Origin of the sequence: Nocardioides sp. Iso805N, from assembly GCF_000364605.1 — a bacterium.
In the GTDB taxonomy this organism is placed as follows: Bacteria; Actinomycetota; Actinomycetes; order Propionibacteriales; family Nocardioidaceae; genus Nocardioides.
On sequence record NZ_KB822584.1, the window covers coordinates 57,672 to 115,342 of the forward strand.

Sequence of the window (57,671 nt, forward strand, 5' to 3'; positions counted from 1 at the left end):
CGGCGATGTCGCGGTCGTAGGTCTCCGGCCAGAAGTCCTCGCCCACGCCCTCGACCAGGTAGGGCCGGCCCGTGCCGCCGCTGTAGACACTGCCCGCCGGGTCGGCGCCGATGACCTGGACGCCTGAGTCCTGCTCCTTCAGGTAGCGGCCGATGCCGCTGATCGTGCCGCCGGTTCCGACGCCGGCCACGAAGTGGGTGATCCGACCCTCGGTCTGCTTCCAGATCTCGGGACCGGTGGTCTCGTAGTGCGAGCGCGGGTTGTGCGGGTTGGAGTACTGGTCGGGCTTCCAGGCGCCGGGTTGCGAGGCGAGACGGTCGCTGACGTTGTAGTAGGAGTCGGGGTGCTCTGGCGGGACGGCCGTCGGGCAGACCACCACCTCGGCGCCGTACGCCTTGAGCACGTTGCGCTTGTCCTCGCTGACCTTGTCCGGGCAGACGAAGACGCACTTGTAGCCCTTGCGCTGGGCCACCATCGCCAGACCGACGCCGGTGTTGCCCGAGGTCGGCTCCACGATGGTGCCACCGGGCTGCAGCGCACCGGAGGCCTCGGCGGCCTCGATCATCCGGGTGGCGATCCGGTCCTTCACCGAGCCGCCGGGGTTGAGGTATTCCACCTTGGCCAGGACGATCGGTCCCTGCTTCGGCAATCCGTCCAGTGAGCGATCGAGCCTCAGCAGCGGGGTGTTGCCGATGAGGTCGAGCAGCGAGTCCACGTACTCCATGGCGCCACCGTATGCGATCCAGCGCGACCGGCGGGCACGCCGGCACTCGATCGCACGCGACGAGTGGCCGGGGCGCGCACCGGCCGCCGCCGGCATTTCGTAGGGTTGGCTCGTGACGCGAGCAGGAGGACGATCACGCACCGCGCTGCGGATCGGCAGTTGGCTGGCAGCCGCCGGCGGCGTAGCCGTCGGGGTGATCGCCGCCGAGGCCAAGTTCGCGCACGCGACCATCAACGCCGTCGACCTGATCCCGCCGCCCGACCCCACCGGCACGTACGGCGCCGACGGGCCGCGCGCGGAGGAGCCGCCGATCACTGTTGCCGTGCTCGGCGACTCCAGCGCCGCGGGCTACGGGCTCGAGGTCGCCGCGCAGACACCCGGTGCGCTGGTCGGCCAGGGTGTCGCGGACTGGTCGGGACGCAAGATCCTGCTGCGTGACCTGGCCGTGGTGGGCGCCGTCTCCGCCGAGCTCGACGAGCAGGTGGATCGCGCGCTCGCGCTCGACGCCGATGTCGCGATCATCCTGATCGGCGCCAACGACGTGGTCCGGATGGTGCGACCCACCGTCGCCGTCTCGCACCTGGTGCGGGCCGTCGAGCGGCTGCGCGCCGGCGGGGTCGCGGTGCTGGTCGGCACCGTGCCCGATCTCGGCTCGATCAAGCCGATCCTGCCGCCGCTGCGGCACATCGCCCGTGCCTGGTCGCGGCGGATCGCCGCCGAGCAGACCATCCGGGTGGTGCGCGCCGGCGGGCGGACGGTCTCGCTCGCCGACATCCTGGGTCCGGAGTTCACCGCGGACCGGGACTTCTTCTTCGGCCCGGACAGGTTCCACCCCTCCGTCGCGGGCTACGCCGCGCTGGCCGAGGTGCTGCTGCCCTCGACCCTGGCGGCGCTGGGGTTGCTCGGTGACGAGCAGGCCGAGCTGGCGACCTACCGTGGCCAGCCGGCCCTGCCGATCGCCGCCGCCACGCTGCGAGCCGTCAACGTCCCCGGTACCGAGCTCGGCTCGGTACCGAAGCCACGAGGCCGCCTGGGACGGCTCTGGGTGAGCGTCGCCAGGCGGCCTCGGGCTCGCCGGTCGGGTTGATCAGCGGTTCGTCACGATGGCCAGGATGCGCAGCAGGTTGGTGTAGATCCAGACCAGGCTGACCGTGATCGCGAACGCCGCGCGCCAGGACTCGCGCTCCGGCAGGCCGTTGCGGACGCCCTGCTCGACGAAGTCGAAGTCCATCACGAGCATGAAGACGCCGAGCGCCAGGCCGATCATCGCGGTGAGCAGGCCGAGCGCGCCGAAGCCGAACAGCCCCAGGCTCGACCCGAACAGGCCGAGGACCAGCTCGAGCACCGCGAGGCCGATCATGCCCAGGACGGCACCCATCACCATCGTGCGGAACTTGTTGCCGACCTTGATGTCGAAGTACTTGTATGCCGCCAGCGTGCCGGCGAAGGCGGCGAAGGTGCCCAGGACGGCGCCGGTGACGACGCCACTGCCGAACTGCGCGTCGAAGGCCTTGCTCAGCGCGCCGAGCGCGACGCCCTCGAAGGCGGCGAACACGAGCACCAGCGCCGGGCTGATGATCTTCTTGAACGAGTTGACCATCGAGAGCACGAAGGCGCCGAGGCTGCCGATCATGGCGGCGCTGTAGACGGCGCTGAGACCCTCGTTCGTCGTGATCGAGGGCGTCATCACCCATGTCAGGGCGGCGGCCACGATCACGACGACCAGGCTGATGCCGGTCCGCTGCACGACGGTGTCGATCGTCATCGGGCCGGTGGTGCGCGTCGGCGCACTCGGAGCGCCCGGCGTGCCGACGCTCCAGGTGGACGGGTCGCTGCCGTAACCGGAGTGACCCGCGCCGTTCCCGGCGTACGTCGCGTTGCCGTAGGCGTTGTAGCCGGACTTGAACTCATCCGAGTTGCGGAACACCGGGTTGTTGCTTGGCATGGTCTCTCCTTGGAGGCCGGTGGCTGTCATCGCCCTGACAACAGCCTGACAGCACCATCCTAGGTGCCGTCAGTGTGTTGAACGATCGGCCGAGCCGGCTCGTTCCCGCCGCGCCCAAGCTCGAAGATGTCGGTCGAAGGACCCCGCCACTGACCTTGCAGCCGGTAGCCGAGTCGCTGGAGCAGGGGCAGGTCGGCGTTACCGTGTGCCGTCAGCGGCAGGGCCGCGTCCGTGACCACGAAGAGCCTGCTGCCGGGTGCGGCGTGACGCAGCCGGTCCGCGACCCGCGCCAGCGGATAGTCACGACCCCACAGGCTGCGGTTCTGGGCCGCGGTGAGATGGGCGGTGACGTCATCGAGCCCGTTGACCGCGTCAGGGTAGGCGATCGCCAGCTTGGCGGTGGTGACCGTGCGGCGACCCAGCAGGTCGAGGTAGGCGATGTCATCGCCTGGCCGTGCGTGCAGGCGGAGGTACGCCGCGGCAGGTCCCCAGTCGGATGCCTTCTTCGCGGCGCTGCCGCGCAGCACACCGAGGATGGGCACCGCCAGCGCGATCAGTAGCACCCCGGCCGCCAGGCGTTGCCAGGACAGCCGCAGCCGGGCGATCACCGCACCGAGCAGCAGCGCCAGCGCGGGTGCGGTGAAGGTCGGGTAGCGGGGGCTGTAGAGCGGCTTGATCGCGTAGGTGTAGCCGAGGATGAGGATCGTCGGCACGACCAGCCAGGGCACCGCGACGGCGAGGAGTCGGCGGTCCGGGCGCCACCGGCCGGCCAGGGCGACGGCGACCAGGGTCCAGGTGAGGGCGGCGAGCGCGACCGCTGCCATCGTCCAGCCGATGCCCGGTCGCAGAGTCTGCGCATGGGTCGGGAGCTCGCCGGTGAAGAACTGCTGCACCGCGACCTGCATCAGCGTCGCCCTCAGCGGCGGAGCGTGGTGGAAGGGCAGCTGCCACTGCTCGTGACGGGCCAGCACCACCAGCGGTGCGAGCAGCACCGTCACCGCGACGAGCGCGATCGACACCGGCCGCAGCTTGCCGCGCTGCAGCAGGACGACGGTGAGCAGATGGGCCACCCCGAGCAGCAGGACATAGACGAAGAGCGTGCTGGCCGCGAGGAGCGCGACGGCGTACCGCGCCCAACGCCAGGCCCCTCCGCGCCGCACGGCGGCGAGCAGCGCCAACGTCACCCAGACCGCAGCTGCCAGGTCGAACGCGTAGGAGCGCGCCTCCCCGCCAGCCCAGAACACCCGAGGGATGAGCGCCAGGGCGAGCCCGGAGAACAGGCCCGTACGCCGGTCGACGAGCAGCGTGCCCAGCCGCACGACGCCGGCCGCGCCCGCGCCGACCGCGAGCGCCGACGGCAGTCGCAGCATGGTCGCGCTGCGGCCTGCGAGCGCGATCCAGTAGTGCATGCCCAGGTAGTACGCGCCGTGCACGGCGTCGATCCTGGTGATCAGCGCCCACCAGGCCGAGACGCTGCGGGTGGCGCCGGAGACGGTCGCCGCCTCGTCGGTCCAGATCGACGGGTGGCCGATCCGGATCAGGCTCACGGAGGCCGCCAGCAGGCCGACCAGCACGGGGGCGATCGCGGAGGAGCGCCGCGAGGCCGGGCCGGGGCGGGTCGGCCTCGCGGGCGGTGACACGACGGTGGTGCCCATGTCAGGGACCGTAGGACCGTCCCCATGACCGCAACCGCACCATCGGCCGGCGGGCCTCAGCGGCAGCCGGTCCGGCGCTCGTCGGGCTACCTGGCGGGGGCTGGCTCCCGAGCGACGAGCAACGCTCCTGCGCCCGTGGGGGCGAGTGCCTCGGTGACCCGGGGGTCCGCAGCGACAACGGCTCGGAAGTCGCGCACCTGGTCCGCGTGGGAGATCACGTTGTCCACCACCAGCAGGCCCCCGGGCCGGAGGGTCCGGACGAGGTCGGGCCAGTAGTCGGGATACGCCGGCCGCTCAGCATCGAGGAAGATCAGGTCCCACGCCTCGGCAGGCGAGTCGGCCAGCACGCGGGCCGCGTCGTCGACGGTCAGCCCGACCAAGCTCTCGAGGCCGGCACGGTCGAGGTTGGCGGCAGCGAGGCGACTGCGGTCGGGGTCGATGTCGACGCTGGTCACCCGACCCCCGGTGGCTCGAGCGGCGTCGGCCAACCACAGCGTCGAGTAGCCGTTGGAGGTGCCCAGCTCCAGGATCGCCCGAGCACGGGTGGCGCGGACGAGGACCGCGAGCAGACGGGCGGTGTCGGGCTCGACGTTGCGCAGCCGGTCGAACCGGTCGGGCTTGGTCGCGTCATGCTCGATCCCCTCGCGATGCAATGCGTCGAGGAGCGTGTCCAGGTCATCGTCCATGCGTGCTCATCCCCCGTGTCGAAGTGTCAACGCCCAGAGATTGACCTGCCGGGACCGCCCTGGGCAAGTCGATTCGGACCGCGTCATGAAGCCGGGCTGCGACCGTCTTGTGACGGGGAAGTCTACGGCTGCCGACGCCTGTCCCCCCGTGACGACGCCAGGTCAACAGACGAGGACCCGAGATCCGATGCGTACTCCAACCGCTCTCCCCCACACGACTCACCGACTCGGCACCCGCCTGTTCCTCGTGGTCGCAGCCGCGCTGCTCGCGGCCCTCGGCGCTATCGGTGTGGCGACAGCGACGAAGGCAGACGCTGCGGCCATCCCGGATGCCATCACCTCGGTGGATCTGACCAGTGGACCGGGCCCGTATGCCACCGGGTCGACCATCAGCTTCTCCGGGACCTGGAGCGTGCCCGACGGATCGAGCCCCGGCGACACCTTCACCTTCAACTCCCGCCCGAGCTGTCCTGGTCCGGAGCAACCACGTTCGACCTCGAGGACGACAACGGGAACGTCGTGGCCACCGCGAGCGTGAGCGCCTCCGGCGCAGTCACCTTCACCCTGACCCCGTACGTGGCCGACCACCCGAACGACATCGGCGGCACCTTCACGTTCGACACCCAGTACTCCGCACAGCAGACGACGTCCGGACCCCACACCCTCGACTTCACCGTCGGCACCACCGCGGTGCCGGTGACCATCACCACCACGGGACCGAACGGCTTCTGCACCGTCAACTGCGACGGCAGCGTTCCCTCCGACCTGCAGCACCCGTTCAAGGCCATGCTGTTCACCGACGCTCAGCAGACGAGGACCCGTTCCTACATCGCGGGCAACGTGGGCACCGCTGACTCCAACACCGTCACCATCACCGACGTCCCCGGCCCGGGGCTTGCGATCGACTGCACGTCCATCGACCCGGAGGTCGGGCACTACGTCAGCGCATGGGCCGACATCATCGCGCCCACCGACACCGCCATGTACACCCCGGTCGTCGCCTGCGAGGCCGACTCCCTGACCGTGACGTGGACCGGCCTGCCCGCCCACGAGAACGTCGGTGTCTACCTGCAAACCGCTATCACCGACCAGGGACTCGCCAGCTACTCCAACACCGGGACCTTCGTCGTCAACGGTACGAACACCCCGGTGTCCGCGACGATCACCCGCTCCTCCGCATCCGGGACGGGAAGCGGCACCGGGACCAGCGCCACCCCGACGCCGACGCCGACCCCGACCAACACGGCCACCCCCAGCTCGACTGACACCCCGACTCCGAGTGACACCCCGACTCCCAGCGACACCCCAACCCCGAGTGACACCCCAACCCCGAGTGACAACCCAACCCCGAGTGACACCCCAACGCCCAGTGACACCCCAACCCCGAGTGGCAACCCCAGCGACTCGCCGACGCCGGCCACCGCATCCACTCCTGCGGCGCCGAGCAAGGCCTCGACCGACACTCCGACGAATGCGGAGCTCAGCGCCTCGTCCAGCAGTTCTGCGACGGCGACCGCAGCCGGACCCGCGGTCAACACCGGCGGGTACGTCGCGCCGGGCGCACACCTGGGCGTGACCATCGGGCTCGGGGCCATCGGCCTGCTCGTCCTCAGCGGGGCGTGCGTGGTTGCCTGGCCCCTGCAGCGGCGCCGAGGACAGCAGTGAGGCACGCCGCCGTTCGTGGGTCCCGGCGACGGTGGCTGCTGCTCGGCTCCATCCTCGCCGGGAGTGCGCTCGTCACCGGAGCGGCCGTCTCTCTCGTGACGACGGCGACCGACCACCCCGCCGGCCCGGTCGACATGACGGGACACCGCGTGCAGGTGGACGCCGGTACGACGCTGTCACCCCGCGCCCAGAAGGCGATGCACGCGGTCGCTGACACCGGCACGCGGTTCCTGGTCCCCTCGGTCGGGCTGGACGTGCCCCTCGGCGCGCTCGACGTCGTCGACAACACCATCACCCCACCCGGGGTGGCCTCCGTCTACTGGGTGCGCAACCTGGGGGTCAGCCTCGCCGACGCTCGCCAGGGAACCGTCTTCCTCGCCACCCACTCCATGCGAGGCGGCGCAGTCGCTCCGGGCAACTACCTGATCAACGTGGCCGAGGGCACCTCAGCGCTCTCCGCCGGAGCCAAGATCGTCGTCGGTGGACTCACCTACACCGTCACCAGCACGCAGGCGATCACAAAGGCCCAGGTCCCCCACGATGCGGCGCTGTGGGCGAACACACCCGGCCGGCTCGTGGTCATCACCTGTCTCGAGGTTCCGGCCGGGACCGACCCCGTCGAGAACATGGTCATCACCGCCTCGCTCACCTAGCCGGCATCGGCACCTGGCACCCGCCCCCGGTGCCGTGCTCGTACGTCGTGCCCCCGGTGGGGGTCGAACCCACACTGAACCGCTTTTAAGGCGGCTTCCTCTGCCGATTGGGATACAGGGGCTCGCGGCCACCCGATCGACGTCGCGCTGAGCGCCGATCGCGTGTCCGCGGGCCGTGGGGGCGCGTCGTGCACGCGCCCCCACGGGGGGTCATTCGACCCGTTTCTCCGACGTGGACCCACCGGCGCCCTCGGCGTCGTCCGCGTTCTCGGCGCCGTCACCCTCGCCAGCGACCGCCTCGGTGTCGGCGAGCGTCTCGAGCGGGTCGGTGAGCGGGTCGGGCTTGTCCGCGGGCTCGATGTCGGCGGCCTCCACCTTCGGGGGCTCACTGGGCTTGAACTCCGGCGCCGAGACCGGGTCCGTCTCAGCCACCTCGACCGCCTCCTCCGGCACCTCGGGCGTCACGAGCTCGTCCGACTTGTGCAGGTGCTCACTGACGGCAGACGATGCCGATGTCGCCGCGGAGGAGACCGTCGCCGCGACCGGCCCGGCCTTCTCCGAGGCCGTGGCGAGGGCCGACTGCACTCGCGGGTCATGGGTGACCTTGGCAGCCGCCGACTTCACCTGGTCGGACTTGAACTTGACCACGTAGGCCACGCCGGCGGCGAGCGCCGCCAGCAGGATGAGCTTCTTCACGCTTGGAACCTCCACGAGAGTGATCGATCCGTTGTCGCCCTCAGTCTGTAGTGGACCAGGCGATCCCGTCGAGGATGTCCGATTCCGAGACGATGAGGTGCGCGACTCCGGTACGGCGCAGTACCCGGCTGAGGATCAATCCACCCGCGGCGATCACGTCCGCCCGGCCCGGATGCATCCAACGCAGCGAGCGGCGCTCCGCGACACTCATCGCCACCAGCCGCTGGACGAGCTCCTCGAGCTGCTCGACCGGCACCTGCAGCTGGTCGGTGGCCGCCCGGTCGTAGGCCTCGAGGTCGAGGATGCCGGCGGCCAGCTGGGTGACGGTCCCGGCGATGCCGACCACCGTCCTGGCGATGCTCGGGTCGACCGGGCACGCATCCAGCGCGGCGTCGATGTCGCGCACGCACGCCGCGACCTCCTCGGCCGTCGGCGGGTCCGAGCGCAGATGGCGCTCGTGCAGGCGCACCGAGCCGATCTGCATGGAGTACGCCGCATCCGGGCCGGACTCCAGCGAGGCACCCTCGATCAGCTCGGTGGAGCCGCCGCCGATGTCGACCACGATGACCGGCTGCACCGGTCGCGCGCGCAGGTTGCGCACGCAGCCGTCGAAGGCCAGCGCCGCTTCCTCGGTGCCAGGCACCACCTCGGGCTCGACACCGAGCCGCTCGCGGACGCCATCGACGAAGACCTGCGCGTTGCTCGCGTCACGGGTCGCCGAGGTCGCGACGAACCGGATCCGGCCGCCCTCGTCGGGGGTCGCACGGTGCTCGCGGATCAGCGCGGCGTACTCGTCGATCGCCTCGAACGTCCGCTCCAGCGCATCGGGGCGCAGCTCGCCGGTGGCATCGACGCCCTGGCCCAGCCGCACCATCCGCGCCTCACGGACGAGGTCCTCCAAGCCGTCTGCGGTGACGCTCGCGATCAGGAGCTTGATCGTGTTGGTGCCGCAGTCGATCGCGGCGACCCTGCGAGACGCTCGTTCCTCAGGGACCGCCGGCGTGCTCACGCCTGTGCGCTCTCCGGCCCGACCGGTGCTACGTCGACGCACGGACCCGATGCCCACCACGCGCCCACCATCTCGAGCACCTCGTCGCCGAGCGGGTTGGCCCCCGGACCCTGGGCCAGCGCCTGACCGGCGAGCACGTGCAGGCACTTGACCCGCTCCGGCATGCCACCGGCGGAGATGCCGGCGATCTCCGGTACGTCCAGGCCGGCCGCCTCGCCGATCGCCGTCCGCGCGGCGAGGTAGGCCTCGTGCGCACGCTGGTAGGCGGCCTTCAGGTCGGGGTCGGCTGCCAGCCGGCCCTCCATCTCCTTCATCACGCCGTCGCCCTCGAGCCGGCCGATGCGCGAGGCCGCGCGGGGGCAGGTGAGGTAGTAGGTGGTCGGGAACGGGGTGCCGTCCGGCAGCCGCGGCTCCGTGGTGACCACGTCCGGCAGTGAGCAGGGGCAGCGATGACCGATCTCGTGGATCCCGCGCGGCACCCGGCCGAGCTGCGCGGCGATGGCCGCCTCGTCAGCGGGGTCGATGGGCACTACTTGCTTCCGATCTTGGTCGCCGGCGGTGTGCCGGTGTTCTTGGGTGGGTTGCCGGCGATGAGGTCGCTGCTCCAGACATCGCTCCACCAGGCGGTGGGCTTCTCGGCCTTGCCGACGCTCTCCGGGGAGCTGAGCTTGCCGGCCGGCTTGATCGGCTGACCGTTCGCGTCCAGGGCAACGTACGCCGTCTGGCCGGGCATCACGTAGCTGAAGTTCTCCCGGGCCTGCTGCTCCAGGTACGCCGGGTCGTTCCAGCGATCCTTCTGGTCCTGCAGGTCGGTGATCGCCTTCTCCCGCTGAGCGATCTGCGACTTGAGCGACTCGATGTCGTGCCGCTGCTGCAGGTAGGCCTTGAGCGAGGAGGCGTAGGAGACGACCAGCACCGCCAGGACGAGGACGAAGACCGCCATCCTGCCGGTCACCCGCGGCCGGGGCAGCGCCTTCGCCGAGCGCTCAGGAGCGGCGGCCGGGGTCCGCGGCTGGCTGCCGGTATCGCTGCCGGCCCCGCCGGGGCCGAGCGGGCGACCCGGCCGTGGGGCGGAGCCGCGACCGGGGCCGGTACGACCCCGGGGCCCCTCCCCACGGGTAGGACGACGATCTGCTGGCACCCGGTCATTCTGCCCGGGGCAGGCAGTGGATCAGCGCACGAAACGCGGGAAGGCGGCAGCTCCCGCATAGCGAGCCGCGTCACCCAGCTCGTCCTCGATCCGGAGCAGCTGGTTGTACTTCGCCACCCGGTCCGAGCGCGCGGGCGCACCGGTCTTGATCTGACCGCAGTTCGTCGCGACCGCGAGGTCGGCGATGGTGGTGTCCTCGGTCTCGCCGGAGCGGTGCGACATCATGTTGCTGAAGCCGCTGCGGTGGGCGAGCTCGACCGCGTCGAGGGTCTCGGTGAGGGAGCCGATCTGGTTGACCTTGACCAGCATGGAGTTCGCCTGGCCGCCGGCGATGCCGCGCCGCAGACGCTCGACATTGGTCACGAAGAGGTCGTCGCCGACCAGCTGGACCTTGTCGCCGAGCTCGTCGGTGATGGTCTTCCAGCCGTCCCAGTCCTCCTCGTCGAGCGGGTCCTCGATGGAGACGATCGGGTACGCCGCGCAGAGCTCGGCGTAGTAGGCGGACATCTCCGCACTGGTCTTCTTGGCGCCCTCGAAGACGTAGGCACCGTCGGAGTAGAACTCCGAGGCGGCGACGTCCATCGCCAGCGCGATGTCGGTGCCCAGGGTGTAGCCGGCCTTGGCGACGGCCTCGGCGATCAGGTCGAGCGCGGCCCGGTTGGACTCGAGGTTGGGGGCGAAGCCGCCCTCGTCGCCGAGGCCGGTGGACAGGCCCTTCTCCTTGAGCACGGACTTGAGCGCGTGGTAGACCTCCGCGCCGTAGCGCAGGGCCTCGCGGAAGGTGGGCGCACCGATCGGGGCGATCATGAACTCCTGGACGTCCACGTTCGAGTCGGCGTGGGCGCCGCCGTTGAGGATGTTCATCATCGGGACGGGCAGCACGTGGGCGTTGTTGCCGCCGACGTACTTGTACAGCGGGAGGCCGGCGCTGTCGGCGGCCGCACGGGCGACCGCCAGGCTCACGCCGAGGATCGCGTTGGCACCGAGGTTGGCCTTGTTCGGCGTACCGTCGGCGGCCAGCATCGCCTGGTCGATCTCGCGCTGGTCGGAGGCGTCCATCCCGACGATGGCGTCCGAGAGTGTCTCCACCACGGCGGCGACGGCGTTCTCCACACCCTTGCCGCCATAGCGGGTGTCACCATCGCGCAGCTCGACGGCCTCGAAGGCGCCGGTGGAGGCGCCGGAAGGGACCGCCGCGCGGGCGAAGGTGCCGTCCTCGAGAAGGACCTCGACCTCGACCGTGGGGTTGCCACGGGAATCGAGGATCTCGCGTGCTCCGACTGCTTCGATGGCTGCCACTGTGTGCTCCTGGGTAGAGGACCGAACGTGCGGCAGCAGCCTAGTGGTCGCTGGTGACGCGGACCGGATCACCCTCGGTCGTGCAGGCGGCCGGGAGGTTGTGCTCGGCCCACTGGGTGAGCGCGTGCAGGGCGGGTAGCAGCGCCGTACCGGCGTCGGTGAGCCGGTAGGAGACCGCCACAGGCGGGCCCGGATCGACCTCGCGCCCGAGCAGACCGGCGTGGCCGAGCTCGGTCAGCCGCTCGGAGAGCATCGAGTCGGAGATGCCGGCGACGGCGCGCTTGAGCTCGGCGAAGCCCATCGGGCCCTCGCCGAGGCTGGCGAGCAGCACGCCGTTCCAGCGCTTGCCGAGGAAGCCGAATGCACGGGTCAGCGCTGCATTGCAGGCGCGTGGCTCGTGGTCGGTCATGTGAGCCACTCTACCTGGTATCCCCCGATTCCCGGTGTTACTCTTTTTTTCGTAGCAACGGGAATAGTCCTAGCAACCCAGGAGTTAAGAGCAGCATGACCGACACGATCACTCTCGAGAAGCTTGACGAGAAGGGCCGCCAGATCGTCTTCACCGGCGCCCGCACCTCCAACTCCTTCGCTGACACCCCGGTGTCCGACGACGAGCTGCGCGACATCTGGGAGATGACCCGCTTCACGCCCACCATGGCCAACACCCAGCCGCTGCGCGTGGTCTTCGTCCGCACGGCCGAGGGCAAGGAGCGCCTGCTCCCCCACATCGCCGAGGGCAACGCCGCCAAGACCGCCGCCGCGCCGGTCACCGCGATCCTCGCCTATGACAAGAACTGGCACGAGGAGATCCCCAACGTCTTCCCGATCCGCCCGGAGATGAAGGACTACTTCGCCGCGGACGAGGACGCCCGCCACGGCGCCGGCTACCACTCGGCCGCGCTGCAGGAGGGTGCGTTCATCCTCGCCACCCGTGCCGCCGGCCTGGCCGCCGGCCCGATCGCCGGCTACGACAAGGACGGCATCGACAAGGAGTTCTTCCCCGAGGGCGAGTGGACGACCGTGATGGTCGTCAACATCGGCCACCCGGGCGAGAGCCCGTGGTTCGACCGGCTGCCCCGCGTCGCGGCCGAGAACGCCGTCGTCTGGGCCTGATCCTCGCGCTGCGGTTTTGACCCCCAGGGGTCAAAACCGCACGTTGTTGGGCAATGTTTTGCCCCCCAACATTCGGGACTGACCCCCAGGGGTCAGTCCCGAATGGCGCGTTCGGCGGCCTTCGCCGCCTGCCACTGCGCCTCGATCTCCTCGATCGTGTACGGACCGCCGGCCGCAACCGCAGGGTCGAAGACGTGGGGGTTGCGGCGCACCATCTTCGCGTGCAGCCCGGCGATCACGTCGTCCATGCTGAACTCGCCGTTCTCCTCGGCGATCGCCGCGTGGAAGTAGATCTGCAGCAGCAGGTCGCCGAGCTCCTCGCACAGGTGCTGCGGATCGCCCTCGCCGATCGCCTCCAGCACCTCATCGCTCTCCTCGCGCAGGTACGGCGCCAGCGAGTCGTGGGTCTGCTGCGCCTTCCAAGCACACCGCTCCCGCATCACCCGCATGGTGCCGAGGAACTCGACCAGCCCCTCGCCACGCGCCTCGCTCACAGCGCTCCCGCGTGATGCAGCAACTGCCGCAACAACGCACCCCGTCCACCCTCGAGGTCGGCGGCGACCTCGTCCTCGACTGCTTCCTCGGGCGTGAGCCAGGTGATCTCCAACGCATCCTGACGCGGCTGGCACTCCCCCGTGACCGGTACGACGTATGCGAGCGCCACCGCGTGCTGCCGCGGGTCGCTGAGCCGTTCACCCGGCCAGGGGAAGTACTCGGCGACCGCAGCCGGCACGATCGCCGTCGGTAGCACCGGGAACGCGGTCGGTCCCAGATCCTTCTCCAGGTGCCGCATCAGGGCGTCGCGGACCCGCTCGCCGTGCAGCACCCGTCCCGAGACCAGCGACCGGTTGATCGCGCCCGTCAGTGGCGAGCTGCGCAGCAGCAGGCCGACCTCCGTCAGCCGGCCGCTGTGATCGACCCGGACGGGGAGCGCCTCGACGTACAGGATCGGGAGCCGACCTCGTGCCTCGGCGAGCTCCTCCTCCGAGAGCCATCCCTGCTGGCGCTCGCGTGGCGGCTGCCACCGAGGCTCCTCGCCGAATGACTCCTCGCCGAACGCCTCCATCGTCATGGCTTGATCCTGCCAGGCTTCGACAACGTCGTCGGCCCGGACCTCACCACTCGAGCGGGTCCCGGACGATCGGGCACGTCATGCAGTGCCCGCCGCCGCGACCGCGCCCGAGCTCGGCGCCCACGATCGTGATCACCTCGATGCCCGCCTTGCGCAGCAGCGTGTTGGCGGTGGTGTTGCGGTCGTAGGTGATGACCACCCCCGGCTCCAGCGCGACGGCGTTGTTGCCGCTGTCCCACTGCTGCCGCTCGGAGGTGTAGACGTCGCCCCCGATCTCGATGGTGCGCAGGGCGTCCAGGTTGAGCGACTTCGCCACCACGTCGACGAACCGGGTGCTCCCGTTGTCGATCACCTCCACGCCGGGGGCCTTGTCGCTGGGCACCAGCGTGAACGGGTGGATGTTGTCGACGATCTGCGGATAGATCGTGACGATGTCGCGGTCGGCGAAGGTCATCACCGTGTCGAGGTGCATCGCCGCGCGCAGCTTCGGCATGCCGGCGATGACGACCTTGTCGGCCGCGCCCTGCTCGAAGAGCGAGGCCGCGACCTGGGTGATGGCGTGCCGCGAGGTGCGCTCGCTCATCCCCATCAGCACCACGCCGTTGCCCACCGGCATGATGTCGCCGCCCTCGAAGCTGGCCATCCCCCATTCCTTCTCCGGGTCGCCCCACCAGACCTTGGAGCCGACGTAGTCGGGGTGGAAGGAGTAGATCGCCTTGTAGATCAGCGTCTCGTCCTTGCGGGCCGGCCAGTAGAGCGGGTTCATCGTCAGGCCGCCGTAGAGCCAGCAGGTGGTGTCGCGGGTGTAGAGCGTGTTGGGCAGCGGCGGCATGAGGTACTCCCGCGAGCCGGTCGACTCGCGCGCCAGCGTGACGTAGCCGGAACGGAAGTCCTCGGGCAGGTCGTTGACCGCCATCCCCCCGATCAGGAACTCGGCGAGCTGCCGGCTCTCCAGGGACTCGAGGAACGCGCGGGTCCCGTCCACGAGGCCCAGGCCGACGTGGTTGGGCTCGATCTTGCGGTCGAGCAGCCAGTCCCGAGCACCCGGTACGTCGAGGGTCTCGGCCAGCAGCGCGTGCAGCTCGACCACGTCGACGCCGCGCTGGACCATCTTGTTGACGAAGTCGGCGTGGTCGCGCTGGGCGTTCTCGACCCAGAGCACGTCGTCGAAGAGCAGCTCGTCATTGTTGCTCGGCGTGAGCCGGCGGTGGGCGAGGCCGGGAGCGCAGACCAACACCTTGCGCAGCTTGCCGACCTCGGAGTGGACGCCGTAGGTCGAGGAGACAGACCCGGATACGGACCCGGATGTGGACTCGGTCATCACATTGCCTTTCGGTTCGGTGGAAGCTGCGGATCAGATCTCGATGCGACCGGTCGCGAGGCCGAGGATGCCGACCGCCGCTCCGACGACGAGCGCGGCACACAGGCAGATCTCGACGGGGCTGAAGATGCGCCGGCCGGTCTCGCTGCGGGCCTTGACGTAGAGCACCGTGGCCGGCGCCAGGATGAACGTCGCGAAGAGGATGAACTTCAGCCCGGCGGCGTCGAAGAGGAACAGGGTGTAGGCGGTGGCGATGCCGGCCACGATGGTCTCGCGGCGGCGTACTCCTGCGGAGATGCCCTCGTAGGCCTCACCGGTCAGACCGAGCTTGAGCGCGTAGGCGGCCGAGAGCAGGTAGGGCACCAACGCAAGCACGGTGGAGAAGTCGAGCATGAAGTCGAGCGCGTTGGTGACGAACAGGGTCAGTCCCAGCAGCGCCTGGATCCCGAGCGAGGTCACCACCAGGGCGGTGATCGGAACGCCCTGCTCGTTCTCCTGGCCGAGGAAGCGTGGCATGTCCTCGGCACGCGCCGGGTTGTACATCACCTCGGCGGCCATCAGGGTCCAGGCGAGGTAGGCGCCGAGCACCGAGACGATCGCGGCGATGCTGATGAAGATCTCACCCCAGTGGCCGACGACGCCCTCGAAGATGCCGACCATGGAGGGCTGACGGGTGGCCGCGATCTCGGGCTGGGTGGCCACGGAGTACGACGCGAGCGTCACCAGCGCGAACAGGCACAGCACGCTGACGAACCCCAGCACCGTCGCCCGGCCGACGTCCTCGCGACGCCTGGCGTAGCGCGAGTAGACGCTGGCACCCTCGACCCCGATGAAGACGAAGGTCGTGATGATCATGGTGTTGCGGACCTGCTCGTTGAGGTTGCCCAGCCCGTAGCCGGTGGCCAACCAGTTCTGCGAGAACACCCCGGTGTCCAGCGAGAACAGCAGCACCACGATGAAGAGCAGGATCGGCAGGATCTTGCACACCGTGACGATCTGGTTGATCACCGCGGCGTCCTTGACCCCGCGCGCGACCAGCATGTGGAAGAGCCAGACGCCGACCGAGGAGACCGCGACGGCCAAGAACGTGTCACCATCGCCGAAGCTGTCGGTGAAGGTCCCGATGGTCGCGCAGAGGAACACCCAGTAGAAGGTGTTGCCGGCCACGGTGCTGGCCCAGAAGCCGATCGCGGAGTTGAAGCCGACGTAGTCGCCGAACCCCGCCTTGGCGTAGATGTAGACGCCCGAGTCGAGCTGGGGCTTGCGGATCGCCAGGTTCTGGAAGACGAACGCCAGCGTCAGCATGCCGCTGCCGGCGACCGCCCAGGCGATGAGTGAGCCGAGGATGCCGGTTGCCACGCCGAAGCGCGCCGGGAGTGAGAAGACGCCGGCTCCGACCATCCCGCCGACGACCATCGCGGTGAGGGTCGCCACCCCCATCCGCGCCACGGGCTGCGCGGATGCAGTCGAGCCTTCTTCGATCACAGCACTGCTCATCGAGTCCCCCCTCAGGGTCGAGTCACACAGCCCCGGACGGAGCCGCTGCGTGCCTCAACCTAGCGACGGGATACGTCATTGGGATAGGGCGACGTCGTGACGGCAGTGCGACACAAAAGAGACGGACGAGTGGCACCACCGTGACGGCGGGGCGCCTCAGCCGTCCTTGGGATCGATCACCGCATCGATCACGCCCCGCGCCCACTCCAGCAAGGCGATGCCGTCCAAGGGCTTGGCCGGGAACCCGGTCGAGACCGGTCGCGGCACCAGGATGGTGTCGACCTGGGCCTTGACCAACGACTTCGGATACATCCGGTTGAGCCGGACCACCCGCGACTCCGGCAGTGACACAGGAGCGAAGCGGATGTTCTTGCCGGCGATGGTCACCTCCGTGATGCCGGCCTGGCGGGCACGCGCCCGGAAGCGGGCCACCAGGAGCAGCGAGATCACCTCGACAGGCGGCTCGCCGTAGCGGTCCTTGAGCTCGCCCTCCACCGCATCGACGTCCTCGTCGCAGCGGACCTCGGCCAGGCGCTTGTACATCTCCAGCCGCAGCCGCTCGGACGGGATGTAACCGTGCGGCAGGTGCGCGTCGACCGGCAGCTCGATGCGGACCTCCGCGAACTGCTGGTCGGGCTGGCCCTTGAAGTCGTTGACCGCCTCGCCGACCAGCCTGACGTAGAGGTCGAAGCCGACGTCGGCGATGTGGCCGGACTGCTCGCCACCGAGCAGGTTGCCCGCGCCGCGGATCTCCAGGTCCTTCATGGCGATCGCCATGCCACCACCGAGGTCGGAGTGCTGCGCCAGGGTGGCGAGCCGCTCGTGCGCGGTCTCGGTGAGCGGCTTCTCGGCCGGGTAGAGGAAGTAGGCGTAGGCGCGCTCACGGGAGCGTCCGACCCGGCCACGCAGCTGGTGCAGCTGGCTGAGGCCGAGGGCGTCCGAGCGCTCGATGATCATCGTGTTGGCGTTGGACACGTCCAGGCCGGACTCGACCAGGGTGGTGCAGACGAGTACGTCGAAGCGCTTCTCCCAGAAGTCGAGCATCACCTGCTCGAGCTGCTTCTCGTTCATCTGCCCGTGGGCCACCGCGATCCGCGCCTCGGGGACCAGCTCGCGGATCCGCTGGGCGGCCTTCTCGATCGACTGGACCCGGTTGTGGATGTAGAAGACCTGGCCGTCGCGCAGGAGCTCGCGGCGTACGGCGGCGACGATCTGCCGGTCCTCGTAGCTGCCGACGTAGGTCAGCACCGGGTGCCGCTCCTCCGGCGGCGTGGTGATCGTCGACATCTCGCGGATGCCGGTGATCGACATCTCCAGCGTGCGCGGGATCGGCGTCGCCGACATGGCCAGGAAGTCGACCGAGGTGCGCAGCCGCTTCATCGCCTCCTTGTGCTCGACGCCGAAGCGCTGCTCCTCGTCGACGATGATCAGGCCGAGGTCCTTGAACCGGATGTCCTTGTTGAACAGGCGGTGGGTGCCGACCACGATGTCGACGCTGCCGTCAGCCAGGCCGGCGATGACCTCCTTGGCCTCCTTGTCGGTCTGGAACCTGCTCAGCCCCTTCAGCCTGAGCGGGAAGCCCGACATCCGCTCCTCGAACGTCGACAGGTGCTGGTTGACCAGCAGCGTCGTCGGGACGAGTACGGCGACCTGCTTGCCGTCCTGGACCGCCTTGAAGGCCGCGCGCACCGCGATCTCGGTCTTGCCATAGCCGACGTCGCCGCAGACCAGCCGGTCCATCGGCACCGGCTTCATCATGTCGGCCTTGACCTCGTCGACGGTGGTGAGCTGGTCGTGGGTCTCCTGGAACGGGAAGGCGTCCTCAAGCTCGCGCTGCCACGGCGTGTCAGGCCCGAACGCATAGCCCTGGGTGGCCTGGCGGGCGGCGTAGAGGCGGATCAGCTCGGCCGCGATCTCCTTGACCGCCTTCTTCGCGCGGGCCTTGCGCTTCTGCCAGTCCGCGCCGCCGAGGCGGTCGAGACTGGGCGCCTCGCCGCCGACGTAGCGGGTGACCTGGTCGAGCGCGTCGGCGGGCACGTAGAGCCGGTCCGGCGGGGAGCCCTTCTTACTGGCGCCGTACTCGAGCACGAGGTACTCGCGGGTGGCTCCCCCGACCTCGCGCTGCTTCATCTCCACGAACCTGCCCACGCCGTGCTGCTCATGCACGACGTAGTCGCCCGTCTTCAGCTCGAGCGGGTCGATCTGCTTCTTGCGCCGGGTCGGCATCCGCTGCATGTCGCGCGTCGACGACTTCTGGCCCGAGATGTCCTCACCGGTGAGCACGGCCAGCCGCAGGTCCTCGTCCACGAAGCCGTGCTGCAGGCTGGCCTGCACCACCGTGACCACGTTGAGCCGCGGCTTCCACGCCTCGGCGGGATCGGCGGACGTCGAGACGAGCCGGGCCGGCACGTCGTGCTCGGCCAGGGTCTCCACGGTGCGCTGTGCCGGGCCGTGACCGGCCTGGACCACCAGCACCCGGTAGCCCTCCTCGCGCCAGCGCGCCAGGTCCTTGATGGCGGCCTGGACATCGCCGCGATAGACCTCGGCCGGCTTGAGCGGGATCGCCCGCGTCGGTACGCCGGCGTCGTACGCCGAGACCGTCCCCGAGCCTGTCGAGGGGGTCGAGACGCCCGGCTGCACCTCGACGAGCTCACCGTCCGTCCCCATGCCGAACGGGCTGACCGACCACCACGGCAGGCCTCGGGCGATGGCGTGGGCACGGACGTCTCCCAGCTCCTGGTAGGAGGCCTGCGAGAGATCGATCGGGGCGACGCCGCCGCTCGCGGCAGCCGCCCAGCTCGCGCCGAGGAACTCCTCGGCCGTGGCCACCAGGTCGTGCGCCCGGCGGCGTACGCGCTCGGGGTCGCAGACCAGGATGCTGGCGTCCGCGGGCAGCAGGTCGACCAGGAGCTCCATGTCGTCGACCAGCACCGGGGCCAGCGACTCCATGCCGTCGACGGCAATGCCCTGGCTGATCTTGTCGGTCAGCTCGATCAGGGTCGGATGGGCCTCCCCGAGTGCCTTCGCGCGTGCGCGGACGTCCTCGGTGAGGAGGAGCTCGCGACACGGCGGCGCCCAGAGCCGCTCCTTCTTCTCCACGGTGCGCTGGTCGGCGACCGAGAAGCTGCGGATCTCCTCGACCTCGTCGCCCCAGAACTCGACCCGCAGCGGGTGCTCCTCCGTCGGCGGGAAGACGTCCACGATGCCGCCACGCACGGCGAACTCTCCGCGCTTCTCGACCAGGTCGACCCGGGTGTAGGCGGCGTCGACGAGTCGCTTCACCACGTCGTCGAGGCGCGCCTCCGCACCTGCGACGACCTCGACCGGCTCCAGGTCGCCGAGCCCCTTGACCTGCGGCTGCAGGACCGAGCGCACCGGAGCCACCACCACCTGCAGGGGGCCGGTCGCCTCCGAGCTCGCCTCGGGGTGGACCAGTCGACGCAGGATCGCGAGCCGGCGACCGACCGTGTCGCTGCGCGGGCTGAGCCGCTCGTGCGGCAGCGTCTCCCAGCTCGGGTAGTAGGCAACGACCTCGGGGCCGAGCAGATCGCCCAGGTCGCTGACCAGGTCCTCGGCCTCGCGGCTCGAGGCCGTCACGGCGAGAACCGTCCGACCGGCCCGGACCAGGCCGGTGACGAGGAAGGGCCGCAGTGCCTCGGGGCCGGTCACGTCGAGCGCGAGCACCCGCCCACCGCGGGCCTCCTCGAGCACCTCGGCGAGATGAGGCGTGGTGAGGAGTTGATCGGCGAGGGGAGAGAGCGTCACGTGGCCCGAGTCTACGGGCCACGTGACGCCACCTCAGCCGCGCTAGGAGGTCTCGCCCGGGAAGACCCGCCTCGCGATCGCGGAGACGTCGCTGTCGAGCGCATGGATCTGCGCTGCCAGCCGTGCCTCGACCTTGTCGATCTTGGCCTCGACCTTGTCGATCTTGGTGTCGAGCCGAGACTCGACCCCGTCGATCTTCGCGTCGAGCCGAGACTCGACCCCGTCGATCCGGCCGGTCAGCCGTCCCTCCACCCCGCTCAGCTCGGCTCGCAGCAGTTGCGGGAACCAGACGCCCAAGATGCCGAGCACGCCGAACAGCGTCGCCGCGAAGACACCCATGAGCGTCCAGACCTGAACATCGGTCATGTCCGGACTCCTCTCGTCGATGTGATCGCCGTCCTGGCCCGAGTGTGACATGGCGGCGCCGGCGTTTGCCACGGGCGAATCGTGAGCTGTGGACAACCGCGACGGGGCGATGCGTGGTCGCGACTTCCGGAGGATGCGGCGGCTCGTGCCGGCCGGCCCGACGCCGTACCTTGTGGACGTGCGTCGTCTGCTGCTGCTCCTGCTGCTCGTGCTGACCGGGTGCGGGGGCACCTCGTCCAGCAGCACCCCGCCGGGGACCAGCGCCCAGCTCTCCGCATCCACCACGACGACCGCGGGTTCGGGTGCCGTGCCGGCGCGCGGCACCGTGCCGCCGGCCTGGCTGGGGACCCGGGTGCTGCCGACGACCAGCGCCGGTTTCGGCGTCGTACGCCCGACCCCGAAGGCCCTGCGACGCCGCCGCTGGACGCTCCCCGACACCCTGCCGATGCTCGCCGGGAAGGGCTTCCAGGCCAAGGTCGAGCGGGCTCCCGCGAAGGTGATCGCGCGCTCGACCTGGGCCGCCGGCTGTCCGGTGGCCGCGAGCGACCTGGACTGGGTGCGACTCACGTTCTGGGGATTCGACGGCAAGCGCCACTCCGGGGAGCTGCTGGTCAACCACAGCGCGTCCGCCGACATGGTGACCGTCTTCAAGCGGCTGTACGCCGCCCGATGGCCCTTCGAGCAGATGCACATCACCACCAAGGCCGAGGCCGCGGCGCCACCGACGGGTGATGGCAACAACACCTCGGCGTTCAACTGCCGCCCGGTGCGTGGCCAGACCAGCGGCTTCAGCCAGCACGCCTACGGGCTGGCGATCGACGTGGACCCGTTCCAGAACCCCTACGTCAAGGGCCGGCTGGTGCTGCCCGAGCTCGCGTCGTGGTACGTCGACCGCGGCCGGCACACCCCCGGCATCATCACCGCCTCGGGCCCGGTGGTGCGGGCGTTCCACGCCGTCGGCTGGGGCTGGGGCGGGTCATGGCACAACCCGAAGGACTACGAGCACTTCAGCGCCAACGGGCGCTGACGCAGCGCCCACCGCCGGGGTCGATCAGCCCGTCGCCGCCGGACGGCGCAGACCGGCACCGACCCGGTGCATGTGCTTGAGGGCCGCGGTGTAGGAGGCCAGGGCGGAGCACTGGACGTAGGGCACCTCGTTCTCGGCGCAGAAGGCACGGACGAGCGGCTGCGCGTGGCGCAGGTTCGCTCGCGGCATGCTGGGGAACAGGTGATGCTCGATCTGGTAGTTCAGGCCACCGAGCACGGCGTCGATGATCGGGCCGCCGCGCACGTTGCGTGACGTCAGCACCTGTCGCAGCAGCGGGTCACTGGCCTGGTCGGGCTCCAGGATGGGCATGCCCTTGTGGTTGGGGGCGAAGGAACAGCCGAGATAGACCCCCTGGACACCCTTCTGGATCGCGACGAAGACCAGCACCTGCGGCCAGCTCATGGTCACGACGAGCAGCACCACGTAGCCGGCGAAGTGGGCGGCGAGCAGGACGGCCTCCGCGGCGCGCAGACGCAAGCCCGGCGCGAAGAGTGCACGCACGCTCGCGACATGCAGGTTGAGGGCCTCGAGCATGAGGAGGGGGAAGAAGAATGCCGCCTGGTGCCGCGTCCACCAGGCCGTGAAGCCTCGCCGGCCGTCGGTCTGGCTGGTGTCCCAGATCAGCGCCCCCGCCCGTACGTCGGGGTCGCTGTGCAGGTCGTTGGGATGCGCGTGATGCGCGTTGTGCTTGCGCACCCACCAGCCGTAGCTGAGGCCGCTGAGGAGGTTGCCGACCACCAGCCCGAGGAGTCTGCTGCCCGCCGCACTCCGGGCGACCTGGAGGTGGCCGATGTCGTGGCCGAGGAAGCTGGTGCGGGTGGCGAGGATGGCAAGGGGCGGGGCCAGGAGCAGCAGCCACCAGGAGTCCCGGTGGGTCGCCATCACGGCCACCACCGTGCCCAGGCCGACCAGCAGGACGCCGAGGTGCCAGGCGAAGGCACCGGGATGTCGGCGCATCAGCCCAGCGGCGCGCACACGCCGGACGAGGTCGCCGTAGCCGCCTCGGTAGGTGACGGCGGAAATGGTCGGTTGAGCGGATCCGGCGGGCTCGGGCCCGGAGAGTTCATCGGTGTACATGGCATGACTTTCACGACGATGCGGTCGCATCGCCTGGTGACTGAGCGAGGGAGGGGGCAGGGACGAGCGGGCGAACCCGTTGCCGCGGGCGGGTGACTGCGTGAGTCAACGGGCCCGCGGCAACCGCCCACCGCTACGGATGCCCTCCCTCGTTGTCCCAGACAGGGTGCTCCGCACCCCACTCGGCCCGGGTCCGTGGCGATGAATCTGGGTGCTCCTCTTTCCCGGCCGGATCACCGGCATCGGCGAGGAGCTTGACCGCGAGGTCGTCGGGGGTGTCGGGCGGGATGACGCTGATCGCCAGACGCCGGCCGTCGAGCATGGACAGGGTGAGCTGCCGGGTGTCGTCCAGCGGGAAGCAGCCCGTCTTGACCCGACGGTCGGCTACGGGCACCGACCGGGGCCGGTCATCCCAATCGGGCGGCGAGTAGAGGACGCGGACGATCCGACCCATGGAGGGCGGCCACAGCGCGAAGAGCTCTCGCAGCTCGTCGTTGAGCCGGCGGCTCTCCGGCCACCAGGCCCCGTCGAAGCTCCGCACTTCGGGACGACGCGCCGCCGGACCCGCGTGCAGGGAGAGACGAATGACATCTGATCGAGTGGCCATGAGTGCCACCACCTAGCAATTGCTGCCCGCTCGATGTCGCGATGGATTCGAGTGCTTGCAGTCTTGCTATCAGTCTAGGTCGGGACTCCAAAACACGGCCGGGTGAGCGGCCTCCCCCGACCCGAGGCGAAGGTCGCGGGTGATCGGACTCCTGGGGCGGGCCCATCTGGCTCGGGCCATATCCGTGGGCGAGCGCGACGAGCTCTGATGGAGATTTCCCAGGACCCGGCCATCAGGAGACTCCCATGAAGCGCCCCAGCCTGTCCCTCATCGTCTCGTGCCTCGCGCTCGTGGTCGCCACGAGCGGGACGTCGTACGCCGCCATGCAGCTGCCGAAGCACAGCGTCGGCGCCAAACAGCTCAAGAAGGGCGCGGTCACGCTCCCCAAGGTCGCACCCGCCGCGCGAGCGGCACTACGGGGCACCACCGGGCCACGCGGGTCGACCGGGCCGACCTTCGGCGCCTCCAAGGTCCGATCGAGCGTCCCCCTGACCGCATGCACCTCGCAGGCCGCCGTGTCGATGCCCGTGACCGTCACCAGGCCGTCCCGTATCTTCACCTCCGCCTCGGCGGCCTGGACCCCGAACGGCACCTCGTTGAAGTCAGGGCTGATCTGGGTGGACCTGGTGAACGCTGACGACGCGATCGTCGCAACCACCACCCACGTGATCGGCAGCGACTTCGGGACCGCCTCGTTCAGGACACCGCTCTCGGTCGGCGCGGTGCTCGGCAAGCCCGGCTCCGACGCGGACGAGTCCACCGCGTACCTGGCGGCTCCGGGGAACTACACCCTCGAGCTCCAGGCCGAGGCGAGTGACGGAACCTGCAGCGGCACCTCGTACCTGTGGTATCCCCAGCTGACCTTCGTCCTGCTAGGTACCAACCCGTGAGCCGCTCCGTGCCGCACCCGAGAGGTCAGCCGGTGCGCTGCGCGTAGGCGTTCGCCGCCGCGTAGACCTCGTTCACGTAGTCCTGCGAGTGGTTGTAGGCGAAGATCGCCCGCGACCAGCCGGCGCCGGTGGTCAGGTCCTGACCGGTGCCGCACAGGTAGCGCATCGCCGTCATCGCCGCGTCGTCGAGGTCGTTGATGTCGGCGGTGCCGTCACCGTCGCCGTCGCTGGCCCAGCGCGCCCAGGTCGAGGGGATGAACTGCATCGGACCGTAGGCGTGGTCCAGGCCCCCGCCCAGCGCCGGGCCGACGATCGGCGCCGAGGACAGCCCGTCGTCGCCGAGCGTGCGCCCGCCCATCGTGCCGTTCTGCGACTCCACCCAGCCGATTCCGGCCAGCGTCGTCCAGCCCAGCTCGCACCCCTGCGGACGGCCCAGCTGCGCACGGGCGTAGGCCCGCATCGCCGGCACCGGGATGCCTGCCTGCGCGGCGGTCCTGGTCACCCACGCTGCGTCGGGCGTCGGCAGGCCGGCGACCTGCTCCTGGGTCGGCTGGGACTGCTGCTGGGTCTGCGGCTGCACCGCCTGCTGCTGCGCCGCGGGGGCGGCCGGCTCCGGCGCGACCACCGTCAGCGCCGCCTGGTCGGCCACCTGCGTGGTCGCGGGCGTGGTCGCCAGGCACCAGACGACGTACCCGACGACGGAGACGACCAGGGCCGAGGCGACCAGCGGGACCAGGGTCCGCAAGCGCATCAGCGGCTCACCCGAAGCGACCGTTGACGTAGTCGGAGGTGCGCTCGTCCTGCGGGTTCTGGAACATCGCGACCGTGTCGCCGTGCTCCACGATCACACCCGGGGTGCCCTGCGAGGCAAGGAAGAAGGCGCACTGGTCGGAGACGCGCGCCGCCTGCTGCATGTTGTGCGTGACGATGACGATGGTGACCTCCTCGGCGAGGTACTTCATCGTCTCCTCGATCACGCGGGTCGAGGTGGGGTCGAGCGCCGAGCACGGCTCGTCCATGAGCAGGACGCGCGGCTTGATCGCCATCGAACGGGCGATGCACAGCCGCTGCTGCTGACCACCCGACAGGCCTCCGCCGGGGGCGTCGAGGCGGTCCTTGACCTCGTTCCACAGGCCACCGAGCTTGAGGCAGTGCTCGACGAGGTCGTCCTTCTCGGACCGGTTGGCTCTCTTGCCGGTGAGCTTCAGGCCGGCCAGGACGTTGTCGCGGATCGACATCGCCGGGAACGGGTTGGGCTTCTGGAACACCATGCCGATGTCGCGGCGGGCGTCGGTGAGCTTCTTCTCCGCCGCATAGATGTCCTCGCCGTCGAGCAGCACCTCCCCCGAGAGCTTCGCGGACGGCACCAGCTCGTGCATCCGGTTGAGCGTGCGCAGGAAGGTCGACTTGCCACAGCCGGACGGGCCGATCAGGGCGGTGATGCCACCGGCCGGCATGGTCAGGGAGACGCGGTCGAGGACCAGCCGGTCGCCGAACCAGCACGAAATGTCGCGGGCCTCGAGCTCGGCCAGCGGCGCCTGCGGCGTCTGCGGCGCCGGCGGGGCGGGCGCGGCGGGAGCCGGCTCCTGCACCGGTACGGCGGAGTCGACGGTCGGGATCACCTGGGTCGAGGTGGGCTCGGCGGTGGTCATGCTCAAAGTCTCTCTGATGGATCTGGAATGTGCACTTTTTTGCGGAAGGTGGCGCCGGCCCGGGGCTGGGCCCCGGGCCGGCGCCGGTGTGTCAGATCAGGACACGGCTCACTTGCCGGCCTTCACGTTCTTCTTGTCCTTCTTGATCGCCTTGTTGAGCTTGGCGATCTTCTTCTTCAGGACGGTCTTCTTGTGGCCGTGGGCCTTCTTGAGCTGCTTCTTGGCCTTGACCAGCGCGGCCTTGTCCTTGGCGAGCTTCTTCTGCGCCGCGGTCTTCACCGGGGTGGTCGGGTGCGTGGTGATGGGCGTCGTGGTCGCAGCCTTACCGATCACGATCGTCGAGGGAACCGGCGCGCTGCCGCTGGTGACGTCGTAGTCGGTCCAGCTCGCCTGGAAGCTGCTGTCACCCGAGTAGGTGACGGCGACCTGGTAGGTGCCAGCCGGGACGGTCGCCGGAATGGTCGCAGTGGCGACGCCACCGGCCAGGGTCGCGGTGACCGCGCCGCCGGCCTTCGCGCCCGGGTTGGGGGCGTTGACCGGGATGAAGCTGAAGGTGGCGGCGCCGGTGGGCGTGCCGGCGCCCGTCTTGGCGGCCACGATGGCCGAGACCTGGGTCTTTCCAGCGGTGCCCGCAGCGGCGAGCGTGCCGCTGGTCTTGCTCAGGGCCGGCATGTCGGTCGCGGACAGGGTGGGGTCGGCGGAGACGGCCTTGCCGCACACCGACGAGTCGAGCTGGAAGAAGCCCTCCTCCTCGATGGTCGGCTTAGCCGAGGAGCCACAGAAGTAGCCGGTGGGGCCGAACAGCGTCGCACCGATGTTGCGCGTCTGGTACTGCGCGTAGGTCTCACCCGACCCAGCGAAAGCGCCGCCGGTGTCGAACGCAGACGCGGGCACGTTCGCGATCCAGTCGGCCGGCACGTTCGCCAAGGCAGCGGTCGGAGTCTTCGTGAAGTCCCGGATGATCGTGTAGACCGCGCGGTCGGCGATGTAGCCACCGAGCGGCTTGATCACGGCCTTGCCGCCGTTGTCGGCGGCACTGAGCTTGATCCGGCTGTAGGACATCGCCGTGATCGCGTCGGGGTCGTTCTGGATCGCGGAGGGGTCGTGCTCCTTGATCGCCTTGCCGGACAGGTCGGTGTTGGACACGAACGCCGTCGACGCGGACTCGGTGCCGTACTGGTGGTAGGCAGACTTGCCGCTGTCAGACGTGCTCATGCCCTCCTCGGCCTCCAGCTGCTTGCCGAAGAACTGGTAGGTGCCCGACGAGCTGTCGTTGATGTAGTAGGCGTGGATGGGGGCGTTCTTACCGCCCAGCTGCGCCCAGTTGGTGTAGATGCCGGAGTAGATGCCCGCGAGCTCGTTCAACGTGATGTTCGCCGGGGCGTTCGAGGTGACCTTGTTGGAGACGACCGCGACGAGCTGGTCGACCGCGAACGGCAGGTTGTCCAGCGTGCTGCTGTTCTTGACACCTGAGGCGCGCGCGAACGCGACATCGGGGAGCGCGGTGGCCGTCGTCGCAGAGCCGGCGCCGCCGTCGAGCGCGTTGGCCCCCGACCCGGAGGAACCTGCGATGGTCACGTGGGCACCCGAGCGCGGGAACGTCTCCGGGAAGATGCCGCTTGCGTCGCAGGACGTGAGGGTCGAGGCACCCGCGACCGGTGCCTGGCAGGAGGCCAGCGAGACGAGCGCCCCGGCGCTGGTGCCCGCGGTGAGGCTCTGCGACTTGTTGTAGGCCTCGGAAAGGGCACCGTCGACGAACTGGATCGTGTCGGAACCGACACCGATGAGCGAGCCGGCCGCGATCGATGCGGTCGAGAGGACGCCCGAGTTGGCCAGGTCGAAGTACTTCTCCTGGCCGTTGGTCGGGTTCGGGATGGCCGCCTGGGCGGGGGCCAGCACGGCAACGCTCAGACCGGTGGCGGCCACTGCGGCCACCGCCAGCTTCGCGCTGATCTTGCGAACGGACATCAGTTGCTCCCTGATTTCTTGTTCTTCTTCATTCCTGATGCGAGTCACATCAAGTTCGGTAGGAGGGCGACCACCTGGTCGGTGGTCACCCAAGCCAGCGCGATCGCGATCGGCACGGCGCACAGCCACACCAAGGAACCGCGAAGGCGCCGTCGAGCCACGCTGACGCCCAGGACCAGCGCGATCAGCAGGGCGAGATAGAGCGAGAGGGCCGGCAGCACGCTGGTGTCCTTCGCCATCGCCTGGTCCGCCGGCAGGCTCGTGGCCACCTGCCCCACACCGGTCGCCTTGCCGGTGGTGGCATCGACGTAGACGGCGTCACGCGGGCGGATCCCGGAGAGGAAGCCGCTGCCCCCCGCGGTGACGAGGGTGAGGCGCCCCTGCGTGCCCGTCGGCGCGGGCGGGATCGGGTCGCCTGCACGACGGATCCCGATGACCCTGTAAGCCACCTTCGCCTCGGCGTTCTGGACCGTGATCGCGTCGCCGACCTTGAGGGTGTCGATGGCCTTGAACGGAGCGCCGTACGTGCTGGCACGACCGAGCACGACCGAGACGCCCTGCTGCCCGGGCAGCGGCGTCGAGGGCAGGTGCCCGGGCCCGTCCACGAGCTCGCGCGATGTGCTGCCCTGCACGACGACCTGCTCGAGGCCCAGTCTCGGGATGGAGATGACGGCCACCGGCGCGCCCCGCTCCACCGTCTTGCCGTTGTAGTCGACGGCGCCGGTCGGCGCCGTGGCCTGGGCCAGCTCGGAGCGGAACTGCGCGTACAGCAGGTGCTGGCTGCGCGCCTGCGAGAAGCCACCCAACACCAGCAGCTGCAGCAGCATCCAGACACAGACGATCGCCACCACGGTGAGGGCGGAGGAGAAGACTTCGAGGGTCTCCTCGGCCTCTCCGGGGCGGACCTGGCGACGCGGGCGGGCGGGCGAGGCCGCGCGACGGTCGGTCGCACGGCTTTTCGTGGTCGTGTCGCTCATCGGATCCCACGCATCAGGAGGATGACGCGCGTGGCCAGGGTGGCGATGATGGCGGCGAGCGCGAGCAGGAAGAGACCCGGCAGCATCCCGCCACCAAGACCCGAGGAGACGGCCGCGGTCTTGGCGAGTTGGACGTCCGACGTCGAGGGCGTCGAGGGCGTCGCACTCGGTGCAGCCGAGGGCGTGCTCTGGGCGGGGGGCGCGTCCACCGAGGCGGCAGCCCCGGGCTTGGAGCCGACCGGCGGAGCGATCGACGCGGTCGCGGTCGTCGAAGGCGTGGCCGAGCCGTCGGTCCGAGGCTCCTTCTGGGCCCGGATCGCGGCCCGGGCGGCCTGCTCGGCCGCGTACAGCTCCTTCGTCACGCCCGTCTTCGTGATCGGTAGATAGCCGTTCGGGAGCTGGCCGTTACCACGGCCTGCGACCTGACCCTCGGTAGAGGAGACCTGGAGGAACTGCGCCACCTTCTTGGCGATGCTCTTGGACAGTCCCCTCGTCTTCGCCGCCGTGTAGACGACCATCGTCCCGGGATAGGCGGTGCCACTCTTGCGAAGGGTCTTCTCGTCGAGAGAGAAGGGCTTGTATTTCTTGCCCGGCTCGGCGAGCTTCACCGCCGCGCTCATCGAGGTGTTGCTCGGCGCGACGTACGTGCCTGGCGCCGTCTCCAGCGACGCGAGCGTCAGCCCGTAGCGTGCCGCGTCGCCGAGGTCGACCAGCCCCAGCATGAATCGGCTGCCGATGCCTTGCGGTCCGACGCGACCGATCACATTCGTGGCGGGGTTGGTGCTGTTGTCCACGGTGCAGACGGTGTTGACGTTGGGCCAGTTGTAGAGCATGGCCTGGGAGACCAGCCGCATGGTGCTCAACGGTGAGTCGATGAGGGGCATGTACGGCGTCTTGTTCGCACTCAGGCACGAATCCGTCGTGGTCGGGATCCACGTGTCCTGCAGCGGCCAGGTCGAGACCGGCAGCGAGAGGCCCTTGTATGCCGGGTTCACCGTCATCCCCCACGGGTCGGCCTTGCCGTCGATGAACGCCATCGCATCCTTGTCCTCCGCGATGTACGACGTCACCTGCTGCATCACGTCCGAACCCGTCGAGACGGCCAACAGTGTCGAGGCCGCTTCGCTCCAGTGCCGGACGTCGAGGCCCGGATTGAGCTCCTGGAACTCCGGATCGAGGTTCAGCGAGTAGGGGTTCTTGTCCAGGCCCGGCCGCTGCCTGCCGACGCTTCCACCGGAGTAGGACTCCGTGAGCAGTTTGGCGAGGAGCCGCGCGTTGAGCTTGAGCGAGAGCTGCTGGCTACCTGTCGGCGTGTCGATGTCGAACGCGACTCCCCAGCCCGTGACGGCCGTCGGTGCGTAGGCGATGCCCGAGTCCTGATCTCGGCGCCCCGAGACCTCCGCCGCAGCGCCCGTGCCGCTGCGCATCAAGGCGAAGGCACCGTCGTCCGACATGACGTTGTCCTGCCAGTTGAACCGCTTCTTGTTCAAGCAGTAGGCCGGCGTCCACTGCAGCGCGGCCTGGCTCAGCAGCTCGGATCCGTAGAAGGCCACCGGCGCGCCCGAGGCGCTGTTGAGCGAGCACACGCTGGGCGGCGGTGCGATCGTGATCGGGAAGGTGAAGCGCTGGTCCCAGTTCGACGGCGACCACCACAGCTGAGAGCTGACGGCCGCCGCGCCGCTGGTCGAGCCGTCGTAGTACTGGCCGGCGTTGTAGTTCCCGGTGCTGTTGCAGTTGGCCTGCGTCGCAGCCGTGCAGCTCAGGCCCTCGATCGGGATCACCACGACCGAGCAGGCGACCGACTGAGAGCAACCGAGCGAGGCGTTCTGCGTGTCCGTCCGGACCTCGAAGTCGGCCGACCCGTTGCCGCGGGCATTGGTGAAGGCAGAGATCTCCTGCGGCGGGGTCGAGGAGGTCGAGCTCGTCCCCGTCGTCTCCTCCGGCGCCATGTCCTGGTTGGAGCAGTTGTAGTAGACCTTGCTCGCAGTGGCGAAAGGCGTGATGTGCGCGGCTGTGTCGTCGCCGTAGGAGCACTCGCTCGACGGGAGGGCCGAAGCCTGGGCGTCGGTCAGCCCCGAGATCCGCTTGTCGTCGGAGCCCGCGACGTTCTTCGCGTCATCGAGCCAGACCGCCGAGTCACCCGAAGGATCGGAGGACGCCGACTGGGTCCGCTCCTGCCAATTGTCGGTCCAGCACGTCTGCGGGGTGACCTGGGATGGGGTGCCCCGGCACTCCATGATCAGGACGGGGTACTCCTGCTGCATGCCGGCATACCCGAACGGGTTCACCGCACGTGCACCGGTCGGGTGCGCGCCCGACCAGGTGATGTGGATGCGCTCGTTCGCCTGGACATTGCTGTGCTTGTCCAGGTTGACGGTGACCTTGTTCTCGAGGGTCGTCTCGACGCCACCGTTGGGGTAGAACGAGCGGCTGAGTGTCTGCGTCGCCGTCAGGCCGTCGGCGCCGGTCGCCACAGGCGTGCCCGTCGCCGCCTGGGCGCGCTGTTGCATCGCGGTGAGGCCGATCAGCACCAGTCCCAGCACGACGGCCGCGGCAGCCAACCGGCGGACGATCGAGTCCTCGCTGATGCGACGCATGGTCGGGGTGTTGAACGACACGCTCATGCACCCGCCTTGAGACGACGACGCCAGGCGACGTAGATGCCGGGAACCATGATCAGCGCGGCCAACTCGATGACCGACACCGCGCCGAAGAGCTTGGAGTCTCCCGAGCGATTGGCGGGCAGAGTCACCGCGTTCGCGGTGGCCGTCGTACCGCTCGTGGTGGCGACGGCGCCGGTCGCGTCCGGTCCGGCCGCAATCTCTCCAGTCGCAGGGTCGACATTCGTCGCGTGCGGTGCACTGGCCGCCGCGCCTCCTCCCCCACCACTGGCGGACTGCGTCGTCGCTGCGATCGGAGCCTGCGAGCCGTTGCCGGTCGGGGTGCCGGGTGCGACGGTGGTGTCTCCGCACGGCGTCGCTGTCGCCTTCTGGCAGGCCAGCGGCTGCGGAGCAATCTGTGCCAGGTGGTTGGCGGACAGGTTGCCCTTGACGAAGGTCGGGTTATCGCAGGAGGTGAGGTTGTCCGACGGGTTCTTGACGTTGACGCCCTTGACCGCCCCGCCGTCGGCGCTGGGACCGAGCTTCTCCAGCTGGCTGAAGGCCGCCTTCACCAGGTTGAGCGGCAGCGGCGAGTACCCGAAGGGACCAGCCTTGGACTGCCCCGTGCACAGCGAGTAGGTGAGGAAGTCGGCCAGGGTCTGCCGCTTCGCCACCGTCATCCGGCTGTCGGTCGACGACGTCGGGATGATCATGTAGGAGTACGAGGACACCGGGTAGGAGCGCGGGTCCTTGAACGTGTAGACGTCGTCCAGGTTCTGTGTGAGGTAGGTGGAAGCGCTCTGGCCACTGGGGCTGCACACGCCGTTGGTGGTGCAGCCGTTGATCTTGGCCTTGGTCAGCGCGACCGCGACGTTGTACTGCGTCGGCTGCACGTAGTAGCCGGAGGCGTTCTCGACGTAGACGACCGGATAGTTCGCGTTGACCGGGTAGGAGTACTCGGTGTAGCCGATCGTTCCGTTGCCGGCTGCGGACTTCACGGTGTTCATCACGCCGTCGTCACCGTTGGCCGCGACCTGGCGACCGGATCGCGGGTAGAGGGAGGTCAGCGCGACATGGCCGCCGTTGTAGGGGCCCCAGATCGATGGATACTCCTTGGCCATCCACAGCGTGAACTGCGCGGTCGCACCTGAGCCATCCGAGCGCACCACCGGGGTGATCGGCAGCGACGGGAAGACCTTGCCGCCGTTCTCCTTGGTGATCTCGGGGTCGTTCCAGTTGGTGATCTTGTTGGTGAAGATCTTGGTGAGGGTCTCGCCTGACAGCCGCAGGTTCTTGACGAGCTTGCCGCCGACCTTGATCTGGTAGGTGAAGGCGGTGCCGCCGGCCACCACCGGAAGGTAGGCGTACGGCCGCGAGCTCGAGTCGGCCTGGCCCGTGGTCGGATCGACACCCTGATAGGGGATGTCGGAGTCGCCGAAGTCGGTCACACCGTTGGCGAAGTCCTTGCGGCCCTGCGAGGAGCCGTTGTTGGTGAAGGTCACCTGCATGCCGGCGGCGGCAACATCGGCGACCCACTGACCGACGATGCCGTAGGCCCAGGTCGAGCCAGAGCCTTCGATCGCGGCGTACGACGCGGAGGCAGGGCCGACCATGCGGAACATGACACCCAGGGAGATCAGGGCCACGAGGACGACCCTCACCACGAGAGGGGCGCGGCGGGAGAGCAGACGGCGGATCACGGGACTTCCTCGTCGGGAGCAGGCGGATAGTGCGAAACGGGGTGGGCGGTCGTGCGCTCCTGCGGCGGAGCGATCGGGCCGATCTCGGAGAGCGGATCGGCGGCGACGACGTCGTACCCGGCTGACTGCGTGAGGGTGTTGAGTCGAAGCACCCTCTTCAAAAGCCGCGACAGCGACGGCTTGTTGGACGACGGGCGAGCGACGAGGCGGGCCAGGATGAACAGGATGAGGACCAGCGCGAGCAGCACCGCGGCGGTGCCGAAGCCGCGCTGGATCTGGATATCGATGCCGCTGCGGGCGGAGGTGAAGATGAACAGCGGCAGCGACGTCATCATGCCGCCGGCCGGATTGAGGTGGAGGAAGGTCGCGTTGCCCGACGTGATCATCACGGGCGCCGTCTCGCCGATGCCGCGGGCGATGGCCAGGATCAGCGCGGTCGCCAGACCGGGACGGGCCGTGGGAAGCACGACGTTCCACACCGTCGACCAGCGGCTCGCGCCCAGCGCCAGCGACGCCTCACGCAGCGTGCCGGGTACGACGCGCAGCACCACATCGGAGGCACGCGCGATGATCGGCAGCATCATCACGGTGATCGCCAGCGCAGCCGCCAAGCCCGAGCGGGGGAACCCGAGGACGATGATCCAGACGGTGTAGATGAACAGACCGGCGAGGATGTCGGGCAGCGCGGTCATCGCCTCCACGACGGTGCGGACGATCTTCGCGAAGCGTCCGCCGATCTCGTTCATGAACACCGCCGTCCCGACGCCGAGCGGGAGCGCGATCAGCGAGGCGATGGTCAGCTCGATCAGCGAGCCGACGATCGCGTGCAGGATGCCGCCGCGGTTGAGCGGGTCATTGGCGCCGACACCCGTCATGTCGTGGGTGTAGAAGTTGATGTGCCGCAGGGCCGGCCAGCCCTTGGCGAGGACGTACACCACCACGGAGCCGACCGCCGCGACCACGACCACCATGGCGGTCGAGACGAGCCACTGGACGACACGGTCGGCCACGGCCACGGTCGAACCGATGACGGCCGTCCCGACGGCGAGCAGAGCAACGTTGGCCACAGCAGCCACGAACAGGAACCAGGCCAGACCGTGCACCGGCAGGATCCGCTCCACGATCACCCACGCCAGCGCCAGCGCAGCGACACGGGCGCCCCAGGTGACGAAGCGTTCCTCGACAGGGAGCCGGCCCAGGTTCGCCCGAGGAGTCGGCAGGACGTTCTGGTCACGACGCGGCAGCTCGGTGCCCCCGACGGCGGCTGCGGTGGGTGCGGTGGGTGCGATGGGCTCGACGAGCGCGGTCATGAGGTCTCCGCCCCGGATCGGCTGCGGTTGACGATGACCGCCGCGAGCGTGTTGACGAGGAGGGTGATGACGAAGAGCACGAAGCCGGCCGTCAGGAGCGCGGAGAGCTGGATGCCGGTGGCCTCACCGAACTGCGCGGCGATCAGCGCCGCGACCGTGTCCGTGCCGATCTCGAGGATCCGGCCCTTGATGATGAACTCAGGGCTAATGATCATCAGCACAGCCATCGTCTCGCCCAGCGCGCGACCGAGGGCGAGCATGGTGCCGCCGATGATGCCGCCCTTGCCGAAGGGCAGTACGACGGTGCGGATCATGCCCCACTTGGTCGCTCCGAGGGCGAGTGCGCCCTCCTTCTCCCCCATCGGCGTCTGGCTGAATACCTGGCGGATCACCGAGCAGGCCATCGGCATCGCCATCATCGACACGACCACGCCCGCGATGAACGCGCTGGCGGTGTAGCGGCTCATGTCGGGGACCGCAGCGTTCGGGTCGGCGCCGACGTGGAAGAACGGAAGCCAGCCGAAGTTGCGCTGCAAGAAGACCGCGAAATCCGAGGCGTGCGGCTCCACCAGGAAGAAGCCCCAGAGTCCGTAGACGATCGAGGGGATGGCTGCCATCAGGTCGACGACGGCCACCAGCGTGGACTGCAGCCGCGGCGGCGCGTACTCGGTGATGTAGAGCGCAGCGGCGACGGCCAGCGGGAACGCGATCACCATGGCGATCAACGCCACTTGGACGGTGCCGACGAGGACGGCGGCGATGCCGAGCGTGTCGGTGTCCGGGTTCCAGGCTCGGGTCGTGAAGAAGCCGAGGCCGTAGTGACGCAGCGTCGGCCACGACTGGTACGCGAGGAACAGGCCGATGCCACCGGTGATCACCAGCACCGAAGCGCCGATGGCGCGGAAGGTGTTGGCGAAGACGGCATCGCCGCCCGTGGGCTTCCGGGAGATCCGGCGTGGCGTCGCGGGTGGTCGTGCGTTGGACGCGGGGTCCTGCAACGGGAGGATCGTCAAGCTCTGGCCTTACGTGGTCGCCCGAGAACGGCGGGTCAATGCGCCGCAACTATCGGGAAGCCACTCGTCCAGCAGGCCCCTGGTTGATGAATCAACGATGAACAGCAGACCGAGCGTGAACCAACAAAGCCAGGGGGTGTGACCCATCGCTCAATGAGCTTGACCGGGTCGGGCCATTCCGCCTGGGACCCCGCGTCTGGGACCCCGGCGGAAGAGCGGTGAAACTCAGCCTTCGGAGGCCGCGAGCTCCTGCTTCCAGGCCCGGAAGCCCTCCTCGGTCCGGCCCCGGCGCCAGTAGCCCGAGATGCTCACGTCGGCTCGCGGCAGGGCGCGCTCCTTGACCAGGTAGGGCCGGATGCCGTGCATCACGGCCTCGGCCTCACCGTGCACGAACGCGTACACGCGGCCCGGCAGCCACGGCAGGGCGCGTACGGCGTCGACCAGTCCGTCCCGCTCCGTCGAGGTCACCCAGCTGATCTGCACACCGGCCGGGGCATCGAGCTCCTGCCGGTGCTCCTCGGCGGGGATGTGGACCACGGCGTACCCCTGGGCCTCGGCGGGCATTGCCGCCAGCGCCGCTCGCACCGCCGGGAGGCCCGCCTCGTCGGCCGCGAGCAGGTGCCAGTCGGCGGTGGGGTCGGGACTGTAGCCGCCACCGGGACCGCGGACGGCGATCCGCTCCCCCGGCTCGGCCGCGGCGGCCCAAGGACCGGCGACGCCCTCGGTGCCGTGCACCACGAAGTCGATCACGAGCGTGCCGTCCTCGACGTTCGGCTCGAGCGCGGTGTAGGTGCGCACGACGTCGCTGCCGTCGGGCTGCGGGAACGTCATCTTCACGTAGCGGTCGGTGTACTCGCTGTGGCCGAAGCCCGCCGCGAACACGTCCTTGTCGGCGGCCTCGAAGCGGACCCGGACCATGCCAGGGGTCAGCTGCTCGCGGCTCGTGACAACGAGCACGGTCTGGGGCCGGTCGGGGCGCCCGCCACGGTCGCCGCGTCCACCGCGGTCGGGACGTCCGCCGCGCTCGGGACGGTTGGGGTCGCGCTCGGCCGTGCTCTCGCTCATGCGTCGGTTCCGTTCTTCTCGATGAAAGCCAGGATCCGGTCGGCCAGCTCGGGGCGGCACACGATCACGTCCGGCAGGTAGACGTCGTCCTGGTTGTACCGCAGCGGGGAGCCGTCCACGCGACTGGTGAACAGGCCGGCAGCACGGGCGACGGCGACGGGAGCGGCCGAGTCCCACTCGTACTGCCCACCGGCATGCACGTAGGCGTCGGTGAGGTCGCGCACCACCGAGATCATCTTCACCCCGGCCGAGCCCATCGGCACCAGCTCGGCGTCCAGCTCGGCGGCCAGGGCCTCGACGAACGCCGGCGGCCTGCTGCGGCTGACGGCGATCCGGATCCGGTCGCTGGTCCGCGGCGGCACCTGGGGCGCGGCACCGGTGTGGAACGTGCTCTGCACCTCCGAGCCGGCCAGCGCAGGCTGCGCGACGGCGCCGGCGATGAGGTCGCCCTGGCTCCACAGCGCGACGTGCACCGCCCAGTCCTCACGAGGGGGCTCGGAGAACTCCCGGGTGCCGTCGACCGGGTCGATGATCCACACCCGCTCCGCGTCCAGCCGGACCTTGTCGTCCTTGCCCTCCTCGGAGAGCACGGCGTCATCGGGCCGATAGGCACCGAGCAGGTCCATCAGCAGCTCGTGCGCCGCCTTGTCACCGGCGTCCTTGAGCTCCTTGCCCGCCAGCCCCTCGGTGCGCACCTCGAGCAGTCGCCTCCCGGCGGCGTCGGCCAGCCAAGCGGCGAGAAGGTGGTCGTCGGCCAGGATCTCGGCCGTCGGCGGGGCGGTGAATGAGCTCATGGCAATCAACCCTAGTGGCGCCCCGGGAGCCGCTCGCGCGGCCGTCCGTCGCCCGGATCACCCGTCCCGGATCGCGCGCGGGCACGATCTGGTACGCCGGGCCTGTGGCGTGGGCCGGGGCGCGGCGTGACGGGCAGGTGGTGCCGGAAGGGGCGCTGCCGCAGCCGGAGCGGAGGCGACGAAGGAGCCGGAGCGGAGCGAGGCCTGCCCCGACGGTGGCAGCTGTCCGTCACACTGCGCCCACCCCACAGCGCCCCCTACGGCGCGCCAGCGACGAAGGAGCCACCGCGCGACCGTAGGCCTGCCTCGCGGCGGGCCCCGGCCCCGACCCACGCCCCAGCCGAACCCCGGGCCGCGCCCCAGCCGAACCCCAGCACCCGACCCGGATCGCACGCGTGCACGATCTGGTACGCCCGCGAGGGAGTTCACACCGGTCAGACCCCGCAGGTGCGGGATCTGACACAGCCTGTGGATAGCCAGCCGCGCCATCCCGTGATCTCGGGCACGCTGCTGCCATGACCGCGATGGAGCACGGCGAGGCGTTCGACGCCGGTGCGCCCTTCACGCGCGCGGCGGCGCTGGCCACCGGCATTCCGCGGCGTGCGCTCTACGGCGCGCGCTATCGCCGACTCCACACCGGGATCTTCATCGGCGCCGATGTCGAGCCGACGCCGCTCGTACGGGCACAGGCAGCACTTCTCGCCTTCGGCGCCGACGCCCACGCCTCACATGCGACCGCAGCCCGGGTGTGGGCGCTGCCGATCCCGGTGCTGCCGGACGAGCACGTCACGGTGACCGACCGAAGGCAGCGCCGCTCGCGCGCAGGGATCCGCTGCCACTGGACCCGTCGCCGCGAGATGGTGACGATCGCCGGGGTCACGGTCTCGTCGCTGCCGCAGACCTTCGTCGAGCTGGCGACCCTCCTTCACCTCGTCGACCTGGTCGTCGTCGGCGACCACCTGGCGCGGCGTTGCGACATCGCTCCGACTGCCCTCGTCGAGTTCTGCGAGCAGAGTCGCCACGCAGGCGCGGGTCGGGCACTCGAGGCGGCTCGGCTCGTGCGCGAGCGGGTCGACTCCCCGATGGAGACGCGCAGCCGGATGCTGGTGGTGCTCGGCGGTCTCCCCGAGCCCGAGGTCAATCCCACGATCGTCGCCGACGACGGCTTCACCGTGCGGAAGTACGACCTCTGCTACCGCAAGTCGCGCACGCTGATCGAGTACGACGGCCGGCAGCACGTCGAGCGGGTCCAGCAGTGGGAGGAGGATGTGGAGCGCCGTGCCGGCATCGAGGATGACGCGTGGCGCAGCATCATCCTCGTCGCGAAGCACATCTACAGCACACCGGGCGACACCCTCGAGCGGATCCACCGCATCCTGCTCCAGCGCGGCGAGCCAGGCGTCCCCGCCAGGCTCTCCGACCGATGGCGCCGGTACTTCCCTGAGCGCCCGTGACAGATCGCGCACCTGCGCGATCTGGCCGCCCGGGAATCGCGAGAACCCGTGCCACATCCCGCAGGTGCACGATCTGGCACGCCGGGCCCGCGGCGTGGGCCGGGGGCCAGGCACCGAAGCGGCGTGGGCCGGGAGCCGGGCACCGAAGCGGCGTGGGCCGGGGGCCAGGCACCGAAGCGGCGTGGGCCGGGAGCCGGGGCGCGCCGAAGAGGCGCTGCCGGAGGACGCGCCGGCGACGAAGGAGCCGCCGCGCGGCCGTAGGCCTGCCTCGAGGCGCAGCCCCGGCACCCGACCCGCGCCCCCAGCAGCCCCGGCACCCGACCCGCGCCCCCAGCAGCGCCACCTAGCAGATCAGCCCGCGTGCGGCTCCCGCCGTACCAACACGGCGATCTTGTCGATCCGGTGCTGCGGGTTGCCGAGGCGGTCGGTCCAGAAGTTGCCCGCCGCGTGGTCCTCCGGCGTCGCACAGGTCGACAGCGTCAGCCATGCCCGGCGCGCGACCGAACCGGGCTTGCCCGGGACCGCCGCCCGCTGCAGCCTCAGCGACCGGGCCGAGCGGAAGTCGACCCAGCGGGTGCTGACGACCCGGTAGACGTAGCGCCAGCCGCCCGCGTCGACGTACAGGTGCGCGCCCTTCGGCAACGACGGCGTCCGCCGGAAAACCCCGCCGTGGGCGGTGCGGTGGGCGGTGATCTCGTAGTTGCCGACTCCGCCCGGCCCGACGGCTCCGCCGCTGCCGAACGGGCTGGCGGCGATGCCGCGGTCCTGGATCCGCGTGCCCGGGGCGTCGTCGGTCTTGCCCCGGTAGGCGACCACACGCAGGTGGTGGATGCCGATCCGCGGGATGGTCAGCCGCGCGTCGCCGGGCGTGCCGTCGCTGGCGATCGCTGCGGTCTTCGCCACCGACGGCCACCACGCCGGATGCCCTGCCTGGCGGGGCGCCTGAAGGGTCGGTTGTAGGCCACCGAGGGCAAAAGCGTCGGAGGGCGGGACGAGCGCCATGACGACGCTCCCGACGACAAGGAAAGGAGTCAGCAGAAGCAGAAGACGGCGCATGCTTCCAGGGTCCCCAAATGAGGGGAAAGCACGCAACCGTGTCGGCAAGGGACGCCCCCTCGGAGCGAGGTTTCCAGCATTACACCGCATCTGCTGGGAGGTCCTCATGAAGGTCGCCGTCTTCGGACTCGGCTACGTCGGCAGCGTCACGGCCGCCGGATTGGCCGCCGTGGGCCACGAAGTTGTCGGCGTCGATCCTGACCCGATCAAGGTCACGCACGTCGCCACCGGTCGCAGCCCGGTCTCCGAGCCGGGTCTGGACGACATGGTCCGCGCCGGCGTCGAGTCCGGTCTGCTCTCGGCGACGTCGTCCGTCGAGCTCGCCCTGGAGCGCGCGGACGTCTCCCTGATCTGCGTGGGTACGCCGAGCACAGGCCACGGCGAGACCCAGCTGGCTTTCATCGACCGTGCCCTGGACCAGCTCCGGGCCGCGATGGACGTCGCCACCCCTCCTGACAGCGGCCACCACAGCGTGGTGATCCGCAGCACCGTGCCGCCAGGTACCGGCGCCACCCACGTGGACCCGGTCTTCGCCGACCTGCCCGCGGGCTGGTCGGTCGGCAGCGCGATGTGCCCCGAGTTCCTGCGCGAGGGCACGGCCGTCGCCGACTTCTACACCCCGCCGTTCCTGGTCACCGGGACGAAGGAGGAGGCCACCCGGCAGTCGCTGGTGCAGCTGTTCGGCTTCCTGCGTCGCACCATCGGCGCCGAGGGCTTCCACCACGTCAGCGTGGAGACGGCCGAGGCGCTCAAGTACGCCTGCAACGCCTTCCACGCCACCAAGGTCTCCTTCGCCAACGAGCTGGCCCGGATCTTCCGCGGCTACGGCGTCGATGCCCGCGAGGTGATGGAGGTCTTCGTCGCGGACGAGAAGCTGAACATCGCGCCGACGTACCTGCGTCCGGGCTTCGCCTACGGCGGCAGCTGCCTGCCGAAGGACCTGCGGGCCCTGCAGCACATGGCCCGTCAGATCGGGGTCGACGCGCCGCTGCTGGCGGGGACCGCGCAGACCAACGAGCTGGTCGTGCGCGACGTCATCGAGCGCGTCATCAACACCGGCGCCCGGCGGGTGGCCCTGCTCGGACTCAGCTTCAAGGCCGACACCGACGACCTGCGGGAGAGCCCCAGCGTCGACCTGGCCGAGCGGCTGATCGGCAAGGGCTTCGCGGTCAAGATCTTCGATCCGGTGCTCAACACCCAGCGCCTCACGGGCGCGAACCTCACCTACGTCCAGGAGCGTCTGCCCCATCTCAACTGCCTGCTCGCGCGCGACGCGGTCGGTGCGCTCACCGGCGCGGAGGTCGCCTTGGTGGGAGATGCCGGGCCGAGCGCGGGGCAGGCGCTCCTGGCAACCAGGCCTCCGGTGATCCTCGACCTGCAGGGCAACCTCGGTCCCGAGATCGAGGCCCTCCCCGGCTACCAGGGGGTGGGATGGTGAGCACGCACCCACCGAGTCAGCGGGTCCTGATCATCGTGCAGAACCTGCCGGTCCCCTTCGACCGTCGGGTGTGGCTGGAGGCCACCACGCTGCGTGACGCCGGGTACGACGTCACCGTGGTCTGCCCGCAGGGTCACGGCACCGGCCGGTTCCAGCAGGTCGAGGGCATCACCATCAGGGCCTACCGGCCCTACGCCCCCGGCGGCGGCGCGATCGGCTACCTGATCGAGTACGTCTGGTCGTTCCTGGCAACGGCCTGGCTGGTCTCGGCGGCACGTCGTCAGGGTCGGTTCGCGGTGCTGCAGGCCTGCAACCCGCCGGACATCTTCTGGCCGATCGCCCGCTGGTACCGCTGGCGCGATCACACCCGCTTCGTCTTCGACCACCACGACCTGTGCCCCGAGCTCTACGAGTCCCGCTTCCCCGGTGGCCCCACGCTGCCGCTGCGCGGTCTCAAGGCGCTGGAGCGGGCCACCTTCCGCACCGCCGACCGGGTGGTCTCCACCAACGAGTCCTACGCCGCCGTCGCCCACGAGCGCGGCGACGTGGAGACCGAGCGGATCACCGTGGTGCGCACCGGCCCCGACCCCGCCCGTCTGCGTGCCGGGCAGCCGAAGCCTTCGCTGAAGCGCGGCCACACCTACCTGGCGGCGTACATCGGCGTGATGGGTCCCCAGGACGGCGTCGACATCCTGCTGGCCATCGCCGACCACGTGGTCAACGAGCTGGGCCGCGACGACATCGCCTTCACCGTGATGGGTGCCGGCGACTGCTGGGCCGACCTGGTCGCTGACCGCGACCGACGCGGGCTGGCCGAGCACGTCGAGATGCCCGGCAGGGTCAGCGACGAGGAGCTGATGGCGGTGCTCTCCACCGCCGACGTCGGCCTGTCCCCCGACCCGCTCAACCCCCTCAACGACGTCTCGACGATGAACAAGACGATGGAGTACATGGCCTTCGGGCTGCCGGTGATCGCCTTCGACCTGGTCGAGACCCGCGTCTCCGCGGGTGAGGCCGCCAGCTACGCCGACCCGCGCTCCGAGGACCCCGTCGCCGCGTACGCCGAGGCGCTCCTGGCACTCCTCGACGACCCGGCCCGGAGTGCCCAGATGGGCCGCATCGGCCGCGAACGGGTCGAGCAGCGGCTGGCCTGGTCGCACCAGTCTCCGGCGTACCTCGCCGTCTATGACGAGCTGACCGGCCGGGTCGGGGTGCCGCGCCCCCGCACGGCGGAGCCCACGCGGGACGCCCGCGACCTCGACGCCTCGGCGGGGCCGTCGCGAGAGGCCGTCTGATGTGCGGGATCGCCGGAGCGTTCGGGCAGCACGACGGCAAGGAGCTGGTCGCTGCGATGACCGAGCGGCTGGCCCACCGCGGCCCAGACGCCGGTGCGCTGGTCGAGCACGTGACGCCGTCGAGCTCGGTGGTGCTGGGACACCGCCGGCTGGCGATCATCGACCCGACCGCCGCCGCCGACCAGCCGTTCAGCCGCGCCGGCCTCACGCTGATCTACAACGGCGAGCTCTACAACTTCCACCAGCTGCGTGCGGAGCTGGAGAGCCACGGCGCCGTCTTCACCACCTCCTCCGACACCGAGGTCGTGCTCGAGGCGTGGCGCCTGTGGGGTCCGGCGGCGCTGAACTGCTTCCGCGGGATGTTCGCGCTGGCCATCCACGACCAGGCCACCGGGACGCTGACGCTGGCCCGCGACCCGCTCGGCATCAAGCCGCTCTACGTCATGCCGCGCGGCGAGGGCCTGCTCTTCACCTCCGAGCTCAAGGCGCTGCTCGGTGTCGTCGGCAACGAGCTGCGCGTGAACGAGGCCGGCATGGTCGCCGCGGCGCTGTTCCGCTGGCTGCCCGCGCAGGACAGCGCGATCGCGGGCGTCCGCCAGGTCCGGCCGGGAAGCTGGGAGACCCACCACCCCGACGGGCGGCTGGAGAGCGGCATCTTCTGGGACCCGGTCGCGGTCGCGGACGCGGCCCGGCACGCCGTCCGGCCCGACCTGCGGTCGGTCCTGGAGGACGCGGTCCGCAGCCACCTGATCTCCGACGTACCGGTGGCGACCCTGCTCTCCGGCGGCCTCGACTCCTCCATCGTGACCGCGCTCGCGCACCGCGACGACCCGGACATGGAGGCCTGGACGATCGCCTTCCGCGAGCAGGACAAGCGGATGGAGGCGATGCCGGACGACGCGCGCTACGCCCGCCGGCTGGCCGCCCGCCTCGGCATCACGCTGCACGAGATCGAGCTGAGCCCCGACGTCGCGGACCTGCTGCCGCGGATGGTCGCCACCCTGGACGAGCCGATCGGCGACCCGGCGGCGATCAACACCTTCCTGATGTGCGAGGCCGCGCGCGACGCCGGCATCAAGGTGCTGCTGTCCGGCACCGGTGCCGACGAGCTGTTCGGCGGCTACCGCAAGCACCTGGCCTGTCTGCTGGCGGCCCGCTACCAGCGCGTCCCCGGCCCGGCGCGGAACGCCGCCCGCGGCATCGTCGGCGCGCTGCCGGTCGCGGTCGGCGGGCACGGCCTGCGCACGGTGCGCTGGGCACGCCGGTTCCTCGACTTCGCCGACCTGGGCGAGGAGGCGGCCTTCCGCCGCTCCTACAGCCTCTACGACGTCGACGAGCTGGAGGGACTGCTCTCCCCGGAGCTATCCGGCCACGTCGAGTCCGCCGTCGGCGCGCACCTGGCGACGTACGCCGACGCGTCCGACGACCTCGACCAGGTCAACCGGATGTGCCTCGCCGACTCCCGGATGTTCCTGCCCGGGCTCAACCTGACCTACACCGACCGGGCCTCGATGGCCGCCTCGGTGGAGGTGCGGGTGCCGTTCGCGGACTCGGTGGTCTTCGCCGCCGCGTTCGGCCTGTCCGGGGCGGAGAAGATCCGCGGTCGCGAGCAGAAGGCGGCGCTCAAGGACGCCGCCCGGGCCTGGCTGCCCGACGAGATCATCGACCGCCCCAAGTCGTCCTTCGGGGCACCGATCCGGTCCTGGCTGGTCGAGGACCTGCGCGAGCTGGTCGACGACACCCTGCTGCGCGGCGAGCTGGTCGCGGGCGGGTTCCTGCGCCGCGAGCCGCTGCAGCGGATGGTGGCCGATCAACGCGCCGGTCGTCGTGACCTGGCGCTCCAGGTGTGGCAGCTGCTGACGCTCGAGCTGTGGCTGCGTGAGGTCCGATCCCAGGGGGTGGCGGCATGAAGCAGGTCGCACAGAACTACAAGTCCGGAGACCTGGCCGTCCTCGAGGTGCCGGAGCCGTCCTGCCGCCCCGGCGGCATCCTGGTCCGCTCGCTCTACTCGCTGATCTCCACCGGCACCGAGCTGATGAAGGTCGGCGAGGCCCGGCTCTCGCTGATCGGCAAGGCGAAGGCGCGTCCCGACCAGGTCCGCAAGGTGCTGTCCTCGGCGGCCCAGCAGGGCCCGGCCGCGGCGTACCGCAAGGCGATGGGGCAGCTCGACCGCTGGACCCCGCTCGGCTACTCGCTGGCCGGCGTGGTGATCGCCGTCGGCGAGGGCGCCGAGGAGTTCGCTGTCGGTGACATGGTGGCCTGCGCGGGCAACGAGTTCGCGCTGCACGCCGAGGTCAACTGGGTGCCGGTCAACCTGGCCGTCGCGGTGCCCGACGGGGTGGCCCCCGAGCACGCGGCCTTCGCCACCGTGGGCGCGATCGCGATGCAGGGCGTGCGCCGCGGCGAGATGGCCCTGGGCGAGACGGCATGCGTGATCGGGCTCGGCCTGGTCGGGCAGCTGATGGTGCGGCTGCTGGTGGCCTCCGGCGTACGCGTCCTGGGGGTGGACCCGGTGCCGGAGCGGTGCCGGCTGGCCGAGAAGGCCGGGGCTCGAGCCACCGCCGGTCCCGACGAGGCCGCGGGCATCGCCGGCCCGCACGGCGCCGACGTCATCTTCCTGGCCGCGGGTGGGCACAGCAACGACCCGCTGCGGCTGGCCGTGGACCTCGCCCGTGACCGCGGCCGGCTCGTCGATGTCGGCAAGACCCGCCTCGACCTGCCCTGGAACGAGTGCTACGAGAAGGAGCTGGAGGTGCGGTTCTCCCGCTCCTACGGCCCCGGCCGCTACGACGACCGCTACGAGCTGGACGGGATCGACTACCCGGCCGGCTACGTGCGCTGGACCGAGCGGCGCAACATCGACTGCTTCCTCGACCTGATCGCGGCCGAGTCGCTCGACCTCACCCCGCTGGTGGACGGCGTCCACCCGGTCACCGACGCGTCGAGTGTCTACGAGGCCCTGCGGACCGGCGAGCTGACCGGCATCGGTCACCTGTTCTCCTACCCGCAGGCCGGCCCGGTCCCGACAGCCACCGACGCCACCGAGCCAGGCACCGACGCAGCCGCCGAGGCGGCTGCTCCCCCGGCTCCGGCCGGCCCACCCGTACGGCGTTCCCCACACGTCCGCCGACCGGGCGGGCCGGTCCGGCTCGGCGTCATCGGTGCCGGTGCCTACGCGACCTCGATGCTGCTGCCGCACCTGGCCGCCGACCCCACCGTCGACCTCGGCACGGTGGCGACCACCCGGTCGCTGACAGCGGCGAGTGCGCGGGAGCGGTTCGGCTTCGACCGGGCGGTGACCGAGGCCGAGGAGGTGCTCGGTGACGACACCCTGGACGCGGTGCTGATCGCCACCCGCCACCACTCGCACGCCCGCCTGGTCTGCAGCGCGCTGGAGACCGGCAAGGCGGTCTTCGTGGAGAAGCCGCTGGCACTCGACGAGCACCAGCTCGAGGAGATCGCCGCGACCATCGCCCGCACCGGCAACGACCGGCTGATGGTCGGCTTCAACCGCCGGTTCGCGCCGCTGATGGTCGACCTGCGCGAGCGCTTCGGCGACCGCGGCCCGCTCTCGCTGCGCTACCTGGTCAACGCCGGTCCGCTGGGCGCGGGCAGCTGGTACCAGGACACCGGCCGCGAGGGCAGTCGCTTCGTCGGCGAGGGCGGCCACTTCCTCGACGTACTGGCGCTGTGGACCGGCGCGCCGCCCACCCGGGTGCACGCCGTCGGTCACGACCAGGACGTGCAGGCGACGATCACCTACGCCGACGGCTCGCTCGCCTCGCTGACCTACGCCACCGGGGGGACCGCTCGGGCTCCCAAGGAGTTGCTCGACGTGTCCGGCGCGGGCCGCAACGCCCGGCTCGACAACTTCTCCGGCACCACCCTGTGGACTCCGCGTGGGAAGACCGCGCGCCACTCCCGGCTGGGGCAGGACAAGGGCCAGCGGGCCGAGCTGGCGGCCTTCACCGCGGCGGTCCGCGACGACGCGCCGATGCCGATCCCGCTGGACTCGCTGCTCGCCACCACCCGGGCCACGATCGCCGTCGCGACCAGCCTGGCGACCCGTGAGCAGGTCGTCCTGTGAGCACCGTCGGCTGGAAGGTCCGCCGGCTGCGGCAGATGTCCGGCGAGGAGATCGCCGCCCGCATCGGCGACCGGGTGCTGCAGACGGCCTGGGGCCGGGTCGGCGCATCACCCATCGGTACGCCGCGGCGCACGCTCGCCGACCGGCCCGGGCCGACGCCGCTGCCCGAGGGGGCCCGCGACCTGGTCGACCCGATGGCGGCCGCGGCGCTGGTCGCCGCCGCCGACCGGATCCTGTCCGGCCGCTGGGTCATCCTCGGCGTCGAGCGGACCGACGTCTGCGACCCGGACTGGTTCCTCGACCCGATCAGCGGTGTACGTGCGCCCGACCGTCGCCGGGCACCCCGGATCGACCACCGCGACGAGCGCACCACCGGCAACGTCAAGCAGGTCTGGGAGCTCTCCCGGCACCACCACCTGACCGTGCTGGCCGCGGCGTACTGGCTCACCGGCGAGGAGATCTACGCCGCCTGCGCCGCCGCCGGGCTGCGCTCGTGGTGGGCGGCCAATGAGCCGATGCGCGGCGTGCACTGGACCAGCGGCATCGAGCTGGGCATCCGGCTGATCAGCTGGACCTGGGTCAGGCGGCTGCTCGAGGACTGGCCCGGTGTCGAGGACCTGTACGCCGAGGGCGTCGGTCAGCTGTGGTGGCACCAGCGCTACCTGGCGGCCTTCCCCAGCCGCGGCACCTCGGCCAACAACCACGCGATCGCCGAGGCGGCCGGGCTGCTGGTGGCCTCCTGCGCGTTCCCGTGGTTCCAGGAGAGTGCCGGCTGGCGTCGGCAGGCCGCCGACATGCTGCGCCGCACCCTGACCGAGAACACCTTCGACAGCGGACTCAACCGCGAGCAGGCCTCCGACTACCACCGCTTCGTCACCGAGCTGGGCCTGGTGGCGGCCGTCGAGGCCGACGCCTCGGGCGTACCGCTCCCGGACGAGACCTGGCGACTGCTGGCCAGCTCGGTCGACGCGGCCGCCGCGGTCGCGGACGTGACCGGCCGCCCGCCGCGTCAGGGCGACGGCGACGAGGGCCGCGGGCTGGTGCTCGACGACCCGGAGCTGGGCAACGCGTGGTCGCAGATGCTCGCGGCCGGCGCGGCGCTCACCGGTGCGACCGGCTGGTGGAACCCGCCGATCCCGAGCGTGGGGGCGGCCCTGCTCAGCGCGATGGCGCCGGGGCGCCGGACCGCCGAGGACCGCTCGGACGCACGCCCGCAGACCTTCTCCGACGCCGGCATGACGGTGCTGCGCACCGCCGGCGCCGACCGAGCCGCACGGCTCACCGACCCGGATGCGCCCGAGGAGATCTGGTGCCGCTGCGACGCCGGCCCGCACGGCCTGCCCGGCATCGCCGCGCACGCCCACGCCGACGCGCTGTCGGTGGAGGTGCGCCAGGACGGCGTCGACGTCCTGGCCGACCCGGGCACCTACTGCTACCACGGCTCCGCCCCGTGGCGGCGCTACTTCCGCTCCACGCTGGCGCACAACACCATCGAGCTCGGCGGCGTGGACCAGTCCGTCTCCGGCGGCCCCTTCCTGTGGACGCAGAGCGCGACGGCCGAGGTCGACGCGGTCGGCATAGGCGACGACGCGCAGACCTGGGTGGGGCACCACAGCGGCTACGAGCGGTTCGGCGTACGGCACGACCGGGTGGTCTCCCTCGACGTGCCCGCGCGCAGGCTCGCCATCGTCGACGTGCTCACCGCCAGTGACCGCTGCCGGCTCCCGATCCGGATGGCCTTCCACCTCGGCCCGGCCGTCACGGCGCAGCTGGACGGCACCTTCGCCCGGCTGCGCTGGGCCGGCCGCGACGGGCAGCTGCGGACGGCGACGTTCGCGCTGCCGACCGGGCTGGCATGGACCAGCCACACCGGCGAGACCGACCCGATCCTCGGCTGGTACTCCCCTCGCTTCGGCGAGCGGGTGCCCGCGACGACCCTGCTCGGCGAGGGCACGCTCGCGCCGGTCCCGGGCGGCAACGTGGAGCTCTGCTCCAGCCTCAACTTCCACAGCGTCCGCTCCGTCGCGGACCTGTCCATCGCACGGCTACACGTCGTTCCACGTCCGATCCCGTCGGACAACTGAAGAGCAGGGAGAGCCAGACATGGGGGAACAGGCACTCGACATCCGCAGCGGACTCGCCGTGCTGCGCCGGCACCGCGCGGTGCTGGTGGGCGCCACGGTGCTCGGGCTGGCGGTCGGAGTCACGTACACGGCGGTCAGACCACCGCTCTACGCCAGTTCCAGCATGGTGCTGCTCCCGGAGCAGGCCTCGGCCGACCAGACGCCGCGAGACCCCGGCACCGAGCAGCGGGTCGCCGGCAGCGCCGCCGTCCTCGGGCCGGCCGGCGAGAAGCTGAAGCCGCGGCTGTCGGCGGGCCAGATGGCCGCCCACATCTCCGCGAGCGCGCCCAGCTCGACGGTGGTCGCGTTCAACGCCACCGCGGACTCGCCCGAGTTCGCCCGGAAGCTGGCGCAGGCCGCAGCGGCCTCGGAGGTCGAGTACGTCAAGCAGGCCTCCAGCGCCGGCCTCTCGGCCCAGCAGCGCGACTTCACGCAGCGGCTGTCCGAGCTCAACGGCAGCCTGGGCTCACTCGCCGCCCAGATCACCAGCACCACCAAGCGGCGCAACAGCGAGGGCGCGACCACCGCGGCCGGCCGCGCCGACTCGACCGCGCTCGCGCAACTGACCGCGCAGCAGGCCGACATGGTGCTGCAGCGCGACCAGGTCAAGCAGCAGGCCCAGACGGCCGCGGCCGGCATCGCGCCCTCGACCGCGAGCATCATCGAACCCGCCGCCACGGGAGGCCGGGCGGCCCTGCTGCACCGCTCCGTGCAGTACGGCGCGATCGGCGCCGGACTCGCGCTCCTGATCGCGGCCCTGGGCCTGACGCTCTTCGCCCGCCGCGACCGCCGGCTGCGCTACCGCGACCAGATCGCCGACGCCCTCGGCAGCACCGTGGTCGCCTCGGTCGGGGCCCGGCCGCCGCGGACCGTCGCCCGCTGGACCGACCTGCTCGCCGACTACGACCCCGGCACGGCCGACGCCTGGGCACTGCGCCAGGTGCTGCACCAGGCCGACCGCCGACTGACCCTGGTCAGCCTGAGCGGCGACCAGGACGCCTTGGCGATCGGCCCGCAGCTCGCGTCGTACGCCGCCTCCAACGGCGTGCTGGTGCGGCTGGTGCTCGGCCAGCGGCACGACAGCGCGGCCGCTCTGTGGGCCAGCGTCCACCAGGGCGAGGAGGAGGAGCTGCGGCCCGGCCTGGTGGTCAGCACCACGCCGGCCGAGGACCCCCGCACCACCCTGACGATCACTGTGGTCGTGCTGGACCGCCGCAATCCCGAGCTCGAGTCGGTGCCGTTGCGCGGGCGCACCCTGGTCGCGGTCTCGGCCGGGACCGTCACCGCCGAGGAACTGGCCCGCGCGGCCGTCACACTCGACGACGCGGGTCTGCGCATCGACGGCATGGTGGTCGCCAATCCCGACGATCTCGATCACACCACCGGGCGGCTGCCGCAGCGACAGCGTCCTGCGAACCTCTCCCTGCCGAGCCGCCTGACGGGAGCGATCCGATGACCGCCGAGCGCTGGCGGATCAGCGAGCCGCAGACCGAGGAGGTCGCCGGCGTGCCGCCGACGATGGTCGCCAGCATCAGCTACCTGTGGGCCGCGATGCGCCGCCGCTGGAAGACCTGGGTGACGCTCGGCGTCGTCGGGTTCGTCCTGGGTGCCGGGCACGCGATCGCGGTGCCGCCGGAGGTGACGGCGACCACCACGCTCTACCTGTCGCACCCCGCCGGCACCGACCCGGCCTCGGCGATGCAGACCGACCTCAGCATCCTGCGCACCCGCACCGTCGCGGAGCGCACGATCAAGGCGCTGGGCCTGCACTCGGCGCCGTCGGTGCTGCAGGACCGCACCACGGCCACGGCGACCACCTCGACCGTGATGACCCTGGCGGTCTCGGCCGGAACCAACGAGCTGGCGCTGCGCGGGGTGCGTGACCTGGCCTCGACCTACCTCACCTACCGGGCCGCCCAGCTCAACGCCCAGGCCGACGCCCAGGTGAGCGGCTACAAGGACCAGATCGCGGCGGCGGAGCAGCAGATCACCGAGCTCACCACCCAGTACGACGCGCTCAGCAACGGCAACGCCAACCAGCAGAGCGAGGCCGGCGACGTGCTGTCCCGGCGCTCGCAGCTCAGCGCCCAGGTGATCTCCTTGCAGCAGCAGGTCGACTCCACCGCCCTGGCCGCCGACTCGGTGACCAAGGCCAGCCACGTGCTCGATCCAGCCGCCCTGGTCGGCTCCTCGACGATCCGCCGCGCGATCCTGCTCGGTCTGACCGGCCTGATCGGCGGGCTGGGGATCGGCACCGCGATCGTGCTCTTCGGTGCGCTGACATCCAACCGGCTGCGTCGCCGCGAGGAGGTGGCGCTGGCGATCGGCGCCCCCGTCCGGTACGCCGCCAGCAGGATCCGACCCGGCCTCCTGCACGGCGCGACCGCAGCGGCTCAGGGCCAGGAGGTCCTGATCCGCGGCATCGAGGCGGCCGACACCGAGCGCCGCCCGCTCGTGCTGGTCACCGCCGGCCGCGCCGGGCTCCGCGAGGCCACCGCCCTGGCCGACCTGGTCGGGCTGGACGTGCACCCGATCGACTTCGACGCGGGTGCCGAGGAGCTCGCCGAGCGGGCGGACCGGGTGGTCATGGTGGTGGCGGCCGGCCGCTCCAGTGCCGAGCAGCTGCGCACCGCTGCGGACCTGCTGCGCTCGGCCGGCATCGAGCTGGTCTTCGCGGTGCTGATCGGCACCGACCGCACCGACGAGAGCTTCGGCCGGCCGCACATCAGCACCTCGCTCCAGGCATGGCGAGCAGGCGCATGAGCGCCCAGCCCCGTCCCACCCACGCGGCGTCGCACGCGGACTCGCACGCGGCCTCGCAGGTGACGGCGCACGTCGGCTCCCATGTCGGCTCCCACGCCGCGTCGTACGCCGCAGCCACGCAGGTGGTGCCCGCTCACGCCGCGACCGGCCGTCCGGCCGACCCGGCGGTGGCGTTCCCGGTGGGGTCGCGGGCGCTCGCGCCGTACTCGATCGCCGCCCGGCCGCGACCGGAGTACGACGAGCATGCGGTGCCGGCGATGGTGCTGGCGGCGTGGGCGGCGGTCTTCGTCAACGTGCTCGCGTTCGCAGGCAACGCGACGGTCGTCCCCATCCCGCGGATCGTCGGCCAGCTGATCACCCAGGGCGCGCTCGGGCTCGCCCTGGGGCTGGCGCTGCTGGCGAACCGACGCCGGGTGGTCCGTCCGCACCTGTTCCTGGTGCTGCTGACGATGCTCGCGATCGTGGCGGTGATGGTCTCCTTCCACAATCAGTACCTGCTGAGCTCGGTCTTCCGGGCCTGCCGGCTGCTGGGCTTCGTGACGGTGCTGTGGGTACTCAGCCCCTGGTTCGGCCGCCGCGACATGCTGCTGCTGCGCTGCCACCTGATCTGCCTGCGGGTGGTGCTCGGCACCGTGGTGGTCGGGGCGATGCTCTCCCCCGGCCTGGCCTTCTCCTTCGACGGCCGCCTCGCCGGCGTGCTGTGGCCCATCCCGGCCACCCAGGTCGCCCACTACGCCGCCGTGCTGCTCTGCGTCACGATCATCCTGTGGCTGTGCCGGGTGGTCAGTGGCAAGCACACCATCGTCACGGTGGTCGTGGTCGCCCCGATCCTGCTGGCCACCCACACCCGCACCGCGCTGCTGGCCGGTGTGATCGGCATGGCCGTCGCCGGCGCCAGCCTCTTCCTCGGCCACGCCCGGGTCCGCCGCACCTCCGCGCTCGGCGCGATCATCGCGGTGCTGGCCGCCACCGTCTTCGCCAGCCAGATCGCCGACTGGCTGCTGCGCGGCCAGACGGCCCAGGACGCCGGTCAGTTCACCGGCCGGACCAAGGTCTGGTCGCAGGTCTTCGCGATGCACCGCACCCCGATCCACGAGATGTTCGGCAACGGCATGTCCAACCTGTCGTTCAACGGTCTGCCGATCGACAGCAACTGGGTCGCGACCTATCTCGACGAGGGTTGGTTCGGCATCGCCGTCGAGGCCGCGATCCTGCTGGCCCTGTTGCTGCTGGCGATCACGCACGTGCGCGGACCGCGCCGCGCGATCGGCCTGTTCCTGCTGGTCTACTGCGCGATCGCCTCGGTGACCGAGACCGGTCTGGGCAACCCCTCGCCGTACATCCTCGACCTGGCCGTCGCGGCGGCGCTGCTGGCGCCCGAGGCCCACGGGGTGGAGCGATGAAGGTCGTGATCGCGCACTCCCGCTACCGCTCGGCCGCGCCGAGCGGGGAGAACGCCGTCGTCGACGAGGAGGCGGTGCTGCTGCGTGCCGCCGGCCACGAGGTGGTCAGCTTCGAGCGAGCCAGCGACTCGATCGCCCAGTTGCCGCTGCCGCGACGCGCGGCCGTGCCCGCGCAGTCGATCTGGAACCCCGCCGTACGCCGCAGCCTCACCGAGTTGCTCCGCGACGAGCGACCCGACGTCCTGCACGTGCACAACACCTTCCCGATGCTGAGTCCGGCGGTGCTGGACGCCGCTCGCGACACGGGCGTGCCGGTCGTCGCGACGCTGCACAACTACAAGCTGCTGTGCGCCAGCGGCGACTTCTTCCGCGACGGCGCGCCGTGCCACAGCTGCGCCGGCGGCGAGCTCGCGCCGGCCGTGGCACACGGCTGCTACCGCGGCTCGCGGGTGGCGGCGCTGCCGGTGGTCGCCGGCCTGGCGGCACACCGCGAGCGGTGGCGCACGCTGGTCTCGGCCTATCACTTCGTCTCGGAGTCCCAGCACCGGCTGCTGGCCGGTCTGCGGCTGCCCGAGGACAGGGTCTTCGTCAGCCATCACGGCGTCCCCGCCCCGCCGCTGGGGCACCTGCGCCAGCGCCGGGTGGCCTACGCCGGCCGGCTGGACGCGGCCAAGGGCGTGCCGCTGCTGCTGGCGGGATGGGACGCGTTCCGCGCGGCGACGCCGGCCTCCCAGCTGCGGCTGGTCATCGCCGGCGACGGCCCGCTCGGTCCCGACGTCCGCGCCTGGGCCGCGACCCGGCCGGAGGTCGACGTGCTGGGTGCGGTCAGCCGGGACGACGCCCGCGGCGTACTCGCCTCTTCGCTGGCGGCGGTGGTGCCGTCGGCCTGGGAGGAGGCGTTCGGGCTGAGCGCCGTCGAGGCGATGGCGGCGGGGACGGTGCCGCTGCTGGCCGCGCACGGCTCCTTCCCCGAGCTGGTGACCGACGGCGTCGACGGGGTGCTGTTCCAGCACGGCTCGGCGGCGGCGTTGGCGGCGGCCCTCGCGGGCGTCGACACCGACGTCTCCCGCCACCTGCTGATCGGCCGGGCCGCCCGCGACACCTACCGCGCCCGGTTCACGCCGCAGGCGGCACTGGACCGCCTGGTCGCGATCTTCGACTTCGCCGTCGAGCACCCGGTGGTCCCGACCGAGCGCCGGGTCACCCCTGGAGTCCAAGGAGCGCTCCGATGAACGTCCACCAGATCGTCCGCCGGCTCGGCTGGGGCGTCGCCGACCAGAGCGTCTCCAGCCTCAGCAACGTGCTGGTCAGCCTGGTCTGCGCGCACGCGCTGGGTGTGCACGGCTTCGGCGCCTTCAGCATCGCGTTCGTCTCCTACGCGGTGGTGCTCAACGCCTCCCGCGGGCTGTCCACCGACCCGCTCGTGGTGCGCTACAGCGGCTGCGCGCAGCCCATCTGGCGGCGAGCGGTCGCCAGCGCGGCCGGCACGGCCCTTTTGGTCGGGACGGTGGCCGGCGTGCTCTCCATCATCGCCGGCATCCTGCTGCCCGGCCACGTCGGTACAGCGTTCCTCGCGCTCGGCTTCGGCCTGCCGGGGCTGATGGTGCAGGACAGCTGGCGGTTCGCGTTCTTCGCCGCCGGCCGCGGCCAGGGCGCGCTCATCCTCGACCTGATCTGGACCGTCCTGGCCATCGCCGGGCTGGTCGCGGCGGTGCTCACCGACCACGACGGCATCGCGGCCTGCATGCTCATCTTCGGCGGCACCGCGACCATCGCCGCGATCTGCGGCGTGTTCCTGACCGGCGTGCGGCCGATGATCGACCAGGTCCCGTCCTGGCTGCGCGAGCACCGCCACCTGGGCAGCCGCTACCTGGTGGAGAACCTCGCGGTCGGGCTCTCCCGCCAGCTGCGCATCGTCGCCGTCGGCGCCGCCGCCGGACTGGCCGCGGCCGGCTCGCTGCGCGCTGCGGAGATCCTGATGGGCCCGTTCCTGGTGGTGCTGATGGGCATCGCACAGGTCGCGGTGCCGGAGGCCTCCCAGGTGCTCACCTCGGCACCGCATCGTCTCTTCCGCTTCTGTCTGCTGCTGGGCGGGGTGCAGGCGGCGGTCGCGGCCGCCTGGGGTGCGCTGATGCTGATCATCCTGCCGCTCGGCGTCGGACAGCTGCTCCTCGACGACGTCTGGCACGGCGCCTACCCGGTGGTGCTGCCCTCGACCGTCGGCGTGATGCTGGGCTGTCTCTCCTCGGGCGCGACCTCCGGCGTACGCGCGCTCGGGGCGGCTCCGCGCAGCCTGTTCGCACAGCTCACCTCCTCGACCCTGTACGTCGTGGGCGGCGGCGTCGGTGCCTTCCTCGGCGGCGCCGTCGGCTCCGCCTGGGGCTGGGCGATCGGTGCCGGCATCGGCGTCGTCGTGTGGTGGATCCAGCTGCATCGTGCGGCCGCCGAGCACATCCCAACCCCCAAGTCACCCCGCCCTCTGGAGGTCGTGTGATGGCACCCCTGCTCACCATCGGACTGCCCGTGCGCAACGGCGAGAAGTTCCTCGCCCGCGCACTGGACGGCCTGCTCGCCCAGACCCTGACCGACCTCGAGATCATCATCAGCGACAACGCGTCGACCGACGCCACCCCCGAGATCGCGGCCAAGTACGTCGCCCTCGACCCGCGCGTCCACTACGTGCGCCAGGCCGGCAACCTGGGCGCGGCCGGCAACCACAACGCGGTGCGTGCGCTGGCCACCGGCCGCTACTTCGCCTGGGCCAGCGACGACGATCTCTACGCTCCGACCCTCTTCGAGAAGTGCATCGCCGCCTTGGAGGCGGACCCGAGCCTGGCGCTCGCACACGCGCAGAGCGCCTTCGTCGACGAGGACGACCTGGTGATCGCGCCGGCGCCGTACCTGCTGGACACCGACTCCCCCGACCCCGCCGAGCGGCTGCGCAGCCTGCTGAACGTCAGCGGCGGCAACGACTTCTACGGCGTCGCCCGCACCGAGCTGTTCCGTCGGATCGGCCCGCTGGGCAGCTATCACAACGCCGACCGGGTCTACGTGGCGGCGCTCGCGCTGCACGGTCGGTTCCACCACGTCCCGGAGGTGCTCTACTTCCGCCGTGACCACCCCGACCGCGGCGAGCGGGCGCCCGGCCTGCGGGCGCGCTGCGCCGGCCTCGACCCGCGCCGCGCGGACCGGCTGCGAAACCCGCTGCCCCGCCTGCTGATCGAGTACGTGCTGGCCTACCTGGTGCACATCTGGCGCGCTCCGCTGGGGCTGCGCGCGAAGGCGAGCTGCCTCGGTGCGCTGTCCGGGTGGCTGCTCAGTCGGACGATGCCGGGCCGGTCGGGCCGCATCATGGCGACCACCGACCCTGCCGTGGCGGAGCGGCGGCAGGAGCCGCCACGACCGCTGCGGGTGGCGGCGCTCGGGTTCTACGGCATCGGCAACCTCGGCAACGAGGCATCCCTGTCCGCCTTCGCCGACTGGCTGCGCGCCGAGCATCCCGACGCTGAGCTCTCCGTGCTGGGCGTCGACGCGGCCGCTGTCGAGCGCGAGCACGACCTGCCGGCGTCGCGGCTGATGACCTACCGCCGCGATCTCTCCGGCGGTGGACCGGTCGTCGGCGTGCTCAAGGCGCTGAGTCGGCTGGCCGACGTGCCTCGCTTGTGGCACCTGGTCGGCCGGACCGACGCCGTCGTCATACCAGGCTCGGGGGTGCTGGAGACCGGCCTCGGCCTGCGACCGTGGGGCCTGCCCTACTGGCTCTTCGTGGTGGCGCTGTGCTGCCGCCTGCGCGGGCGCCGGTTCGCGCTGGTCAGCGTGGGCGCTCAGCCCGGCCAGGATCATGCCACCCGGCTGCTGCACCGCTGGACGCTGCGGCTGGCGACCTGGGTCTCGGTCCGCGACCAGGGCTCGCGGGAGGCGGTGGCGGCCGACGGGGTTCGTCGCGAGGTCTCGATCGCACCGGATCTGGTGCTGGGCCATCTCTCGCCCACGGGCATCGAGCAGGAGTCCGACGAGGTGGCCGTCGGCGTGATGGCCTACTACGGCGGCGGGCAGGGCAACGGCGCTCGCGCCCTGGCCCGCTACACCACCTCGGTGGCCCGCGCCGTCCGGCTCCTGGCCGAGCGCGGCGAGAGCGTCACCCTCGTCGTCGGCGATCTCGCCGACCGGCCCGTCGCGGAGGCGGTCGCTCGCAAGGCCCGCTCCGGTGGCAGCGCCCGCCTCACCCGTGTCGAGGGCGAGATCCGGGTCAGTCCTGCCAACACCCTGCCGGCGGTGGCCGCCGAGCTGGAGCGCGCGGAGGTGGTGGTCGCCAGTCGCTTCCACACCCTCGTCGCCGCGCTCGCCGTCGGCCGCCCGGTGGTGACACTCGGCTATGCGCCCAAGAGCGCAGAGCTGCAATCGACGTACGGCCTGCCGCCGCTCAGCCAACCCATCGACCAGATCGACCCGGAGCTGCTCATCGCCCAGGTCGAGCGGGCGAGGGCCGCGGACCGGCCGTCCGACAAGACCACGACGCGCATACGTGAGCAGCTGCGCGCCCAGTACCGGGAGCTGTGGGAAGTCCTCCACGACTCCTCTGAACGAGGGAAGTGAAGTCATGTCGCGAGCAGAGCTCGACACCTGGGGGTACGACGACATCGTCACGCTGCGCGAGCCGGGCCTGCCCGACCGCGCGACGATGCGCTGGCTGGGACACCAGCGGCTGCGCAATCGGGACCAGTGGTTCTGGCGG

The 57,671-nt window shown here is 70.9% G+C and carries 48 protein-coding genes and 1 tRNA gene (2 of these 49 cut by a window edge); 19 read left to right on the plus strand and 30 right to left on the minus strand.

Annotated elements, in window-relative coordinates:
* Window positions 1-724, minus strand: partial view of a cystathionine beta-synthase gene (locus H036_RS0117835; RefSeq protein WP_026146146.1) — the 5' portion only. 665 nt of this gene lie to the left of the window's left edge; the window shows 724 of its 1,389 coding nt (coding positions 1-724); it begins with the start codon at window positions 722-724; the stop codon falls past the left edge of the window.
* A 112-nt stretch (window positions 725-836) separates the two neighbouring features.
* Between H036_RS0117835 and H036_RS0117840 the strand changes: the two genes are divergently transcribed.
* A complete protein-coding gene (locus tag H036_RS0117840) occupies window positions 837-1,811 on the plus strand; it encodes an SGNH/GDSL hydrolase family protein (protein WP_017936173.1) in 975 nt (324 codons plus the stop codon).
* Here H036_RS0117840 and H036_RS0117845 read toward each other — a convergent pair whose 3' ends face one another.
* The 3 genes from H036_RS0117845 to H036_RS0117855 all read right to left on the minus strand — a co-directional run bounded on the left by H036_RS0117845 (window position 1,812) and on the right by H036_RS0117855 (window position 5,010).
* Complete coding sequence (locus H036_RS0117845) at window positions 1,812-2,669, minus strand: Bax inhibitor-1/YccA family protein (protein ID WP_017936174.1); 858 nt, start codon at window positions 2,667-2,669, stop codon at window positions 1,812-1,814.
* A gap of 59 nt (window positions 2,670-2,728) precedes the next feature.
* Window positions 2,729-4,324 carry a glycosyltransferase family 39 protein gene (locus H036_RS23515; RefSeq protein WP_017936175.1) on the minus strand — a complete coding sequence of 532 codons (1,596 nt, stop codon included), beginning with the start codon at window positions 4,322-4,324 and terminating at the stop codon, window positions 2,729-2,731.
* Window positions 4,325-4,410: 86 nt separating this feature from the next.
* A complete protein-coding gene (locus H036_RS0117855) occupies window positions 4,411-5,010 on the minus strand; it encodes an O-methyltransferase (protein WP_017936176.1) in 600 nt (199 codons plus the stop codon).
* Here H036_RS0117855 and H036_RS25545 point away from each other — a divergent pair.
* Entirely contained in the window at window positions 4,972-6,675 is a 1,704-nt protein-coding gene (locus tag H036_RS25545) for an Ig-like domain-containing protein (protein WP_232421907.1), read from the plus strand. The two genes, H036_RS0117855 and H036_RS25545, sit on opposite strands and share 39 nt — an antisense overlap.
* On the plus strand, window positions 6,672-7,328 hold the full coding sequence (locus H036_RS0117865; protein WP_017936177.1) for a class F sortase: 657 nt from the start codon (window positions 6,672-6,674) through the stop codon (window positions 7,326-7,328). Before H036_RS25545 ends, H036_RS0117865 begins: the two co-directional genes overlap by 4 nt.
* 48 nt (window positions 7,329-7,376) lie before the next feature.
* On the opposite strand, the gene H036_RS0117870 is transcribed toward H036_RS0117865, so the two are convergent.
* The 7 genes from H036_RS0117870 to H036_RS23525 form a co-directional block, all read right to left on the minus strand.
* Window positions 7,377-7,450: transfer RNA gene (locus H036_RS0117870), tRNA-Leu, on the minus strand.
* Between the two features lie 88 nt (window positions 7,451-7,538).
* Window positions 7,539-8,024 (minus strand): hypothetical protein, encoded by a 486-nt coding sequence (locus H036_RS0117875; RefSeq protein WP_017936178.1) that lies wholly within the window; start codon window positions 8,022-8,024, stop codon window positions 7,539-7,541.
* A 40-nt stretch (window positions 8,025-8,064) separates the two neighbouring features.
* Complete coding sequence (locus tag H036_RS0117880; RefSeq protein WP_017936179.1) at window positions 8,065-9,033, minus strand: Ppx/GppA phosphatase family protein; 969 nt, start codon at window positions 9,031-9,033, stop codon at window positions 8,065-8,067.
* A complete protein-coding gene (locus H036_RS0117885) occupies window positions 9,030-9,563 on the minus strand; it encodes a DUF501 domain-containing protein (protein ID WP_017936180.1) in 534 nt (177 codons plus the stop codon). The genes H036_RS0117880 and H036_RS0117885 overlap by 4 nt, the downstream gene beginning before the upstream one ends.
* Window positions 9,563-10,174, minus strand: a complete 612-nt coding sequence (locus H036_RS0117890) for an FtsB family cell division protein (RefSeq protein ID WP_081615613.1) — start codon at window positions 10,172-10,174, stop codon at window positions 9,563-9,565. The genes H036_RS0117885 and H036_RS0117890 overlap by 1 nt, the downstream gene beginning before the upstream one ends.
* A 30-nt stretch (window positions 10,175-10,204) precedes the next feature.
* A complete protein-coding gene (gene eno, locus H036_RS0117895; protein ID WP_017936182.1) occupies window positions 10,205-11,482 on the minus strand; it encodes a phosphopyruvate hydratase in 1,278 nt (425 codons plus the stop codon).
* 40 nt (window positions 11,483-11,522) lie between these two features.
* Window positions 11,523-11,891 carry a winged helix-turn-helix transcriptional regulator gene (locus H036_RS23525; protein ID WP_017936183.1) on the minus strand — a complete coding sequence of 123 codons (369 nt, stop codon included), beginning with the start codon at window positions 11,889-11,891 and terminating at the stop codon, window positions 11,523-11,525.
* 95 nt (window positions 11,892-11,986) lie between these two features.
* On the opposite strand from H036_RS23525, the gene H036_RS0117905 reads away from it, so the two are divergent.
* Entirely contained in the window at window positions 11,987-12,595 is a 609-nt protein-coding gene (locus H036_RS0117905; RefSeq protein ID WP_017936184.1) for a malonic semialdehyde reductase, read from the plus strand.
* Between the two features lie 92 nt (window positions 12,596-12,687).
* Here H036_RS0117905 and H036_RS23530 read toward each other — a convergent pair whose 3' ends face one another.
* From H036_RS23530 to H036_RS23535, 6 genes are all read right to left on the minus strand, one after another.
* On the minus strand, window positions 12,688-13,089 hold the full coding sequence (locus tag H036_RS23530) for a MazG nucleotide pyrophosphohydrolase domain-containing protein (RefSeq protein ID WP_017936185.1): 402 nt from the start codon (window positions 13,087-13,089) through the stop codon (window positions 12,688-12,690).
* The gene (locus tag H036_RS0117915) at window positions 13,086-13,667 is read right to left on the minus strand and encodes a DUF4916 domain-containing protein (RefSeq protein WP_017936186.1); all 582 of its coding nucleotides are present in this window, start codon (window positions 13,665-13,667) and stop codon (window positions 13,086-13,088) included. The genes H036_RS23530 and H036_RS0117915 overlap by 4 nt, the downstream gene beginning before the upstream one ends.
* Before the next feature lie 43 nt (window positions 13,668-13,710).
* Entirely contained in the window at window positions 13,711-14,988 is a 1,278-nt protein-coding gene (locus tag H036_RS0117920) for an arginine deiminase (RefSeq protein WP_017936187.1), read from the minus strand.
* Window positions 14,989-15,021: 33 nt separating this feature from the next.
* Complete coding sequence (locus H036_RS0117925) at window positions 15,022-16,485, minus strand: basic amino acid/polyamine antiporter (protein ID WP_026146148.1); 1,464 nt, start codon at window positions 16,483-16,485, stop codon at window positions 15,022-15,024.
* A gap of 156 nt (window positions 16,486-16,641) precedes the next feature.
* Window positions 16,642-20,250: a transcription-repair coupling factor gene (gene mfd / locus H036_RS0117930; protein ID WP_017936189.1), complete on the minus strand. Its 3,609-nt coding sequence runs from the start codon at window positions 20,248-20,250 to the stop codon at window positions 16,642-16,644.
* 42 nt (window positions 20,251-20,292) lie between these two features.
* Entirely contained in the window at window positions 20,293-20,616 is a 324-nt protein-coding gene (locus H036_RS23535; protein ID WP_157417589.1) for a hypothetical protein, read from the minus strand.
* Window positions 20,617-20,794: 178 nt separating this feature from the next.
* On the opposite strand from H036_RS23535, the gene H036_RS0117940 reads away from it, so the two are divergent.
* Window positions 20,795-21,643: a M15 family metallopeptidase gene (locus H036_RS0117940; RefSeq protein WP_232421904.1), complete on the plus strand. Its 849-nt coding sequence runs from the start codon at window positions 20,795-20,797 to the stop codon at window positions 21,641-21,643.
* Window positions 21,644-21,667: 24 nt separating this feature from the next.
* Here H036_RS0117940 and H036_RS0117945 read toward each other — a convergent pair whose 3' ends face one another.
* On the minus strand, window positions 21,668-22,741 hold the full coding sequence (locus tag H036_RS0117945) for a fatty acid desaturase family protein (protein WP_017936192.1): 1,074 nt from the start codon (window positions 22,739-22,741) through the stop codon (window positions 21,668-21,670).
* Between the two features lie 133 nt (window positions 22,742-22,874).
* Window positions 22,875-23,348, minus strand: coding sequence for a DUF5994 family protein (locus tag H036_RS23540; RefSeq protein WP_198290010.1), 474 nt, complete (start codon window positions 23,346-23,348; stop codon window positions 22,875-22,877).
* A 245-nt stretch (window positions 23,349-23,593) separates the two neighbouring features.
* On the opposite strand from H036_RS23540, the gene H036_RS0117955 reads away from it, so the two are divergent.
* On the plus strand, window positions 23,594-24,238 hold the full coding sequence (locus H036_RS0117955; RefSeq protein WP_017936194.1) for a hypothetical protein: 645 nt from the start codon (window positions 23,594-23,596) through the stop codon (window positions 24,236-24,238).
* A 25-nt stretch (window positions 24,239-24,263) separates the two neighbouring features.
* Here H036_RS0117955 and H036_RS25790 read toward each other — a convergent pair whose 3' ends face one another.
* The 10 genes from H036_RS25790 to H036_RS0118005 form a co-directional block, all read right to left on the minus strand.
* Window positions 24,264-24,989, minus strand: a complete 726-nt coding sequence (locus H036_RS25790; RefSeq protein ID WP_017936195.1) for a lytic transglycosylase domain-containing protein — start codon at window positions 24,987-24,989, stop codon at window positions 24,264-24,266.
* Window positions 24,990-24,996: 7 nt separating this feature from the next.
* Window positions 24,997-25,890 (minus strand): phosphate ABC transporter ATP-binding protein, encoded by an 894-nt coding sequence (locus H036_RS0117965; protein WP_017936196.1) that lies wholly within the window; start codon window positions 25,888-25,890, stop codon window positions 24,997-24,999.
* Window positions 25,891-25,998: 108 nt separating this feature from the next.
* The gene (locus tag H036_RS0117970) at window positions 25,999-27,858 is read right to left on the minus strand and encodes a substrate-binding domain-containing protein (RefSeq protein WP_020485882.1); all 1,860 of its coding nucleotides are present in this window, start codon (window positions 27,856-27,858) and stop codon (window positions 25,999-26,001) included.
* A 44-nt stretch (window positions 27,859-27,902) separates the two neighbouring features.
* Window positions 27,903-28,835 carry a class E sortase gene (locus H036_RS23545; RefSeq protein WP_017936197.1) on the minus strand — a complete coding sequence of 311 codons (933 nt, stop codon included), beginning with the start codon at window positions 28,833-28,835 and terminating at the stop codon, window positions 27,903-27,905.
* Window positions 28,832-31,459 carry a hypothetical protein gene (locus H036_RS0117980; RefSeq protein WP_026146150.1) on the minus strand — a complete coding sequence of 876 codons (2,628 nt, stop codon included), beginning with the start codon at window positions 31,457-31,459 and terminating at the stop codon, window positions 28,832-28,834. Before H036_RS0117980 ends, H036_RS23545 begins: the two co-directional genes overlap by 4 nt.
* Complete coding sequence (locus H036_RS0117985; protein ID WP_017936198.1) at window positions 31,456-33,135, minus strand: substrate-binding domain-containing protein; 1,680 nt, start codon at window positions 33,133-33,135, stop codon at window positions 31,456-31,458. The genes H036_RS0117980 and H036_RS0117985 overlap by 4 nt, the downstream gene beginning before the upstream one ends.
* The gene (gene pstA / locus H036_RS23550; RefSeq protein ID WP_017936199.1) at window positions 33,132-34,445 is read right to left on the minus strand and encodes a phosphate ABC transporter permease PstA; all 1,314 of its coding nucleotides are present in this window, start codon (window positions 34,443-34,445) and stop codon (window positions 33,132-33,134) included. The genes H036_RS0117985 and pstA overlap by 4 nt, the downstream gene beginning before the upstream one ends.
* The gene (gene pstC, locus H036_RS0117995; RefSeq protein WP_232421905.1) at window positions 34,442-35,458 is read right to left on the minus strand and encodes a phosphate ABC transporter permease subunit PstC; all 1,017 of its coding nucleotides are present in this window, start codon (window positions 35,456-35,458) and stop codon (window positions 34,442-34,444) included. Before pstC ends, pstA begins: the two co-directional genes overlap by 4 nt.
* Window positions 35,459-35,683: 225 nt before the next feature.
* Window positions 35,684-36,523 (minus strand): siderophore-interacting protein, encoded by an 840-nt coding sequence (locus H036_RS0118000; protein ID WP_017936201.1) that lies wholly within the window; start codon window positions 36,521-36,523, stop codon window positions 35,684-35,686.
* Window positions 36,520-37,317 (minus strand): 3'(2'),5'-bisphosphate nucleotidase CysQ, encoded by a 798-nt coding sequence (locus H036_RS0118005; protein ID WP_017936202.1) that lies wholly within the window; start codon window positions 37,315-37,317, stop codon window positions 36,520-36,522. The genes H036_RS0118000 and H036_RS0118005 overlap by 4 nt, the downstream gene beginning before the upstream one ends.
* A 515-nt stretch (window positions 37,318-37,832) precedes the next feature.
* On the opposite strand from H036_RS0118005, the gene H036_RS0118010 reads away from it, so the two are divergent.
* Window positions 37,833-38,771, plus strand: coding sequence for a hypothetical protein (locus tag H036_RS0118010; RefSeq protein WP_017936203.1), 939 nt, complete (start codon window positions 37,833-37,835; stop codon window positions 38,769-38,771).
* Window positions 38,772-39,122: 351 nt separating this feature from the next.
* Here H036_RS0118010 and H036_RS0118015 read toward each other — a convergent pair whose 3' ends face one another.
* Entirely contained in the window at window positions 39,123-39,674 is a 552-nt protein-coding gene (locus H036_RS0118015; protein ID WP_017936204.1) for a class E sortase, read from the minus strand.
* A 259-nt stretch (window positions 39,675-39,933) separates the two neighbouring features.
* On the opposite strand from H036_RS0118015, the gene H036_RS0118020 reads away from it, so the two are divergent.
* The 12 genes in view from H036_RS0118020 to H036_RS23585 are tightly spaced (at most 19 nt apart) and all read left to right on the plus strand, a layout consistent with a single transcriptional unit that may run on beyond the window.
* Complete coding sequence (locus H036_RS0118020) at window positions 39,934-41,265, plus strand: nucleotide sugar dehydrogenase (protein ID WP_017936205.1); 1,332 nt, start codon at window positions 39,934-39,936, stop codon at window positions 41,263-41,265.
* Window positions 41,262-42,560 (plus strand): glycosyltransferase family 4 protein, encoded by a 1,299-nt coding sequence (locus tag H036_RS23555; protein WP_198290011.1) that lies wholly within the window; start codon window positions 41,262-41,264, stop codon window positions 42,558-42,560. Before H036_RS0118020 ends, H036_RS23555 begins: the two co-directional genes overlap by 4 nt.
* Window positions 42,560-44,470 carry an asparagine synthase (glutamine-hydrolyzing) gene (asnB, locus tag H036_RS0118030; protein ID WP_017936207.1) on the plus strand — a complete coding sequence of 637 codons (1,911 nt, stop codon included), beginning with the start codon at window positions 42,560-42,562 and terminating at the stop codon, window positions 44,468-44,470. The genes H036_RS23555 and asnB overlap by 1 nt, the downstream gene beginning before the upstream one ends.
* A complete protein-coding gene (locus H036_RS0118035; protein ID WP_017936208.1) occupies window positions 44,467-46,647 on the plus strand; it encodes a bi-domain-containing oxidoreductase in 2,181 nt (726 codons plus the stop codon). The genes asnB and H036_RS0118035 overlap by 4 nt, the downstream gene beginning before the upstream one ends.
* Window positions 46,644-48,731, plus strand: a complete 2,088-nt coding sequence (locus tag H036_RS23560) for a heparinase II/III family protein (RefSeq protein ID WP_017936209.1) — start codon at window positions 46,644-46,646, stop codon at window positions 48,729-48,731. The genes H036_RS0118035 and H036_RS23560 overlap by 4 nt, the downstream gene beginning before the upstream one ends.
* 19 nt (window positions 48,732-48,750) lie before the next feature.
* Window positions 48,751-50,226, plus strand: a complete 1,476-nt coding sequence (locus tag H036_RS0118045) for a hypothetical protein (RefSeq protein ID WP_017936210.1) — start codon at window positions 48,751-48,753, stop codon at window positions 50,224-50,226.
* A complete protein-coding gene (locus tag H036_RS0118050; RefSeq protein WP_017936211.1) occupies window positions 50,223-51,533 on the plus strand; it encodes a hypothetical protein in 1,311 nt (436 codons plus the stop codon). The genes H036_RS0118045 and H036_RS0118050 overlap by 4 nt, the downstream gene beginning before the upstream one ends.
* A complete protein-coding gene (locus H036_RS23565; RefSeq protein ID WP_051068719.1) occupies window positions 51,530-52,936 on the plus strand; it encodes a hypothetical protein in 1,407 nt (468 codons plus the stop codon). Before H036_RS0118050 ends, H036_RS23565 begins: the two co-directional genes overlap by 4 nt.
* Entirely contained in the window at window positions 52,933-54,168 is a 1,236-nt protein-coding gene (locus H036_RS23570) for a glycosyltransferase (RefSeq protein ID WP_017936213.1), read from the plus strand. Before H036_RS23565 ends, H036_RS23570 begins: the two co-directional genes overlap by 4 nt.
* Window positions 54,165-55,430 carry a hypothetical protein gene (locus H036_RS23575; protein ID WP_017936214.1) on the plus strand — a complete coding sequence of 422 codons (1,266 nt, stop codon included), beginning with the start codon at window positions 54,165-54,167 and terminating at the stop codon, window positions 55,428-55,430. The genes H036_RS23570 and H036_RS23575 overlap by 4 nt, the downstream gene beginning before the upstream one ends.
* The gene (locus tag H036_RS25180; protein ID WP_017936215.1) at window positions 55,430-57,532 is read left to right on the plus strand and encodes a glycosyltransferase; all 2,103 of its coding nucleotides are present in this window, start codon (window positions 55,430-55,432) and stop codon (window positions 57,530-57,532) included. Before H036_RS23575 ends, H036_RS25180 begins: the two co-directional genes overlap by 1 nt.
* 4 nt (window positions 57,533-57,536) lie before the next feature.
* On the plus strand, window positions 57,537-57,671 hold the start of the coding sequence (locus H036_RS23585) for an acyltransferase (RefSeq protein WP_017936216.1). It continues 585 nt past the right edge of the window; the window shows 135 of its 720 coding nt (coding positions 1-135); it begins with the start codon at window positions 57,537-57,539; the stop codon falls past the right edge of the window.

Coding starts and splice junctions, on each gene's coding strand:
- H036_RS25180 (WP_017936215.1), top strand. CDS start 55,430: ATGGCACCCCTGCTCACCATCGGACTGCCCGTGCGCAACGGCGAGAAG.
- H036_RS0117845 (WP_017936174.1), bottom strand. CDS start 2,669: ATGCCAAGCAACAACCCGGTGTTCCGCAACTCGGATGAGTTCAAGTCC.
- H036_RS0117915 (WP_017936186.1), bottom strand. CDS start 13,667: ATGACGATGGAGGCGTTCGGCGAGGAGTCATTCGGCGAGGAGCCTCGG.
- H036_RS25790 (WP_017936195.1), bottom strand. CDS start 24,989: ATGCGCTTGCGGACCCTGGTCCCGCTGGTCGCCTCGGCCCTGGTCGTC.
- H036_RS23570 (WP_017936213.1), top strand. CDS start 52,933: ATGAAGGTCGTGATCGCGCACTCCCGCTACCGCTCGGCCGCGCCGAGC.
- H036_RS0118020 (WP_017936205.1), top strand. CDS start 39,934: ATGAAGGTCGCCGTCTTCGGACTCGGCTACGTCGGCAGCGTCACGGCC.
- H036_RS23545 (WP_017936197.1), bottom strand. CDS start 28,835: ATGAGCGACACGACCACGAAAAGCCGTGCGACCGACCGTCGCGCGGCC.
- H036_RS23575 (WP_017936214.1), top strand. CDS start 54,165: ATGAACGTCCACCAGATCGTCCGCCGGCTCGGCTGGGGCGTCGCCGAC.
- H036_RS0117920 (WP_017936187.1), bottom strand. CDS start 14,988: ATGACCGAGTCCACATCCGGGTCCGTATCCGGGTCTGTCTCCTCGACC.
- H036_RS0118010 (WP_017936203.1), top strand. CDS start 37,833: ATGACCGCGATGGAGCACGGCGAGGCGTTCGACGCCGGTGCGCCCTTC.
- H036_RS0117925 (WP_026146148.1), bottom strand. CDS start 16,485: ATGAGCAGTGCTGTGATCGAAGAAGGCTCGACTGCATCCGCGCAGCCC.
- H036_RS0118005 (WP_017936202.1), bottom strand. CDS start 37,317: ATGAGCTCATTCACCGCCCCGCCGACGGCCGAGATCCTGGCCGACGAC.
- H036_RS23535 (WP_157417589.1), bottom strand. CDS start 20,616: ATGACCGATGTTCAGGTCTGGACGCTCATGGGTGTCTTCGCGGCGACG.
- H036_RS0118035 (WP_017936208.1), top strand. CDS start 44,467: ATGAAGCAGGTCGCACAGAACTACAAGTCCGGAGACCTGGCCGTCCTC.
- H036_RS0117980 (WP_026146150.1), bottom strand. CDS start 31,459: ATGAGCGTGTCGTTCAACACCCCGACCATGCGTCGCATCAGCGAGGAC.
- H036_RS23525 (WP_017936183.1), bottom strand. CDS start 11,891: ATGACCGACCACGAGCCACGCGCCTGCAATGCAGCGCTGACCCGTGCA.
- H036_RS0117965 (WP_017936196.1), bottom strand. CDS start 25,890: ATGACCACCGCCGAGCCCACCTCGACCCAGGTGATCCCGACCGTCGAC.
- H036_RS25545 (WP_232421907.1), top strand. CDS start 4,972: ATGCAATGCGTCGAGGAGCGTGTCCAGGTCATCGTCCATGCGTGCTCA.
- H036_RS0117855 (WP_017936176.1), bottom strand. CDS start 5,010: ATGGACGATGACCTGGACACGCTCCTCGACGCATTGCATCGCGAGGGG.
- H036_RS0117970 (WP_020485882.1), bottom strand. CDS start 27,858: ATGTCCGTTCGCAAGATCAGCGCGAAGCTGGCGGTGGCCGCAGTGGCC.
- H036_RS0117945 (WP_017936192.1), bottom strand. CDS start 22,741: ATGTACACCGATGAACTCTCCGGGCCCGAGCCCGCCGGATCCGCTCAA.
- H036_RS23565 (WP_051068719.1), top strand. CDS start 51,530: ATGAGCGCCCAGCCCCGTCCCACCCACGCGGCGTCGCACGCGGACTCG.
- H036_RS0118000 (WP_017936201.1), bottom strand. CDS start 36,523: ATGAGCGAGAGCACGGCCGAGCGCGACCCCAACCGTCCCGAGCGCGGC.
- H036_RS23540 (WP_198290010.1), bottom strand. CDS start 23,348: ATGGCCACTCGATCAGATGTCATTCGTCTCTCCCTGCACGCGGGTCCG.
- H036_RS23515 (WP_017936175.1), bottom strand. CDS start 4,324: ATGGGCACCACCGTCGTGTCACCGCCCGCGAGGCCGACCCGCCCCGGC.
- H036_RS0117955 (WP_017936194.1), top strand. CDS start 23,594: ATGAAGCGCCCCAGCCTGTCCCTCATCGTCTCGTGCCTCGCGCTCGTG.
- asnB (WP_017936207.1), top strand. CDS start 42,560: ATGTGCGGGATCGCCGGAGCGTTCGGGCAGCACGACGGCAAGGAGCTG.
- H036_RS0117905 (WP_017936184.1), top strand. CDS start 11,987: ATGACCGACACGATCACTCTCGAGAAGCTTGACGAGAAGGGCCGCCAG.
- pstA (WP_017936199.1), bottom strand. CDS start 34,445: ATGACCGCGCTCGTCGAGCCCATCGCACCCACCGCACCCACCGCAGCC.
- H036_RS0118045 (WP_017936210.1), top strand. CDS start 48,751: ATGGGGGAACAGGCACTCGACATCCGCAGCGGACTCGCCGTGCTGCGC.
- H036_RS0118050 (WP_017936211.1), top strand. CDS start 50,223: ATGACCGCCGAGCGCTGGCGGATCAGCGAGCCGCAGACCGAGGAGGTC.